This window comes from Desulfospira joergensenii DSM 10085 (assembly GCF_000420085.1).
GTDB classification, from domain to species: Bacteria; Desulfobacterota; Desulfobacteria; order Desulfobacterales; family Desulfobacteraceae; genus Desulfospira; species Desulfospira joergensenii.
Genome location: NZ_ATUG01000002.1, coordinates 1,034,594 through 1,092,264 on the forward strand (window position 1 = coordinate 1,034,594; position 57,671 = coordinate 1,092,264).

At 53.1% G+C, this 57,671-nt stretch carries 46 protein-coding genes (2 of these 46 running past the window's edge); 22 read left to right on the plus strand and 24 right to left on the minus strand.

What is annotated here, in order from left to right:
- From F608_RS0117125 to F608_RS0117135, 3 genes are all read right to left on the minus strand, one after another.
- Positions 1-820, minus strand: the 5' portion of a protein-coding gene (locus F608_RS0117125; RefSeq protein WP_033398514.1) for an alcohol dehydrogenase family protein. It extends 284 nt beyond the left edge of the window; 820 of the gene's 1,104 nt are visible here — the first part of the coding sequence; the start codon lies at positions 818-820; the stop codon falls past the left edge of the window.
- A 77-nt stretch (positions 821-897) separates the two neighbouring features.
- On the minus strand, positions 898-2,103 hold the full coding sequence (locus F608_RS0117130) for an NAD(P)/FAD-dependent oxidoreductase (protein ID WP_022666883.1): 1,206 nt from the start codon (positions 2,101-2,103) through the stop codon (positions 898-900).
- Between the two features lie 131 nt (positions 2,104-2,234).
- Positions 2,235-3,650 carry a trimethylamine methyltransferase family protein gene (locus tag F608_RS0117135; RefSeq protein WP_022666884.1) on the minus strand — a complete coding sequence of 472 codons (1,416 nt, stop codon included), beginning with the start codon at positions 3,648-3,650 and terminating at the stop codon, positions 2,235-2,237.
- A 325-nt stretch (positions 3,651-3,975) separates the two neighbouring features.
- On the opposite strand from F608_RS0117135, the gene F608_RS0117145 reads away from it, so the two are divergent.
- The 14 genes from F608_RS0117145 to F608_RS0117205 all read left to right on the plus strand — a co-directional run bounded on the left by F608_RS0117145 (position 3,976) and on the right by F608_RS0117205 (position 21,395).
- On the plus strand, positions 3,976-5,436 hold the full coding sequence (locus F608_RS0117145) for a sigma-54 interaction domain-containing protein (protein WP_051148638.1): 1,461 nt from the start codon (positions 3,976-3,978) through the stop codon (positions 5,434-5,436).
- Positions 5,437-5,731: 295 nt separating this feature from the next.
- Positions 5,732-6,991, plus strand: coding sequence for an ABC transporter substrate-binding protein (locus F608_RS0117150; protein WP_022666887.1), 1,260 nt, complete (start codon positions 5,732-5,734; stop codon positions 6,989-6,991).
- 176 nt (positions 6,992-7,167) lie between these two features.
- Positions 7,168-7,896, plus strand: coding sequence for an ABC transporter ATP-binding protein (locus F608_RS0117155; protein WP_027362851.1), 729 nt, complete (start codon positions 7,168-7,170; stop codon positions 7,894-7,896).
- A 29-nt stretch (positions 7,897-7,925) separates the two neighbouring features.
- Entirely contained in the window at positions 7,926-8,633 is a 708-nt protein-coding gene (locus F608_RS0117160; protein ID WP_022666889.1) for an ABC transporter ATP-binding protein, read from the plus strand.
- Between the two features lie 23 nt (positions 8,634-8,656).
- Positions 8,657-9,685 (plus strand): branched-chain amino acid ABC transporter permease, encoded by a 1,029-nt coding sequence (locus tag F608_RS0117165; protein WP_022666890.1) that lies wholly within the window; start codon positions 8,657-8,659, stop codon positions 9,683-9,685.
- Positions 9,686-9,697: 12 nt separating this feature from the next.
- On the plus strand, positions 9,698-10,726 hold the full coding sequence (locus F608_RS0117170; RefSeq protein ID WP_022666891.1) for a branched-chain amino acid ABC transporter permease: 1,029 nt from the start codon (positions 9,698-9,700) through the stop codon (positions 10,724-10,726).
- Positions 10,727-10,747: 21 nt separating this feature from the next.
- Positions 10,748-13,168 (plus strand): GcvT family protein, encoded by a 2,421-nt coding sequence (locus tag F608_RS0117175; protein WP_022666892.1) that lies wholly within the window; start codon positions 10,748-10,750, stop codon positions 13,166-13,168.
- Positions 13,169-13,261: 93 nt separating this feature from the next.
- Complete coding sequence (locus tag F608_RS0117180; protein WP_022666893.1) at positions 13,262-14,029, plus strand: electron transfer flavoprotein subunit beta/FixA family protein; 768 nt, start codon at positions 13,262-13,264, stop codon at positions 14,027-14,029.
- A gap of 12 nt (positions 14,030-14,041) precedes the next feature.
- Positions 14,042-14,977, plus strand: a complete 936-nt coding sequence (locus tag F608_RS0117185; protein WP_022666894.1) for an electron transfer flavoprotein subunit alpha/FixB family protein — start codon at positions 14,042-14,044, stop codon at positions 14,975-14,977.
- Positions 14,978-15,010: 33 nt separating this feature from the next.
- The gene (locus F608_RS37170; RefSeq protein ID WP_279615089.1) at positions 15,011-15,139 is read left to right on the plus strand and encodes a hypothetical protein; all 129 of its coding nucleotides are present in this window, start codon (positions 15,011-15,013) and stop codon (positions 15,137-15,139) included.
- Positions 15,117-17,135 (plus strand): heterodisulfide reductase-related iron-sulfur binding cluster, encoded by a 2,019-nt coding sequence (locus F608_RS0117190; protein WP_022666895.1) that lies wholly within the window; start codon positions 15,117-15,119, stop codon positions 17,133-17,135. The genes F608_RS37170 and F608_RS0117190 overlap by 23 nt, the downstream gene beginning before the upstream one ends.
- Before the next feature lie 77 nt (positions 17,136-17,212).
- The gene (locus F608_RS0117195) at positions 17,213-17,602 is read left to right on the plus strand and encodes a universal stress protein (protein WP_022666896.1); all 390 of its coding nucleotides are present in this window, start codon (positions 17,213-17,215) and stop codon (positions 17,600-17,602) included.
- A 25-nt stretch (positions 17,603-17,627) separates the two neighbouring features.
- Positions 17,628-19,739: a methyl-accepting chemotaxis protein gene (locus tag F608_RS35005; protein WP_022666897.1), complete on the plus strand. Its 2,112-nt coding sequence runs from the start codon at positions 17,628-17,630 to the stop codon at positions 19,737-19,739.
- Between the two features lie 81 nt (positions 19,740-19,820).
- Positions 19,821-21,395, plus strand: a complete 1,575-nt coding sequence (locus F608_RS0117205; protein WP_244154301.1) for a BCCT family transporter — start codon at positions 19,821-19,823, stop codon at positions 21,393-21,395.
- A 130-nt stretch (positions 21,396-21,525) separates the two neighbouring features.
- On the opposite strand, the gene F608_RS0117210 is transcribed toward F608_RS0117205, so the two are convergent.
- The 16 genes from F608_RS0117210 to F608_RS0117300 all read right to left on the minus strand — a co-directional run bounded on the left by F608_RS0117210 (position 21,526) and on the right by F608_RS0117300 (position 43,751).
- Complete coding sequence (locus tag F608_RS0117210) at positions 21,526-22,287, minus strand: 3'-5' exonuclease (protein WP_022666899.1); 762 nt, start codon at positions 22,285-22,287, stop codon at positions 21,526-21,528.
- 8 nt (positions 22,288-22,295) lie between these two features.
- Positions 22,296-24,125, minus strand: a complete 1,830-nt coding sequence (locus F608_RS0117215) for a putative nucleotidyltransferase substrate binding domain-containing protein (RefSeq protein WP_244154302.1) — start codon at positions 24,123-24,125, stop codon at positions 22,296-22,298.
- A gap of 313 nt (positions 24,126-24,438) precedes the next feature.
- The gene (locus F608_RS0117225) at positions 24,439-25,239 is read right to left on the minus strand and encodes a methyltetrahydrofolate--corrinoid methyltransferase (protein WP_022666902.1); all 801 of its coding nucleotides are present in this window, start codon (positions 25,237-25,239) and stop codon (positions 24,439-24,441) included.
- Between the two features lie 81 nt (positions 25,240-25,320).
- Positions 25,321-25,953, minus strand: coding sequence for a cobalamin B12-binding domain-containing protein (locus tag F608_RS0117230; protein WP_022666903.1), 633 nt, complete (start codon positions 25,951-25,953; stop codon positions 25,321-25,323).
- 32 nt (positions 25,954-25,985) lie between these two features.
- On the minus strand, positions 25,986-27,407 hold the full coding sequence (locus tag F608_RS0117235) for a trimethylamine methyltransferase family protein (protein WP_022666904.1): 1,422 nt from the start codon (positions 27,405-27,407) through the stop codon (positions 25,986-25,988).
- Positions 27,408-27,495: 88 nt separating this feature from the next.
- Positions 27,496-28,986, minus strand: coding sequence for a BCCT family transporter (locus F608_RS0117240; RefSeq protein WP_022666905.1), 1,491 nt, complete (start codon positions 28,984-28,986; stop codon positions 27,496-27,498).
- Between the two features lie 285 nt (positions 28,987-29,271).
- Positions 29,272-30,771, minus strand: coding sequence for a sigma-54 interaction domain-containing protein (locus F608_RS0117250; RefSeq protein ID WP_022666906.1), 1,500 nt, complete (start codon positions 30,769-30,771; stop codon positions 29,272-29,274).
- Between the two features lie 125 nt (positions 30,772-30,896).
- Positions 30,897-31,694 (minus strand): NAD(+) synthase, encoded by a 798-nt coding sequence (gene nadE / locus F608_RS0117260; RefSeq protein ID WP_022666908.1) that lies wholly within the window; start codon positions 31,692-31,694, stop codon positions 30,897-30,899.
- Between the two features lie 147 nt (positions 31,695-31,841).
- Positions 31,842-34,580 carry a mechanosensitive ion channel family protein gene (locus F608_RS36960; RefSeq protein ID WP_051148594.1) on the minus strand — a complete coding sequence of 913 codons (2,739 nt, stop codon included), beginning with the start codon at positions 34,578-34,580 and terminating at the stop codon, positions 31,842-31,844.
- The gene (gene corA, locus F608_RS0117270) at positions 34,571-35,635 is read right to left on the minus strand and encodes a magnesium/cobalt transporter CorA (protein WP_022666909.1); all 1,065 of its coding nucleotides are present in this window, start codon (positions 35,633-35,635) and stop codon (positions 34,571-34,573) included. Before corA ends, F608_RS36960 begins: the two co-directional genes overlap by 10 nt.
- 177 nt (positions 35,636-35,812) lie before the next feature.
- Positions 35,813-38,458, minus strand: coding sequence for a GltB/FmdC/FwdC-like GXGXG domain-containing protein (locus tag F608_RS0117275; RefSeq protein ID WP_022666910.1), 2,646 nt, complete (start codon positions 38,456-38,458; stop codon positions 35,813-35,815).
- A gap of 37 nt (positions 38,459-38,495) precedes the next feature.
- A complete protein-coding gene (locus F608_RS0117280; RefSeq protein ID WP_033398790.1) occupies positions 38,496-40,043 on the minus strand; it encodes a glutamate synthase-related protein in 1,548 nt (515 codons plus the stop codon).
- A gap of 61 nt (positions 40,044-40,104) precedes the next feature.
- On the minus strand, positions 40,105-41,508 hold the full coding sequence (locus tag F608_RS0117285; protein ID WP_022666912.1) for a glutamate synthase-related protein: 1,404 nt from the start codon (positions 41,506-41,508) through the stop codon (positions 40,105-40,107).
- Positions 41,509-41,603: 95 nt separating this feature from the next.
- Positions 41,604-42,518 (minus strand): methylenetetrahydrofolate reductase, encoded by a 915-nt coding sequence (locus F608_RS0117290; RefSeq protein ID WP_022666913.1) that lies wholly within the window; start codon positions 42,516-42,518, stop codon positions 41,604-41,606.
- Positions 42,515-43,183 carry a methylenetetrahydrofolate reductase C-terminal domain-containing protein gene (locus tag F608_RS0117295; protein ID WP_022666914.1) on the minus strand — a complete coding sequence of 223 codons (669 nt, stop codon included), beginning with the start codon at positions 43,181-43,183 and terminating at the stop codon, positions 42,515-42,517. The genes F608_RS0117290 and F608_RS0117295 overlap by 4 nt, the downstream gene beginning before the upstream one ends.
- Before the next feature lie 160 nt (positions 43,184-43,343).
- Positions 43,344-43,751 carry a hydrogenase iron-sulfur subunit gene (locus F608_RS0117300; protein ID WP_022666915.1) on the minus strand — a complete coding sequence of 136 codons (408 nt, stop codon included), beginning with the start codon at positions 43,749-43,751 and terminating at the stop codon, positions 43,344-43,346.
- 244 nt (positions 43,752-43,995) lie between these two features.
- Here F608_RS0117300 and F608_RS0117305 point away from each other — a divergent pair, with 244 nt between their 5' ends.
- Complete coding sequence (locus F608_RS0117305; protein WP_027362860.1) at positions 43,996-44,721, plus strand: GAF domain-containing protein; 726 nt, start codon at positions 43,996-43,998, stop codon at positions 44,719-44,721.
- Between the two features lie 76 nt (positions 44,722-44,797).
- Positions 44,798-46,180, plus strand: coding sequence for a c-type heme family protein (locus F608_RS36965; RefSeq protein WP_022666917.1), 1,383 nt, complete (start codon positions 44,798-44,800; stop codon positions 46,178-46,180).
- 67 nt (positions 46,181-46,247) lie between these two features.
- Here the strand turns inward: F608_RS36965 and F608_RS0117315 are convergent, their stop codons facing one another.
- A complete protein-coding gene (locus F608_RS0117315) occupies positions 46,248-46,733 on the minus strand; it encodes a hypothetical protein (protein ID WP_022666918.1) in 486 nt (161 codons plus the stop codon).
- Between the two features lie 322 nt (positions 46,734-47,055).
- On the opposite strand from F608_RS0117315, the gene dmeF reads away from it, so the two are divergent.
- Positions 47,056-47,964: a CDF family Co(II)/Ni(II) efflux transporter DmeF gene (dmeF, locus tag F608_RS0117320; RefSeq protein ID WP_022666919.1), complete on the plus strand. Its 909-nt coding sequence runs from the start codon at positions 47,056-47,058 to the stop codon at positions 47,962-47,964.
- 30 nt (positions 47,965-47,994) lie between these two features.
- Entirely contained in the window at positions 47,995-50,493 is a 2,499-nt protein-coding gene (locus F608_RS37175; RefSeq protein WP_022666920.1) for a helix-turn-helix domain-containing protein, read from the plus strand.
- Between the two features lie 292 nt (positions 50,494-50,785).
- On the opposite strand, the gene F608_RS0117335 is transcribed toward F608_RS37175, so the two are convergent.
- Positions 50,786-51,709, minus strand: coding sequence for an NAD(P)-dependent oxidoreductase (locus F608_RS0117335; protein ID WP_153307533.1), 924 nt, complete (start codon positions 51,707-51,709; stop codon positions 50,786-50,788).
- Positions 51,710-51,864: 155 nt separating this feature from the next.
- Between F608_RS0117335 and ltaE the strand changes: the two genes are divergently transcribed.
- Positions 51,865-52,875 carry a low-specificity L-threonine aldolase gene (gene ltaE, locus F608_RS0117345; RefSeq protein WP_022666924.1) on the plus strand — a complete coding sequence of 337 codons (1,011 nt, stop codon included), beginning with the start codon at positions 51,865-51,867 and terminating at the stop codon, positions 52,873-52,875.
- Here the strand turns inward: ltaE and F608_RS0117350 are convergent.
- The 3 genes from F608_RS0117350 to F608_RS0117365 form a co-directional block, all read right to left on the minus strand.
- On the minus strand, positions 52,872-53,681 hold the full coding sequence (locus tag F608_RS0117350) for a glycerophosphodiester phosphodiesterase (RefSeq protein WP_022666925.1): 810 nt from the start codon (positions 53,679-53,681) through the stop codon (positions 52,872-52,874). The two genes, ltaE and F608_RS0117350, sit on opposite strands and share 4 nt — an antisense overlap.
- A 31-nt stretch (positions 53,682-53,712) precedes the next feature.
- Complete coding sequence (locus tag F608_RS0117355) at positions 53,713-55,005, minus strand: citrate synthase (protein ID WP_022666926.1); 1,293 nt, start codon at positions 55,003-55,005, stop codon at positions 53,713-53,715.
- A 181-nt stretch (positions 55,006-55,186) separates the two neighbouring features.
- Complete coding sequence (locus F608_RS0117365; protein ID WP_022666928.1) at positions 55,187-55,441, minus strand: FmdB family zinc ribbon protein; 255 nt, start codon at positions 55,439-55,441, stop codon at positions 55,187-55,189.
- Between the two features lie 618 nt (positions 55,442-56,059).
- Between F608_RS0117365 and F608_RS0117370 the strand changes: the two genes are divergently transcribed.
- The 3 genes in view from F608_RS0117370 to F608_RS0117380 are tightly spaced (at most 2 nt apart) and all read left to right on the plus strand, a layout consistent with a single transcriptional unit that may run on beyond the window.
- The gene (locus F608_RS0117370; RefSeq protein ID WP_022666929.1) at positions 56,060-56,821 is read left to right on the plus strand and encodes a FadR/GntR family transcriptional regulator; all 762 of its coding nucleotides are present in this window, start codon (positions 56,060-56,062) and stop codon (positions 56,819-56,821) included.
- Between the two features lie 2 nt (positions 56,822-56,823).
- Complete coding sequence (locus F608_RS0117375; protein ID WP_022666930.1) at positions 56,824-57,534, plus strand: ABC transporter ATP-binding protein; 711 nt, start codon at positions 56,824-56,826, stop codon at positions 57,532-57,534.
- Positions 57,524-57,671: the 5' portion of an ABC transporter ATP-binding protein gene (locus tag F608_RS0117380; protein WP_244154303.1), read on the plus strand. 560 nt of this gene lie beyond the right edge of the window; 148 of the gene's 708 nt are visible here — the first part of the coding sequence; it begins with the start codon at positions 57,524-57,526; its stop codon lies beyond the right edge, outside the window. The genes F608_RS0117375 and F608_RS0117380 overlap by 11 nt, the downstream gene beginning before the upstream one ends.

Consider the following 57,671-nt stretch of genomic DNA (forward strand, 5'->3'; position numbering starts at 1 on the left):
GCACATCCAGAAGCCTTGGACATCCCGGACCGGCCACCAGGTCGCAGATCACGTCCACGCTGTTTTTTCCCAGGCTTTTGACTGGATCCTCTCCCCGGCAGATAACCTGGTCCGCTCCCTGGGCCAGGACTTTTTCGGCCTTGGCTTTCCCGGCCAGGGCCAAAACCTGTGCCCCCCTCCTCCTGGCCAACTGGACAGCCGCAGAGCCCACGCCTCCGGAAGCACCGGTGATGAGTACGGTCTGGCCGGATAAGACCCCGGCCCGGTGGAGCATATTTTCCGCTGTGGACCAGGCACAGGGGATGGAGGCCAGTTCCATATCACTCCAGGAAGAGGTTATTTTATAGGCAACACTCGATCTTACACAGACATACTGGGCAAATCCCCCGTTGATTTCCGATCCCATGGTGATACACTCCCATGGCTTATCCCCGGGCTGCATGGTGGCCACGATAACCCGTTCTCCGATTCGGCCCGGGTCTGCGCCGGCTCCCACGCCAACGATTTCACCACATACGTCTGCCCCCTGGATAATGGGGAAGGGCAGGGGGATGCCGGACCAGGAACCGTCTTCCTTTTCCTTTACCCCATGGATACCCTGTTCAGCTCCATCATTACTGCCCGTGGTCACGGATTTGGAATACCAGCCGATGCGGGTGTTGATATCCGTATTGTTGACCCCGCAGGCCCGAACCCGGATCAGCACCTCTCCGGTTCCAGGGACAGGCACCGGCACATCCTGCCGGTATTCCAGTTTCTCAAAACCTCCGTGGCCCGTCAGGAGCACTGCGGTCATGGGTGTGTACGTCTGATTATTCATTCTATTTTCATGCCAAGAAAGCGGAAAGGCAAAAGTTCAAAGCCGTCTATCTCCTTGGCTTTCGCCTTTGGGCTTTCTTATTTAAGAAAGGTGTCCCCCTTCTCAGCCAGACCTTCGGCAAACCGGGAAAATCTTAAGGGGTTGTCCTTGTTGTCCATCTTTCCCGTGGCCAGGTCGGCCACCCGTTTGCCGGCTTCAGGAGACATCATGACCCCGCACCAGTATCCGCAGTTGAGATGGAATCCTTTGATTTCCCCGCTGGGGCCGATGACCGGTTTGTCATCCGGGGTGTAAACATACTGGCCTGCGGAAACATGGATGTCCTCGGCCTTGAGATCGTCGGCTACCGGCTCGAAAAAAGGATGGAGCCGGGAGCAGCGGTGGATGGATTCGGCGGCAAAATCCCAGTCCGTGGGCAGTTCGTCCGAGGGCGGGGTTTCCGGCTCGTCCGGATCCACCCAGGCGCAGAGCAGACCACCGGCTTCGGGGCGCCAATAGGCGTGGTTAACCAGGTCCACGGTAAAGGGGGCATCCTTGGGAAGGCCGGCATAATCTGTCCGGATAAAGGCTTTCTGGCGTTTCACGGTTCTGAAGGGCAGGTCCATTCCTGCCATCCGTCCCACCTGCCGGGCATAGGGACCGGCGCAGTTGACCACCAGCCGGGTGGAGATGAATCCCTTATCGGTTTCCACCCCGGCTACCCCCTGACTGTCCACCTGAATTCCCGTGGCCAGGGTTTTGATATAAAAATCCGCGTCTTTGGCCCCCTTGGCAAACCCATAGGTGGTCTCATGGGTGGACAGCCATCCGTCCCTGTTGTTGAAGGTGGCCGCAATCGTCTGGGGGGCCAGAAAGGGGAACCGCTTGTGAAGATCGTCGCCGGTGAGCAGTTCTGATCCGGGGATGCCCAGGGATTCATATTTCTCCAGGGCCTTTTCCAGATCAGGGACCTGGGACTCATGGTCGGTGACAAAGAGATATCCCCGCTGGGTCATGTGGATGTCAATGTCCGGGATCCCGATGATTTCGTTAAAGTTTTCAAACATCTCCACACTGGGAAGGGCGATGTCTGCCATGGAGGCTTCCGTGAACTGGGTCCTGAAGCATTCGGCGCTGACCGTGGTGGTCAGGGTGGACAGGCCGTCCCTCTTTTCAATGAGAATGGTTTTCATCCCGGCCCTGGAGAGCCAGAACGCCGTGGCCGTACCCACGATGCCGCCGCCGATAACCACGGCATCTGCGGTCTTTGTTTCAAAATTTTGTGGAACGATGATCTGACTCATGGTTGTCTTCCTTCATCATTAATTGTATCCGTTTTTTAAGCCAAAAGGCTAAAGTCTAAAGCTGGAAGCCCTCTTTTCTCTTGGCTTTTGACTTTCAGCTTTTGCCTTTTGGCTTTCCAATTTTAAAATTGTTAATTTCTGATCCTTTTCATATAGGCATCCAGGTCCTTTTTGACCCCCCCGTCCATCCCAGGGGCTTCATAGGCGTTAAGGATCTCCTTGTACTTGGCATTGGCCCTCTGCTCCATGGAGAGGGACCCTTTTTTTGTCCATGCATCAAAGTTGTCCTTTTCCTCCAGGAGGGGGGTGTAAAGTTCCTGTTTAAAGTGCTGGAAAGTGTGCATATTGGTCAGGTACTCCCCTCCCGGGCCCACCTGGTTGATGACCTCTTCGGCCAGTTTTTCGGAAGTGATCTGTTCGCCCCGCTTGATTCTTTTACACATGCCGCAGATCTCGGAATCGATGATGAATTTTTCATAGGATGCTGTGATATATCCCTCCAGGATACCGCCTGCATGGAGGACAAAATTGATCCCGCCCAGGATGGACGCCATCATACTCATCATGGACTCATAGGCGGCCTGGGAATCGACTCGCTTGGCATCGGTGAGGGCACCGCCCCCCCGGCAGGGCAGGTTATAGAATCGGGCCATCTGGGCCGTGGCTGCCGTGTTGATGGCCATTTCAGGTGCCCCGATGCTCAGGGTGCCGTAGCGCATGGCCGTGGCCGAAGAAGAACCGGCAAAGACAACGGGAGTGCCCTCCCGGACCAACTGGGTCAGGGTGATCCCGGCCAGGACCTCGGCATTCTGAACCACCAGGGTCCCTTCCATGGTTACGGGAGCCGTGGCTCCGGCAATGGACAGGGAGGAGATGAGCTGGGGCATGCCGGCTTCGGCGTACTCCATGATCGCCCCCAGCATCTTGTCGTCATAGGCCAGGGGGGTCAGGGAGCAGAGGATGCTGACAAAGGGGGGCTTTTTTGCCAGTTCTTCCCTGCCGCCGAACACCCTGGATGCCATTTCAATGGTCTGTCTGGCATCCTCCCGGTTGGTTCCGGCTCCCATGAAGGGTTTGTCCGACAGGGTCATGGCCGAGTATAGCCGTTCGGCATTTCGCAGGGCCACCGGGATATCATTGGGTTCGGTCATCATGCCGCCGGTGATGTCCATGTGGGGGATGGCATAGGCCAGTTTGGCAAAGTTGTTGAAATCTTCTAGGGTGCCCGGTCTCCGGCCCTTGTCCATGCAGTTGACAAAAGGGGCGCCGTAGCAGGGCATAAAGGCAATATGATCTTTGCCGATGGTCACATTTTTTTCAGGATCCCTGGCATGGAGGGTGAAATGGGACGGGGCCTTGGCGACCTGCTCTTCCACCAGCTTCCCGGGGATGAAAACCCTTTGCCCGTCCACCCGGCACCCGGCCTTGGCCATCAGGGCCCGGGCCGGTTCATATTTAAAATCAATCCCGGTTTTTTCCAATACCCTGAGGGTGGCCTCGTGAATCTTCTGGATGTCGTCCCCTGAAAAATATTCAAAATATCCCATAAAATTCCCCTTTCTCCTCTTGTATGATTATGGTCTCCAATAAATTTTTTAGACCGCTGTCTGGCCCTGGGCCGGACGGCTCTTCGATTTAGAATAGCATATTCCATGCCAGATATATTTTGCACCTGAATTTTGAGGGATTTGATGCAAAACATAATCTGAATTCAATGGGATATGGCTGGCCGGTAAAGGGGATTCAATTTATAAAGCCGAATTCTGGTGAAAAAATAAAGTTTTTTTTATATTTCTTGCAATTTCTTCTAAATTGGGGCATTCAAATTCACATGGGGGAAATGGGGATAAAAAAAATTTGATTCCTGGGGATATGGGAAAACAACTCGATTTTAACGATATTGATATTTACAGGGTACTGTCCGCCCTGCACGAAGGCGTGGTGATTTCAGATCACACGGGCAGGGTTATATTCTTTAACGAAGGCCAGTCAAAAATAGACGATTTTACGCGGGAAGAGGCCCTGGGCAAGAAGATTACCGATCTTTACCAGCTGGATGATGATACCAGCCCCACCATGCGCTGCCTCAATACCGGGAAGCCCATCATCAACGAAACCCTGGTCTACCAGACAAGGCTGGGCCGGGTCTCCAATATCATATCCAATGTATATCCTCTGTATAAGAACAGGCGGCTCATCGGGGCCATTAATTTTTCAAAGGATTACCAGCTCCTGGAACGGACCATGGTGTCCGGAACCGGGCCGGAGAGAGGGGATAAAAAACGGGCCGGAAACGGTACCCGGTTTTCATTTCAGGATATCATCGCATCCAGCAGCGAAATGATCAACGCCATCCGCATCGCCAAGATGTCTTCCTCATCTCCCTCTCCCATCATGATTTCCGGGGAAACCGGCACGGGAAAAGAGCTTTTTGCCCAATCCATCCACAACCACAGCCCCCGGGCAAAAAAGTCGTTTATTCCCTTGAACTGCGCGGCTATCCCTGAAAACCTGCTGGAGGGAATCCTGTTCGGCACCTCAAAGGGATCTTTTACCGGTGCCATTGAAAAACGGGGCCTGTTTGAACAGGCCGACGGCGGAAGCATCTTCCTGGACGAGCTGGATTCCATGCCCTTGACCCTTCAGGCCAAGCTGCTCAGGGTGGTCCAGGAGAAAAAGGTCAGGAAACTGGGCTCCCTGGTCGAAAAGGACCTGGATGTGAAGATCCTTTCCTCGGTGGCCCAGCCGCCCATGGATATCATAAAAAAGGGGAGCCTGAGAATGGATCTTTTTTACCGCATGGGTGTGGTTTCTGTTCTTCTTCCTCCCCTGCGGGAAAGAAAGGAGGAGATCCAAAGCCTGGTGAAATATTTTATAGCCAAGTACAACAGGGCCTTGGTCAAGAAAGTCGGGGGAATCTCCATGGGGGTGGAGGATCTACTCGTGAATTACCACTGGCCGGGCAATGTCAGGGAGCTGGAACATATCATTGAGGCATCCATGAACATGGTGGGGACAGACCAGACCATCCGGCGGGACCATCTGCCTCCCCACATCTTTACTTCGTCCCATGGACAGGCTCCGATTTCCCGGTCCCGGGAACCGGGGGATTTAAAAAGCCTCCCCATGTACCAGGTAGATGGTACCAGCCTCTTTGAGGCACAGGCATCCAGTGAGCAGCGGATGATCTGCTCCGCCCTTGAAAAAACCCGTGGCAATGCAGCCATGGCTGCCAGGAACTTAGGGGTTTCCCCCCAGGCCTTTCATTACAAGTTGAAGAAGTATAAGATCAACCGCAAGGCATTCTCTGCCGCAGTCGGTTCCGGGATCTGAATCTGGACTGAAAAAAAGTGTAAAAGTGTAAAATATTTTTACAGTAAAAGATAAAAAATTTGATTTTCGCCCAGGCTTTTTTGTTGAGAAAGTATTGGTTGCGATATTATATTTTTGTTAAATTTTTATTAAACTTTTGCTTAATTCATGCCCTTTTGGCTATTATTTTACTGAATAGTTGAAAATGCAACAAAACATGGAGTCCCCAAATTGGTACACAAAGTGCATAATCATCAGATTGTTTGTGCAGGCTTCATCTATTTTTAATTTAAAATTAACTTTGGAGGGAAGATTCATGGCAAGAAAAAAGATTCAATTCATCATCGCAGCATTGACCGCAGTCGTTTTTCTATCAGGGGGGCAGGTTTTCGCCGCCGGCAAGACTCTGAAAGTCGGTATTCTCGGACCGTTTACAGGGCCTTCCGCCCAGACCGGCAAGGAGTTCAAGGCATCTGTTGACATGGCCCTGAATACCATCGACTACACCGTGGGAGATTATAAAATTGAACCTGTATGGGTGGATTCCCAGTCTGACCCGGCCAAAGCCTCGGGCGCCTACGCAGAGGCAGTCGAAGGCAAGGGGATCCAGGCCGGCGTGCTCAACTGGCACTCCTCTGTAGCCGTAGCCGTCATGGATGTTGCAGCCCAGTACAAGGTTCCCCACATGTTCGGGTTTGGTGCCTCTGAAGAAGTCAATAAAAAATGGCAGGCCGATCCGGAGAAGTACTCCTACTGGGGAGGAAAGGGCTGGCCCGTTCCTGCCAAGCTGGAAAAAAACTACATCGTTGCCCTGAACAAGGCCATTGAAGCCGGAACATTCAAGCCCAAAAAGAAACTGGCCGCCATCTACGGCGAAGACACCGACTGGGGCCGTTCTGCCGGAGGTTCCTATAAAAAAGCCCTTCTCGATTCCGGGTGGGAGATTCATTCCGAAGAGTACTTTCCTGCCACCCAGACGGATTTTTATCCCCTGCTGGCCAAATATAAAAAAGACGGGGTGGCCGTTGTGGCCGGGACCTCAACTTCTCCCTCTGCCATGGCTGCCTTTGTGAAGCAGACCACTGAAGTCGGCCTGAAAGCCGTTATCGTGGCCTCGGGTCTGGGATGGATCGGCGACTGGTACAAGATGACAGGCCCGGCTTCCAACTATGTTCTGGACTCCATTCCCCAGCTGACCACTGCCGAAGCCCAGCAGTGGGCCAAGGATGTCAAAACCAAATACGGTTTTAATCCCAGTCCTTCCGCCGGCGGTCTTTCCTATGATGGTATCCGCATGTTCATCAAGATCCTCCAGAGGACCAATGAACTCCACGGCAAACTGGACAAGGAAACCATCCATCAGACCATGGTGGACGAGGTTAACACCGGAAAACTCACCTATGGCAAAAAAGACGGTGCCATCATTATGAACGAATACAAGTACACCGCTGAAACCATGCCCGACATGGTGGTTGGCCCGGATGCATACTTTTTCCCCATCCTTCAGTACAAACAGGGAAAAGGATACATTATCTTTCCTGAGGTGTGGAAACAAAAGGATTTCGAGCAGAAATAGAGGATTTGAGAGAAGAACAGCGGGTTGAGAGATCAATCCGCTGTTCTTCTTGACCGCGGTTGCCGCTCTATCCTTACATTAAACCGAAATCAACTCCTGCAGGGTTCATGTTCTTTGGTCTTGTTTGAAGAGACCGGAGATCTGGTCCTGGGAGAAAAAGATTGCAGAGATCAGATATGATTGTATTGGAAACCCATGAAGTAACCAAAAAATTTGGTGGGCTCACAGCTGTGAATTCCGTGTCCATGACGGTGAATGAAGGAGATGTCGTGGGGTTGATCGGACCCAACGGTGCCGGTAAGACCACATTTATCAATGCCATATCCGGCCTGAACCCCCCGACTTCGGGGCAGGTCAAATTTTTCGGCGAGGACACCACCGGGCTGACCCCGGAAAAGATGTGCCGCCTGGGACTCTCAAGAACCTTCCAGATCCCCAGCCCCTTTCCCAAAATGACAGCCATTGAAAGCGTCATGACCGCCAGTATTTTCGGAAACGATCCCGGAGTCGTCAAGGACCATACAGCCCATTCCCGAGAGATGCTGGCGTTTGTAGAGTTTCCCATGGACGAGACCGTCGTGGCTGAGCAGCTCAACACGGTTCAGCTCAAGCGTCTGGACCTGGCCCGGGCCCTGGCCTCCCATCCCAAGCTCCTGTTCATGGATGAGATGGCCTCGGGCTTAAGCGAGGGGGAACTCCAGGATATCATGAGAATCATTCATAAGATCAGTAAAAAGGGCATCTCCATTCTCATGATCGAGCATATCATGCAGTTGATCATGGCGGTGTGCAACAAACTGCTGTGTATCCAGTTCGGGACGAAAATTGCGGAAGGTCCGACAGAAGAAGTGGCCAATGATCCCAAGGTTGCCAGTGCCTATCTCGGCAGCGAGGAAGAGGATTAACCTTAACTCGGATTATCAATGGAGAGTTTATGCTGTTAGAAGTGAAAAACCTGAATGCGGGGTATGGATACCTGCAGATACTGAGGGATGTTTCCCTGAACATTGACCAGGGCGAATATGTCTGCATCGTAGGGCCCAATGGTGCCGGCAAGAGCACGACCATGAAAACCGTTGCCGGGCTTATATCCCCCATGGGCGGCAGTATTGTCTTCAACGGAGAGGATATCACGGGCCTGCCCGCCTCCCAGGTGGCGAAAAAAGGAATTTCCTTTGTATCCGAAGAAATGAACCTGTTTGTGAACATGACCGTCCAGGAAAATCTTTACATGGGCGCCTATATTATCAAGGACAAACAGAGGAAAAACCAACGCCTGGATTTTGTATTTGAATTGTTTCCACGGCTGGCGGAAAGAAAGGGGCAGCTTGCCGGCACCATGAGCGGCGGAGAACGGAAGATGCTGGCCATCGGCCGGGGCATGATGTCCGATCCCAAGCTGCTGCTGGTGGACGAGCCTTCATTCGGCCTGGCCCCCCAGCTCACGGCCAATGTGTTTGAATCCCTGGATGTGCTTATTAAAAACGGGGTAACCATCCTCCTGGTGGAACAGAATGTAACCAAAACCCTTGCCGTCACCAAACGGGGATATGTACTGGAAAACGGAAAGATCGGCCTGGCCGGCGAAAGCCGAGACCTGGCCGATGATGCTTACGTAAAAAAGGTTTTCCTTGGGGTTTAACCCGATTTTGGAGAAATAGATTCATGTCAAAAAAAACTGTCTCAGATTTTATAACCTGGATTAAATCCGCCGCCGGTATCTCCATCACACTGAGTATTGCCGTGGCCGTTTTTGCATCCATTTCCAGCGGGCCATATCTATTGGTGAACACCATCGTGACCGGCGGCATGCTGGCCCTGGTGGCCACCGGCCTGACACTCATGTTGGGGGTATTGAACATCGCCATGTTCGCCCATGGGGAATACTTTATGGTGGGTTCACTCACTGCCTATTACGTGTTCACCCCCATCAGCGAATACATTGTAGAGCATCCTGAATCCTGGCTGGTCACCTTCGGCCCCCTGGTGGCCATCCTGGCAGCCATGGCCGCCGGAGCCGTTGCCGGGGTCATATCTGAAAAACTGGTTTTCGGCCCTTTGCGCAAACGGTCTACGGACAACTGGGTCATGAACTCCTTTCTGCTTACCGTAGGGTTGAGCGTTCTGCTGATCAACCTGCATCAGCTCATCTTTGGTGCGGATTTCAAGGGGATTGTGGGGTATTGGAGCGGCATGCCCATCTCCATTGCCGATGTATATATCTCCAGGGACCGGGCCATGGCCTTTGTCATCTCCGCCGTAATCGTGGCCCTCTTTTACCTGTTCATGACCTATACCAAAACCGGCATGGCCATCCGGGCCGTGTCCCAGGATATTGTCGGTGCCGAGATCGTTGGCATTGATATTGAAAAAATCGTTCTTTTGACCATCTCCCTGGCCTGTGCCCTGGCGGCCGTTGCCGGGGGCAGTCTTCTGTTCATGTTTCCCTCCTACCCGACAGTGGGGCTTGAACCCCTGTACATGGCCTGGTTCGTGGTGATCCTCTCGGGCCTGGGAAACATTCTCGGGGCCGTGGCTGGCGCTTTTATGGTGGCCCTGCTCAAGGTCATCACCGTTGAATATGTGGGTGCGGGCTGGGACTTTGTGGTACCCTCCGCCCTGATCATGCTCATTTTGATATTTAAGCCCAGCGGAATTTTCGGCTCCGATGTCCGCGGCGTTCTCGACAAATAAGGGAGAGATAATATGGATAGTGAAAATAAGACTCAGGTATTGAATCCCTTTGATGCCGTTCTCAACAAATTATGTCTGACCCCGGTCGGCCTGGCCGGCCTGGCCCTGCTGCTGGTCCTGCCCTTTATTCCTCCGTTTAACCAGGAGTATATGCTCCGGTGGCTGATCTACTGCGGTTTCATCGCAGCCATGAGCGTGGGATTTGATTTTACGGCCGGCTATATCAGCATCGTCAACTTCGGTTTTGCCGCCGTGTCCGGGTTCGGAGGATACACTTCCGCCCTGCTGGCCGTTAACTTCGGCCTTTCCCCCTGGCTAGGCCTTGTGGCCGGAGGGGTTACCGCCGGTATCCTGGGGCTGATCATCGGCATGATCAGCCTGCGGCTTCGGGGAATATTCGCGGCCTGCCTGTCCTGGTTCTTCGGCCTGGCCGTCATGGGGCTGGCCATCAAGCTGGTCTGGCTGACAAGGGGGCCCCTGGGGCTTAGAACCCCCCGCATGTTTGAAACAGACTCCAATGTGCCCTTTTATTTTACCATCATCGTTCTTCTTTTCCTCATTTATTTGGCCTGTAAATGGGTGGTCCGGTCCAAGATGGGACTGGCCTTCCAGGCCATCGGGCAGAACATGGATGCGGCAAGGACTTCGGGCATAAATCCGGTTTTTTACAGGGTGTTCAACTTCACCATGTCCTGTGCCATCGCCGGGGTCCTGGGAGGATATTACGCCCATTTCTACGGAATTCTCACCCCGGATGTCATGCACACGGCCAAGACCGTGGAAGTGCTGGCCGTGGCCTATATCGGGGGCAGGGGCAGTCTCTGGGGAGGAGCGGTCATTGCCTTCCCCTTTATCTTTATCATGGAAATCATCAGGTCCACCCTGTCCCATTTACCCGGGCTGAACCTGGTTATATACGCCCTGGTGCTCATCCTGGTGATGATCTACTACCCGGGTGGGTTCTCATACTTTTATGATACCCATATCAGAAAGCCTAAGAACAAGGCGCTGAGGTATTTTCTCAATGGCAGAGAGTTGTAATTTTAACGAAGGAGATTACGAATGAAAACCAATGCAAGAGCGGTGATTATCGGCGGAGGAGCCATCGGTGTGAGTGTGGCCTTTCACCTGGCAAAATACGGATGGAAAGACGAAGTTGTCCTCCTGGAAAAACACGAATTGACCTCGGGTTCCACCTGGATGGCCGCGGGCAATGTATCGTTTTTCCATGGCAACTACTACGGTACCCAGGTGAACAAGAAGAGTATTGAAATCTTTAAGGAGCTGGAAAAGGAAACCGGGCAGTCCGTCGGCTGGCATACCACCGGTTCCATCCGGACGGCAGACAATCCGGCCCGTATGGACGAGCTGGGATATGCCTATTCCATGAACCGCTGCCTGGGCCTGGATGTCTCCTATGTTACGCCTGAAGAAATTGCCAAAATGCATCCCTTTATCGATCCCAAAGGCCTTATCGGCGGACTCTATTGGCCGGATGACGGGGATGTGGATCCCAACTCCGTGACCCAGGCCATGGCCAAGGGCGCACGCCAGCACGGTGCGGAACTCAACCTGCACACCATGGTCACCGGCATCGAACAGAAATCCAACGGCGAATGGCTGGTTAAAACGGATAAGGGAGATATCACTGCCGAACATGTGATCAATGCCGCAGGTCTCTGGGCTCCGGAAGTGGCCAAAATGGTAGGTCTTGAGATTCCCTCCATTTCCATAGCCCATACCCATATTCTCTATGAAACCATCCAGGAAATCGCCGACAGAGATACCTACCTGCCCCTGATGCGGGATCCGGATAAGTCCATCTACCTGCGCCAGGAAATGGACTCCCTGATCCTCGGTCTTTACGAGGCCAACGGGCAGCAATGGCACAAGAACGGAGTGCCCTGGGACTACGCCCAGGAAGAAATTAAACCGGATCTTGACAACATCGCCGATTACATCGAGGCGGGTATGGAAAGGTTTCCCGTCCTGGGCGAAACCGGTTTCAAGCATGTCACAGCCGGTCCCATAACTTATACTCCCAACGGGGATCCCCTGGTGGGACCTGCCGCTCCCCTGAAAAATTTCTACCATGCCTGCGGGTATAGCTTCGGTATTACCCAGTCCGGGGGTATCGGCCATTACCTGGCCGGATGGATTATGAACGGCGAGCCGGAAATTGACCTGTGGCCCATGGATTCCAGACGGTATGGATCCTATGCAAACTGGGCATACAATACAGAGAAAATAGCCGACACCTATCCCAGACTTTATGCCACTATCTTTCCCAGTGAGTTCAGGGATGCGGCCCGGCCCAACCGGACCAGCCCGATTTATGAATACCAGAAACAGGCCAATGCCGTATTCGGCGACTATTACGGATGGGAATGCCCCAACTACTTCCCGCCTGAAGGCGAAGACGGGTACGAGAATCCTTCCTGGAGACGTACCAATGCCTTCAAACATGTTGAAGCCGAGTGCAAACATGCCATGGAAAAGGTCGGCGTTATCGATTTGACCCGGTTTGCAAAGACCCGCATTTCAGGTCCGGGTGCCAAAGCCTGGCTCAACAAGATGACCTGCCAGAAGGTCCCGGAAGTGGACGGCCGCATTGCATTGAGCCCCATGCTGGATATCAACGGCAATTTCAAGTCTGACATGACCATTACCCGGGTGAACGAGAACGAATTCTTCTGCGTGACAGCATCTGTGGGTAAAAAGCATGACCAGCACTGGATGAAGGTCAACCTGCCCGGAGACGGGTCTGTTTGCATGGAAGACATTACCTATAAAATGGGATGTCTGGTCCTTGTGGGACCGGATTCCAGGAAAGTCCTGGAAAAAGTCGCGTACAGTGACGTTTCCAATGAGGTTTTCAAATTCGGCACCAGCCGGGAAATCTTTGTCGGCCGGAGCAAATGCCGGGTAAACCGGATGAACTATGTGGGTGAACTCGGGTATGAGATTTTTCACTCCATTGAAAATCAGATTGCACTTTATAATGCCCTCATGGAAGCCGGAAAGGAATTTGATATCCGGCTCATCGGCATGCACGCCATGGAGTCCATGCGCCTGGAAAAAGGATATCTGGCCTGGAAAGCAGAGATGAACGTCCACCACACCCCCCTTGAAACCAACGTGGCCTGGACCGTAAAGATGGACAAGGATTTCATCGGTAAGGCAGGCATTGAAAAGCAGAAAGCCGAAGGTATCCCCCGTAAACTGGTCTGCCTGGTGGTCGATGTCAAGGATACCGATGCCTGGGGATACAATCCCATCCTGTCTGACGGGAAAATCGTGGGAATGACCTCTTCCGGTGGTTACGGACACAGGACCCAGAAGAGCATCGCTTTCGGGTATGTACCCCCTGAGCTGGCCGGTGCCGGTACCCAACTGGAAGTAGAAATTCTGGGAAGGGCCAGGGCTGCTGAAGTCGCCTCCATGCCCATCTATGATCCCAAGAACGAGAGAATGAAAGCCTAAAGTACAAGATAAAGGCTGAAGGCTGAAGGCTGAAGGAAGAAACCCCTTCAGCCTTCAGTCTAAGCTCCTTCAGCCTTGTAATATGGAGGAAAAATGAAAATAATAGTATGCGTAAAGCATGTACCGGATACGGCCGCCTCTATCAAGCTGGCCGGGGATGCCGGGTTTGAAGATGGTGAAATCAAATTCGTGGCTAATCCCTACGATGAGTACGGGGTGGAAGAGGCTGTGAGCCTTACCGAGAAGAACGGGGGGGAGGTGGTTATCCTCACCGTGGGCAAGGCATCTGCCGCCGCCACCATCCGGGGCGCCATGGCCATGGGAGCCCACCGGGCCATTTTGGTGAAGACGGAAGGCCAGTTCCTGGATTCCACCCTGACGGCCAAAGCCCTTAAGGCGGCCATTGAACAGGACGGGACCCCGGATATGATCTTTACGGGGAAAGGCTCCGTGGACACGGAAAGCTTCCAGACCCAGTACCGGCTGGCCAAGGCCTTTGGCATGCCCGTTGTCAACGAGGTCACCTCTTTGACCGTGGACGGGGCAAAAGCCGTGGCAGAACGGGAAACCGGCGGAGGGGAAAAGCAGGTCATTGAAATGGGACTGCCCTGTGTGGTTGGTGCCACCAAGGGGCTGAATGAGCCCAGGTACCCCAAATTTCCAGATATCATGAAGGCCAAGAAAAAAGAAATCAAGGAAATGAATCTGGCCGATCTTGGCATTGATGAAGCCGGCGCTGTGGTGATTGAAAAGCTTGAGCCCGTTCCGGAAAGATCCGGGGCGAAAATGCTGGAAGGTTCAGTGGATGAGCAGGTGACTGAACTTGTCAGGATCCTCAGGGAAGACGAAAAGGTATTGTAAAGGAGAAGATCAATGGCCAGAACAGGAGTTTTAATCGAGACGGAGAACGGCGGGGTAAAGGATACCAGTCTGGGTGTGCTCACGGCTGCCGCCGGTGGAGAAATATATGCGTTGGTGCTGGATACGGATCCGGCAGGGGTAAAGGATAAACTGGCCGAGTACGGGGCTGCTGCGGTTGTGGCGGTGAAACCGGGCTCGGGGGATGCCGGAACAAGCCCGGACCTGGCGGCGGAGCTGCTGGCTGCGGCCATCAAGGAGTATGAACTTGAGGCTCTCCTGGGTACGGCATCTGCCGTGGGCAAGGACCTTTTTGCCAGGCTGGCCGCCCTCCTGGACAAGCCCCTGGTGTCGGACTGCGTGGAAGTGAACCTGGCTGAAAAAAAGGTTAAAAAATCTCATTTCTCAGGAAAAACCTTTGCCACCCTAAAGGTCAATGCCGACCTTCTGCTGTGCACAGTCCGGCCCAATGCCGTTGAGGCGGTACCGGCACCGGCAGCAGGAGAGATCATGGAGTTTACCTCCGATGCAGCGGATCCCGGCCTGGTAAAGGTTGTGGAAGTGAAAAAGGGGGCTGCCGATAAGCTGGATCTCACCGAAGCTCCCATCATCATCACCGGGGGCCGGGCCATCAAGGCGGCGGAAAACTACTCCATGCTGGAGGCCTGTGCCGCCAAACTGGGGGCTGCCGTGGGCGCGTCAAGGGCTGCCGTGGATGCGGGATTTGCCCCCCATTCCATGCAGGTGGGACAGACCGGAAAGACCGTGAGCCCCAAGCTTTACATTGCCTGCGGGGTATCCGGCGCAGTCCAGCATTTTGCCGGGATGAAAACCTCCAAGGTGATCGTGGCCATCAACGAAGACAAGGATGCCCCGATTTTTGCCAAATGCGACTACGGCATTGTGGGGGATATCTTTGATGTGGTTCCGGTACTGACCGAAAAACTTTAAATAAGAACTGCCGTGGGGGAGAAAAGACTTCCATTGCAAAAGAAAACAGCACCTGCCCGCCGGGCAGGTGCTCTTATTGACCATGAAGGGGCTGAAAAGGCACTTCGCGACAAGATAAAGGATTTGGAGAGGGTGTTAGATGGAAAAGTATTTGATTTTTAAGTCCGTACTCATGCTGGCTGCACTCATCGGTGCATTTGGATATTTTTTCGTTAAGGTGATCCGGCTGTACAAGATCATGATGGCCGTGGACGGGGAACCGGTTACGGCTGTTGACAGAATCAACGAGCGGATAAGAGTACTCTTTGTCGATGTTCTCGGACAGACCAATGTGAGGCGGAAAATTATGCCGGGACTGGCCCATACCCTGATCTTTTTCGGGTTCCTGGCCATCCAGCCCCATTCCCTGGAACTCATGCTCAGGGGGGTGATTCCCTCCCTCAATATCGGTCATTTCCTGCCCGGCCCCTACACGGCTTATCTTTTTGCGGCGGATATCCTGGGATTTTTTGTCCTGGTGGGATTTGCCTATGCCCTGTACAGACGCCTGGTGGTTAAACCCGACTACCTGACCATGGGCAGGGATGCCAATCTGATCATCTTGTTCACCTCGGTGATCGTCCTTTCTTTTCACTTTATCAATGCTTTTCAGCTGGCCATGCCCGTGGGTTCGGACGGATTTTCCTATGCCGGCGCCTTTCCCATATCCGGGATTTTTGCCTCTGTGTTCGGCATCAACGGACTTTCACAGGCCCAGCTGAATCTGGGGTATGAAATTTCCTACTACATCCACATCGGCACCATCCTGGGATTTCTGATCTATATTCCGGGATCCAAACACCTCCATCTGCTGGCGGCAGCCCCCAATGTGTTTTTCAAAAGGCTGGAAACACCCAAGACCATCGTTAAGACGGATATCGAGAATGAGGAGGCCGAGACCTTCGGCCTGGGTAAGGCAAGTGAATTCAACTGGCACAACGTACTCAACCTCTATGCCTGCACAGAGTGCGGGCGGTGCGAGGAACTCTGTCCGGCTTCGTCCACGGGCAAGGCCCTCTCCCCCAAGAAGATCATCCATGATTTCAAGGTGGACCTTCTGGACCAGGCCGATCTGATTCTGCCGGATAAGGAAGGCCAGGATAAAAAGGACCAGGTCCAGCCCCTGATGCGGGAGGGCTCTGAAATCACGGATGAGGTCCTCTGGTCCTGTACCACATGCCGTTCCTGTGAGAATATCTGTCCCGTGAGCAACGAGCATCTCGATTTCATCTTTGAAATGAGAAAGCACCAGGTCCTCATGGAGGCCAATTTCCCTCCGGAGATGCAGGAAACCTTCAACAACATGGAAAATCAGGCCAATCCCTGGGGATTTTCAGCCGATACCCGTGGGGACTGGGCCAAAGACATGGACATCCCTCTTATGGCGGAAAAACCCGATACCAAGGTGCTTTATTTTGTGGGCTGTGCCGGCTCCTTTGACGACCGGGGAAAGAAGATCAGCCAGGCCACGGCAAGGGTTCTGAAAAAAGCCGGGGTGGACTTTGCCATTCTGGGGCCGGAAGAGGCCTGCAACGGGGACATGGCCCGCCGGGCCGGCAACGAATACCTGGGGCAGATGATGATCATGCAGAACGTGGAGACCATCAACCAGTACAAGCCCGAACTCATCCTCACGGGATGTCCCCATTGTTATAACACCTTAAAGAATGAATACCCGGAATTCGGGGCCGAATACGAGGTGGTCCACACTGCCGATTATTTCAATACCCTGATCCAGGAGGGCAGGCTCAAGGTCACTGCCAAGGACTTCGGGAAAATGACCTTTCACGATTCCTGTTATTTGGGCCGGTGGAACGATATTTATGAGTCTCCCCGGCAGCTGCTTACAGCCGCCTCCAGCGGGGAACTGGTGGAGATGGAAAGAACCCGGGAAAAAGGTTTCTGCTGCGGGGCCGGGGGCGCCAGAATGTTCATGGAAGAGACCGTGGGCGAGCGGATCAACAATGTCCGGGCACAACAGGCCGTGGATACAGGTGCCCGGGTGGTGGCCGCCTCCTGCCCCTTCTGCGCCACCATGCTCAACGACGGAATCATGGAAACCGATGAAAAGATTCCGGTCAAGGATATTGCTGAGATCCTGGACGAAGCAACAGAGTAATGAAGAATCAATAATTGAGGAAAAAGCGCGGCAGTTGACTGCTTCTGCTTTGACCTATAGGACAAAGAGGTCATGAGATGAAAATACTGGTTGCCTATGATGAACAGACATCGTTTGAGCGTGTAATCGACCATGCCGTAAAACGGGCCAAAAGGTTTAATGCCTCTGTACACCTGATTCGGACCTGCTCTCCGGACAGGAGTGCCCTGGAAATCTCCCAGATGACCTTCAAGCTGAAGGAACTTCGGCGGGACCGGTTTAAAAATCAGGGGGTTGAAGGAGAGGCCCATGTCCTGATCCGGGGCCTGGCCCCGGGGGAGGATATTGTCCAGTATGCCAGGGAAAAAGATGTGGATGAAATCATCATGGGGATAAAGAAAAGATCAAAAGTCGGGAAAGCCCTGTTCGGATCCACTGCACAATTTGTCATTCTTGAAGCTCACTGCCCGGTACTTACGATTAAATAAAGAATCCACAGCAGGAGGATCAATCATGGGTAAAGCCGGCTTAAGGATAAAGATCCTTTTGGGGGCATTGATTCTGGTGGTGATCGTGAGTGGAGCCATCACAGCGGTGGTGTCCACTTTGGTGACCCGTCAGAACAAAGGGGCGGTAAATGCCGCTCTGGATAAATCCCTTACCATTGTCCGGGATTCCCTTGAAGAGGACCGGACCTCCTTTTTGGACACCATTGTACAGATGTCGACGGTGAACAAGGTGGGGGATGATGTAAAATTTCTTACCGGGTTCCAGGACGGCGGACTCACCCTTGTCCGTTCCAATTATGAGAAGATAACAACGCTTATCACCAACGCGGCGCTTCTCAATCATATCTGGGCCGTGCGGATTTATAATACGGAAAAGACATTGTTCAGTTATTTTCAGCGTAATTCCGACACCAGCCTGGTATCGGGATTTCAATTTCAGAAGAAATTTTACTCAAGGGTTTTCAAACCGGATGAGGATTACAACAAGGTAGAGTTCCGGGAATCATCCGATATCAAGGAAATTTCTTCCCTGCTTTTTTCCGGAAATGAAATGACCCGGGCAGGGAAACTGCCGGAAAAAGGCTCGGTTTCCATTGAGGTTGCCCGGGACCTGCTTGGATTTGAGACCCGGATTCCCTTATTTGCCAATGTATATAACAAGGAAACCGAACAGACCGAGCCCAGGCAGGTGGGGTTCATTGTAGCGATTTCGCGGCTGGGCAGGGATTTTGCCGCTAATATGAAGCGGATCACCGGCATGGGAATGAACCTGTTCATCGGGGATCAATACAGTACCGGGGATTATCCGGCCTATGCAAAGGTAGATCTTTCAACGGTCCCTGAGGTTTCCCAGGGGGAGAAACCCAAATTCCATTTCAGTGAAACCCGTTTTGGGGATCAGGATTATTTCCAGGTCCTCATGCCCTTTTATTCCGGGGGAAAGAGGATCGGCGGTGTTCTGCTGCTGGAATCCGACGCCAATGTAAAGGCCAATACCCGGCAGATGGTGGTCATGATCAGTCTGGTGGCCCTGGGCTGTATTATCCTGGTGGTTCCCCTTGCCTGGTTTGTTGCCGGCAAGGTGGTCAATCCCCTGGTCAATCTCCGGGATAAATTAAAGGATATTGCCGAGGGGGAGGGGGACCTGAGAACACGGCTGGAGATCACATCCAAGGATGAAATCGGCCAGTTGGCCGCCTGGTTCAATACTTTTATAGACAAGATCCACGTCCTGATCCGGGAAGTGGCCCAAAATTCAGATGAACTCAATTTAAGTTCCACGGACCTGGCCAAGATATCAAAGGTCATGGCCGACGGAGCCGCCCAGACTTCAGACCAGGCCAATTCAGTGTCTGCGGCCAGTGAAGAGATGAGCACCTCCATGACCTCCGTGGCCACGTCCATGGGCCAGGCTGCTGAAAACATGGCCATGGTCTCCAAGGCCACCGGAGAAATGACCCAGACCATCAATGAGATCTCCCAAAACACCCAGGAGGCCCGGGAAATTACGGGTCTGGTCAAGGAAAAGACCGGTCAGGCTTCGGATCAGATCGAGGAACTTGGCAGTGCCGCCCGGGAAATCGGGGAGGTGGTGGAAACCATCACTGATATCTCAGGCCAGGTCAATCTCCTGGCTTTGAACGCCACCATTGAGGCGGCCCGGGCAGGGGAGGCCGGCAAAGGATTTGCCGTGGTGGCCAATGAGATCAAAGAACTGGCCGACCAGACCGCAGGGGCCAGCAAGGATATCAAGGAAAAAGTCGAAAAGATCAGGACATCCACCGGCCTGACCGTGGACCAGATCAATGAAGTTGCGGAGGTGGTCAACAAGGTCAACGAGATTGTTCTTATTATTGCTTCAGCCGTGGAAGAGCAGTCCGCCACCACCAGCAATATCTCAGATACGATCTCCCAGGTGACCCAGGGAATTGACAGTATCAGCAGCAACGTATCCCAGAGTTCAGGCGTTTCTTCTGAAATCGCAGAGCAGATCACCGGTGTTACGAAAAACGCTGAAGAGATGAGTCAGAGCTCTTCCCAGGTGGACACCCGGTCCGGGGAACTCTCCCGGCTTGCGGAAAAGCTGATGGCCCTGGTCCAAAGGTTTAAAATTTAGTTGGCAAGGCCTTTTGAAAGATTTTTTCAAAAGGCCTTTTTTTTTAACTTTTTAACTATATTTACAGGAAAGGGAATTGAGTTGAAGAAAGACAGATTTGATACCGATTACGAGGTCGGCCAGGACAATATCACAAAATGGGGTATGGATATGCATAACCCCGTTTTCTTTATTTCAGCCGCTGCTGTGATTATATTCATTGTTTTGACATTGATAAATCCTGTGGGCGCTAAAAAGATCTTTGACGCATCAAAAGGCTGGACCATCCAGAACTTTGACTGGTTTTTCATGATTTCAGGGAACCTGTTTGTCTTGTTCTGCCTGGCCATGATCGTGCTGCCGGTGGGTAAAATCCGCCTGGGCGGTTCGGAAAGCAAGCCCGAGTTTACCAGGCTTTCCTGGTTTGCCATGCTGTTTGCTGCCGGCATGGGCATCGGTTTGATGTTCTGGAGTGTGGCCGAGCCTGTTGCCTACTATACAGACTGGTGGGGCACCCCCCTCAATGTTGCTGCGAAGACCCCGGAGGCGGCCCGGGCAGCCATGGGGGCCACCATGTTCCACTGGGGAATCCATCCCTGGGCCATGTATGCCGTAACGGCATTGGCTCTGGGCTTTTTCGCCTTTAATAAAAACCTGCCCTTAACCATTCGTTCGACTTTCTTCCCGGTGCTTGGAGAAATGACCTGGGGCTGGGTCGGGCATATCATTGACGTGATTTCCGTTTTGGCAACCATTTTCGGGCTGGCCACCTCCCTGGGTTTTGGTGCCCAGCAGGCCGCCTCGGGTCTGCATTTCCTATTCGGGTTTGAGAACACCATCGGCTTGCAGCTGATCATCATTGCCTGCGTAACGGCCGTTGCCGTTATCTCCGTTGTCCGCGGACTCCACGGCGGCGTGAAAATTCTCAGCAATATCAACATGATCATAGCGGTTTTCCTGCTGGTGTTTGTGGTCCTGGCCGGCTCTTTTACGAATTTCTTCGCAGGTCTGGGCAAAACCACATCCGCCTATCTGGAATACCTTCTGCCATTGAGCAACTGGATCGACCGGGCCGATGAAAAATTCTACAAGGGCTGGACCGTTTTCTACTGGGCCTGGTGGATCTCATGGGCTCCCTTTGTCGGTATGTTTATTGCCAGAATTTCAAAAGGACGCACCATCCGGGAGTTCATGACGGCTGTTCTGCTGGTTCCCACGGCCCTGACCATTGTATGGATGCAGGCCTTTGGCGGCAATGCCCTGCTTCAGATACAGAACGGGATCGGCACCCTGGCTGAAAAAGGTCTGGGAGAGGTCTCCCTTGCCATGTTCCAGATGCTGGAAAATCTGCCCATGACCGGCCTCACATCTTTTGTGGGGATTATCCTGGTTCTGGTTTTCTTTGTTACCTCGTCTGATTCCGGTTCCCTTGTGGTGGATTCCATCACTGCAGGCGGAAAACTGGATGCCCCGGTTGCCCAGAGAATCTTCTGGGCCACCCTGGAAGGCCTGATCGCCATGGCTCTTCTGGTGGGCGGAGGAGCCGACGCCCTGGGTGCCATCCAGGCGGTTGCCGTCAGCGTCGGTCTGCCCTTTACCATGGTCATGATCGTCATGATGGTGAGCCTGTTTATCGGGCTGCGCCATGAGGTGAATAAGATGAAGGTTCAAGCCTGATCCTTTAGGCATCGGCCCTGTATGAAAAGGGCAATCTTCCCGATGAATCCTTCCTGCCCTTCCGGGCAGGAAGGATTTGTTTTTTAAAGGACTGTCAGGGAGTTGTCCGCCATTATATCTAAATAAGGTTTCATACCCATAAAGATCGGACAGGAGTCTCCGGGGAAAACAGGTTCCCAACCTGGGCCTGGAAAAGTTCGGCAGCGGCAAGGGCATCGGTCAGGGCATGGTGGGGGTGGTATCGGGGCAGGCCGTACCGGGACCTGGACGCATCCAGGCGAAAGGAAACCCGAGGTTTTTTCCGGAACCGGTTCAGAAACAGGGCCGGTTTTCCGGGCAAAAGCCTTTGCTTTTCTATGATCATGGTATCGATCATGGGGAATTCAAAGGCTGTGCTGAAACATTCCCGGGTTGCGGCGGCCAGAAAATTTCTTTCAATAAAATGGTAGTGAACCACGACCAGACGGCCCTCCATGGCCTTGAGCAGAAAGGGCAGAACCTGGTCAAACCCTGGTTTTTCATTAAGATCGCTGTGGGTGATCCCGTGGATGGTCACTGTCTTTTCCGGCAGGGGCTGGCCCGGATTCACCAGAAAATTGCGGGCTCCGGAACAGTATATCCTTTTGATATCAAAGGGGATAAACCCGATGCTGACAATACGGTCCTTTTCCGGGTCAAGCCCCGTGGTCTCCAGGTCCAGAGCCAGAAAGGAGATCCGGTGTAAAGGAGTGGCCCCGGAAACCGGGGGACTGGAATAATATTTTCTGATCAGGGGCTCGTCTGCCTGATCCCCAAGAGCGGTAAAGTGCCGCTCCCAGTGAAAGGCTTCGGGTCTTGGAATCCTTTGTCCGGAAGGAAGGGTGGGGATCTCTTTTTTTCTGAAAAAGGGCATGCCGGGCCTTATACTCCCTGCAGGCCGGAAACCGCATACCTGGGGCGAAGAAAGGCCTGCTGGCTGTTGATGATCTTAAAGGCGTCTTTGAGATGGCGGCTTTCAAAGGAAGAGAGGTCTTCGGGTTTGATACTGTTGTTGGGTTCTTTCCCGGCTTCGATCTGCCTAGCCTGGTTCTGGATTCTGACCATGGATATAAATTCCATGGCATCCTTGAGATCGTCTTTGGTCCCTTCCGCCAGAAGCTGGGTCTGGCCGATATCTTCCAGCCGTTCCAGGGTATTTCGGGCACCTGAACCGCAGGCAAGGGAATGAACCCGGACAAGATCGCTGATGGGGGCGGTCCCCCGGCGTTTGATATTAAAAGTATTGGCATGCTCTCCGCCGGGTTCCAGGGCAAACTGCCGGAAGAATCCCAGGGGGGGCTTGCGCTGGATGGCATTGTGGGCCATACAGGCCAGGAAAGATTTGTGTTTGGGTGCGGTTTCCCGGATCAGGCGGCTTAAGGTATGCACCAGATCCAGGTTGCCGAACACCCCTTCCATATCAAAGAAGATGGAGCAGTTGAGAAGGGTCTGGGGATTGGGGCGGCGGATCCAGTCTGTGAAGCAGTCCTGCCATTCTTTTAAGGGCTGGCGCCATTGGGAATTTGTGGCCATGATGTCCCCCTTGCAAAGGGGGTAGCCGCATAGCTCAAGTCCGGAACTGACAAATTCGGCCAGAGCCTTGAAATAGGCGTCATGGAGACCCGGGTCAAACCCGTTGTTCAGGATCATGGCATTGTCCTGGTCCGTTGCGATCAACTGCTCGTTCCGGGCCATGGACCCCATGACTACATAGGCATATGGAACCGGGGGAGCGCCCAGTTTCTTTTCCCCCAATTCCAGCAGGCGCTGGATGAAGTTCATGCCGATGCCGGAGAGGGTGGAACCAATCATATGGGAGTTTCCCCCTTCGCTGACCAGCTGGACAAATGTGGTCTTGATCTGGAGGGAAAGTTCTTTGAGTCCCTCTGTATCTGTCTGGCGGAAAATATCGGCGGAGAGGTATACGCTGCCGTGGGATTCGTACTGGATAATGTCCGAGGCGCTGAGGACTCCGATGGGTTTGTCTTTGTCCATTACAGGGATGTGGTGAAGGTTTCTCCGGATCATGGTCTGCATGACCTCGGATCCATACCCTTCTTTGGGGCAGGTGATCACCTGGGTGGACATGATTTGGCTGACCGGAGTGGAAAGGGGCAGTCCCTTGGCTACAGCCCTTTTACGGATATCCCTGTCCGTAATCAAACCGGAAATGACAACCTTGTCCGGGTTTAACCCGGGATCTTCCAGGATAATAAGGGAGGAGACCTTTTCCCGGGTCATGATCTGTGCCGCCTCTTGAATGGAAACCTTAGACCCGGCCGCTACCAGGCGCCTGTGGATGAGTTTTTCAATGGGGGTGGTCAGCAACGGGTTGTCTGCCCGGAAGCGGTCCCGGTTGACAGCCGCCTGGAGCCGGCTGCCGGTGTCTTCTTCCATGAAGTCCGCAAAAGAGTCATGGGTTTCGCAAAGGTTCTGGAACTGCTCATCCGGAATCATGTAGATCAGAGCATCCTCTATGGCCCGAACCGGATACCTGACCTTTTTCCCCCTGAGCAGGGAAAATTGTCCAAAGAAACTCCCCTCCCCCAGGCGGTCAAAAATTTCCCCGCTGCTCCGGAACACCTCCACGGCACCGCTCCGGATGAAATAGAGAAATTCATTTTTCTGTCCCCTTTCAAGGATGGGGGTACCGGCCCGGAAATAGGAAACCTGTATATGGGTGACCAGTTCCTCTATTATGGAGCGCGGCATCCTTCTGAACGGAGGGAATTGAAAAATATGGTTTACTATTTCAAAAAGTTCGATTTCCATTTTTTACCCATGGCCTAGTTTGCAGTTTTATCTGTGGACCGGGAAAATCCCGGAGTATAAATCACTTGTTTCTTTTTATTGAATAATACCTTAATCGCGAAAGTAAATCACCTGTTTTCAAGGGAGGCGGAGAATGAAGCGGCGTTTAAAAAGAAAACCCTTTGCCGTTAAAATGAATGGGAAAACGGCAAAGGGCTGGGAAAAAAGGAAGTCCGGACAGAATCCGGGCTTCCCGTGGGCTTTTTAGTAAAAATCAGCTTTCTATGGCTCCGGCACGGACCCCTTTCAGGTAGTTCATGCAGAAATCGTCTTTGCCCAGAAGCATGTCTGCCGTCCGGATGGAAGCCATGATTTTCTTGTCCAGCGGGTCGATAATGGCTGAATCCATGCCCGCATCCATCATCAGGGTGACAAAGGTCCGGTTGATGATGTGGCGCTGGGGCAGGCCGTAGGAGATATTGGACAGCCCTCCCGTAATATGGACATCCGGGAACTCGGCCTTTATATTCCGAACCGCATCCAGGACCATTGTTCCCTTGTTTGTGTCCGTGGAGATGGGCTGGACCAGGGGGTCCACGTAGATGTCGGATGTGGCGATGCCGATCTTGTTGAGTTCTTCAATCAGCTTTCTTCCCCGGCCCAGGATATCGTCGAATGAATTAGGCATGCCCGCATCATCCATGCACAGGGCAATGACCTTGCATTTCTTGCCAGAAAGAAAGGGCATCATGGCTTCAAACCTTTCCTTTTCCAGGGAGATGGAGTTGATCATGGGGGTTTTCTCCACCATGGCAAAAGCCATTTCCAGAACGGCGGGGTCGGGGCTGTCCAGGGTCAGGGGAACAGTGGCAATGGGCTGGATGGTATCCAGAAGCCATTTCATGTCCTCGGTTTCATGGCCGATGCGGGCTCCGGCATTGACGTCGATAAAATTGGCTCCGGCTTCCTGCTGCTTTTTTACATCCTCGACAATATAGTCTGCATCCCGGTCTGCAACGGCAGCCTGGACCAGCTTTCTGGAGGTGTTGATCCTTTCTCCGATTACTTCAAACATCTTGTTTCCTCCTGTATGGTACGAAAGGGGGGAGATCCGGGCAGGGAGATTTTGTCATCCCCGCCCCTCATCCTCATATTTTTAATTTACAAGCGATTTGGCCAGTTTGGAGGCAGAGCCTGCATCCGCGGCAAATCCGTCGGCTCCGATTTCATCGGCAAAGGACTGGGTCACAGGTGCACCGCCCACCAGGATCTTGACCTGGTCGCGGAGGCCGGATTCCACAATGGCATCCACGGTCTGCTTCATCATGGGCATGGTGGTGGTGAGCAGGGCGGACAGGCAGACGACCTTGGCCTTTTTTTCTTTGATCTGGGTCACAAAGTCCTCGGGCGGGATATCCACGCCAAGGTTGTGGACTTCCATTCCAGCACTCTCCAGCATCATGGCTACCAGGTTTTTGCCGATGTCATGGAGATCTCCTTTGACGGTTCCGATGAGCACGGATGCACCGGTGGCGGAATCATCATCACCCAGCATGGGTTTGAGGATGGTGACGCAGCCTGCCATGGCCTGGGCGGCCATGAGTACTTCCGGGATAAACATATCACCCGATTCCATTCTTTCACCTACGATGTCCATTCCGGCAATCAGGCCTTTATTGAGGATCTCCGTGGCCGGAACATCTGCTGCCAGGGCTTCGTTAACAAGAGTGGTCAGTCTGGCTGTGTCACAGGCCACCAGGGCATCGGTCATTGCATTTAAATCGGTCATGGTACTCTCCTTTTTTATTTATTGTGCAAATTTTATGCGTTTTTACGGGTTTCAACGTAATCCGTCAATTGTTTTTCGATGTCCGGATCAATTTCCGGCTTTTCATAGGAGGCCAGGCGCTGGACCACCTTGTCGTGGGCCAGCTGATCCAGGCTTTTCCTGCCCTCTTTGGTCCAGGCATCCGTATTTTTCCGACTCATGAGTCCGGGCATGTAGAACTCTGTCCGGCAGAGCTGAAAGGTCTTGGGGTGGGTCAGGTACTGGCCGCCGATGCCTACTTGCTTGATGGATTCGAGGTCAATCCCTTCATCGGTCAGGGAGACCGGCCTAAGCATGTGATTGAGCATACCGCAGATCTCTTCGTCTATGATGAACTTTTCAAAGCTCATGGCAATATAGGAACCCAGGATACCGCAGGAGTGGAGGATGAAGTTGACGCCGGATCTTACCGCCGTGGACAGGGCCAGGGCAGATTCCACACCGGCCTGGGCATCGGGGCAGAGGGAATCGGTCAGGCCGCCGCCGGACCGGCATGGCAGGTTGTAAAATCTTGCCATCTGGGCCACCAGATGGATGTTTTTGGACAGCTCCGGTGCGCCGATGGACAGGGCTCCGGTTTTCATATCCATGGCCGAGGAAGTGGATCCGTAGACCACGGGAGCTCCGGGCCGGACCAGCTGGGCCAGGGTGATGCCGGCCAGGATTTCAGCGTTCTGCAGGGCCAGGACACCGCCGAAGTTGACCGGGCCTGAACCGCCGGCCATGATCAGGGAGGCCACCACGCAGGCCTGGTTGTGGCGGGCCAGTTCAATCAGGGAACCTGCCATTTCATCGGAAAACTGCAGGGGTGAAAGGGAGTTGATCAGGGAGACGGACACGGTCTTGTCCATGATCTTCTCTTTGCCGCCCCAGAGGATTCCGGCCATTTCAATTCCGTCCAGGGCTCCCTGGCGGGAGACCGGGCTTCCCATGAAGGGTTTGTCGCAGAGCAGGATATTGGAGAGGTTGAGATCAAGATGGACACTCTCATGGGGCATATCTGCCGGCTCCACCATCATCCATCCGTTCATGTTGATGTGGGGGGAGGTCTGGACCAGTTTGCAGAAGTTGTCGTAGTCCTCCATGGTTGCCTGGCGTTCGTTGCCCTGGAAATCCATGACAAAGGGGGCCCCGTAACCGGGCAGGAAGACAAAGTCATCTTCCCCGATCTCTACATTCTTTTCGGGATTTCGGGCATGGACGGTAAAACGCTTGGGCGCGGTTTCCAAGGCTTTCTGGACCTGGGATTCCTCAAAAAAAACGGTGGAGCCGTCCACACGGAAGCCCTTGTCCTTGAATATTGAGAGGGCCTCTTCATCGTTAAAGGCCACACCTGTGGTTTTGAGCAGATCCATGGCAGCATTATGGATCTGTTCCATATCGTTCCGGGTCAGTTCCTGCATTCGATCATACATTTTTTTCTCCCCTGGGGGATCACTCCCCGATTTGAATTATTGGCAAGCCCCTGACCGGATCCTGTCCGGGCAGGGGCAGTGGTTTTGGTTATGGGTTTTCTTTCCTGTGCCGGTTCAGTCCCCTGAATGTCCCGAAGAGGACCAGGATCAACAGGAACATCAGGGGAAAGGCCGTGGCAATGGAAGCGGTCTGAATGGCCTTGAGGCTTCCGCTCCCGGCCAGGACCGCGGCCACAGCACCCAGGGCAATGCCCCAGAACGCCCTCAGGTTCCTTCCCGGATTCTCATGGCCGGACACGAACATGGCCAGGGAAATGGCAGCTGAATTGGCGCTGGTCAGAAAGAAGGTGGCAATGAGAAAAATCAGGGCCACGGCCAGGATGCCCGTCATGGGCAGGTTCTGGGCTATGGCGAATATGGCGCTTTCCACTCCGTGTTCCTTGAGTGTGGCGGTTACGTCAAAATGGATGCCGGCACCGCCCACAACCCCGTACCAGAGAAAATTGCCCAGGGTGGGAAGGATCAGGGTGGCGGCAACGGTTTCCCGGACGGTCCGGCCTTTGGAGATCCGTGCGATGAATACGGCCACAAAGGGAGCCCAGCTCATCCACCATGCCCAGTAGAAAACGGTCCAGGAACCGATCCAGTTTCCCGTATCCCCGGGGCCGGTGAACAGGCTCATGGGAATAAAATGCTGGAAATACTGTCCCAGGGAGTTGGTGGTCAGGTTGATCAGAAAAATGGTGGGGCCGGCCACCAGGATGAAAAACCAGACCAGGACAAAGATCCACATGTTGATATCCCCCATAAGCTTGACCCCTTTTTCCAGGCCCGTGTACACGGACAGGGTGAAAATGGCGGTCAGAACCCCGATGATGAGATAGGTGGAGGATGGGCCCAGGGTCAGACCGTACTGGTACTTAAGTCCGGCGCTGAGCTGAAGGGCCACAAAGCCCGTGGTGGTGGCAAGGCCTCCCAGGGTGGCAAACACGGCAAAGATGTCCAGGATCTTCCCCCAGGTGGTGTGGATCCGCTCACCGATGACATAGTAAAAGGCAGAGGAAAACTTCAGAGGCAGGTTTTTTGTAAAGCAGGCATGGGCCAGGGCAATGGTAAGCATGGCATAGATGGACCAGGCGGAAAGCCCCCAGTGGAAAAAGGAATAGGTCATGGCATTGGCCCCGGCCATCGGGGTAAGGGCCTCCCCGCCAAAGTAGGGGGGCGGAGTCATATAGTGGTAAGCCGGTTCGGCAGGCCCCCAGAATACGATGCCGGCGGCAATGGCAGACCCGAAGAGCATGGCAAACCATGAAAAATTGGAAAATTCAGGTTTGTCCGTCTCAAGTCCCAGTTTTAAAGGTCCGTAGGCCGGTCCCATGAGGACAAAGCATCCGGCAACCAGCATGAAAACGGTGATAAGGTAGAGCCACCCCCAGGTGGTGGTGGTCCAGGCGAAAACGGCATTGATGGAATGACTCATGTTTTCCGGGAAAAGAACAGACCAGAGGACAAAAAGAACGGTAACGGACGAAGAGACCCAGAAAATCATGGGGTCAAAGGGTTTGGTTGAATCTTTCACTCACAGGCTCCTGATAAATTGTGGGTACAACCACCTGCCCGGGTGACAACAACAGGCAGATGAATTTTTTTGCTATTCTGAAATAATATAGCAGAATGTATGCCAGGGCCGGAAAATTCGGATTTCGTTATCGTAAAGGTTTCATTTTAAAGGAAATTATGTGGATTTTAAACGATGAATGAGGGTATTGGAAAAATGACAATATTGAATGAAAAAAGAAAAAAATTTTTCAGCTGAAAAAAAATTGAACAAAGAAAATCACCCGGCTCACTTTTTCCGCAATTGTTAATTCTCCATTTTTAATTGATTAGGTCTGGGAATATAATCGGCCCGGAACAGTCCGTGCTTTTTTATCTTATAGTGGAGCAGCTGGCGGGAAATCCCCAGGCTCTGGGCCGCCTGGGTCACATTGCCCCCGGTCCGGGCAAGGGCCTGTTCCACTGCCGCCTTTTCCCGGTCTGCCTGGGCCCGGACAAGGCCTGGGGCTTGGCCCGGACCGGGCTCCGGCTCCGGGGGGGCATGGCCGGGAGCGGGGGGAGCAGGGATATCCTGGAAAAGAACAGGTTCTGAATCGGGCAGGGGGCTTGTCTGTTCCAGGGAATCCAGGCCCGGTGTGAAATGTTCCAGACCCAGTTTTTTCTCCCGGGTCACCATGTTCATGGTCCCTTCGATGAGATGCTCCAGTTCCCGGATATTTCCGGGCCATCTATAGGTGGTGAGCAAATCCCAGACATCCCTGGAGACCCTTCTGACATTGGTTCCCAGCCTCAGGTTGTACTTCTCTATAAAATGGCCCACCAATTCTTCCAGGCTGTCCAGTCTTTCCCTCAGGGGCGGCAGCTTGACCATGACCACCCCCAGCCGGTAGAACAGGTCGGTTCGAAGCTTTCCCTGCTGAATGGCCACCCGGGGGTCCTGGCTCACCGAAGAGATGATCTTGACCTGGACCCGGGTTTCCTGCACCGATCCCAGGCGCCGGACCCTTTTTTCCTGGATGGCCCGGAGCAGTTTGGCCTGAAGAGCCACGGGCATGGCCAGGAGTTCATCCAGAAACAGGGTGCCGTTGTCTGCCTGCTCAAAGAGCCCGGGCTTGTCCATGGCCCCGGTAAATGCCCCCCGGGTGGTTCCGAAAAGCATTCCTTCCAGCAGGTCATGGGGGATGGCGGCACAGTTGACGGCCACATATTTTTCCCCGCGTCTGGGGCTGTGGTTGTGGATGGACTGGGCAAAGAGTTCTTTCCCGGTTCCGGTTTCCCCCTGGATCATGATGGGGGAAAATGAGGCGGCTGCCTTCCGGGCCAGGTCCTTGACCCGTAAAAACTCCGGACTGGAACCGATCAGATCTTCAAAGGTGAACTGGGTGCCGTTTCCCATGTCCGACCGGCATTCCCTGGCCGGGGGAGACGATTTCCGGAGCAGTTCATAATCCTTGACAAAACAGATGACCCCGGTGATTTTTTTCCTGCTGGTCAGGGGATAAACACTGGTGATGGTATTGGCCACTTTTCCCGAGGCGGTCCGGTAGAGAAAGGCCTCATTTTTGATGGCCCGGCCCCGGTTAATGCACTGCATGATCATGCTGGTGCGGTTGTTGAGCTCGTAGATCTCCGTGACTTTTTTGCCCATGGCCTCTTTTACCGGGATATTGTCGATTTTGGCCTGGGCCTGGTTGTAAAAGCGGATGAAACCGGCAATATCGGCTATGATGACCCCGTCGTCCATCTGGTCCAGGACCGGGAAAAAATCAATATCCTCCATGTCCAGCATTTCGAGGAAAGGTTTCATGGGTCGGGTCATTGTTTCCAAGCCTAAAGTCAAAAGTCCAAAGGCAAAAGCGGGATCGGTCTTCGGCCGGGAAAAAGAGAGCAAAACATGAATTCAAGCAGCGATTGGCCGGCCCCTTTCCCAGGTTAACGTTTCAAGCCCTCCGGAATCATGCAGACCGGTATGGGATCCATCTTGTGGCGGTTGGCCGCGTGAAATCCGTTAAAGATCTCCAGCACCTCTTTCTGGCGCGGGGTCAGGCTTTCGTCTGCCCCTTCCTTGTCCCGGCCTTTCAGATCCAGATGGGCCATGGCCCATTCCAGCTCGGCATAGGTGGCCCCGATCTGGTTTTCATCGGTCCGGTCATCATCCCAAAGACCGTCCGTGGGCCGGGCATTGAGGATGTCCCGGCTGACACCCAGTTCCTTTCCAAGGGCGTAAACTTCGGATTTCATCAGGTCCGCGATGGGGGAGAGATCCACACCTCCGTCCCCGTATTTGGTGTAAAAGCCCACGCCAAAGTCTTCCACGCGGTTCCCGGTGCCGGCCACGAGCCTCTTATGGTGGGAGGCAAATGCGTACAGGGTCAGCATTCGCAGTCGTGACCTTGTATTGGCCATGGTGAGACCGTCCTGGATCGGGTCCGGGAAACTCGCCTTGATCTGATCAAATGCCGGGGTCAGATCCATATCCTGGCCAGTGACATTGTCGTAGGTGTTCTCAAGCCATTTTATATGGGCCGAGGACCGGGATACCTGGTCAGAAGCCTGGTGGATGGGCATGTTCAGAACCAGTACTTTCAGCCCGGTCCGGGCACATAAGGTAGAAGTTACGGCAGAGTCGATACCGCCGGATACGCCCACGACAAATCCTGCCATTCCCGAGGCCTTGGCATAGTTTTTCAGCCAGAGGGTGATGTGATCAATTATCTGAAGGGTTTTCATCTTTCATTCCATGTTGGTTTTTTATCGGTTCCATATGAAAGTCCAACGTAAAGAATTTTTGATTTTTAAAATCGAAAGCCTTTACCTTTTCAACATTGGTTGTGGCTCTGGGGCCATGTGGGTTATAGGTAAATTCGGCCGCTTTTGTCAATGGTTGTCACTGCTTTCGTTTTTGGATTCCGGTTCCGGATTCGGGGCGTTCGGGACCCTTTTGTCCGTGATGGAGCGGATATGAATATCCCGCTGGGGAAAGCTGATTTCAATGTCCCTTTCCCGGAAGAGCCGGTCAATTTCAAAACGGACTTCAGTCTCTACTTTCAGCATATTGTCTATATCCGTCCAGATCCGCAGGATGAATATCAGGGCGCTGTCTCCAAAGTCCCTGAAAAGTACGTCGGGTTTGGGGTATTTGAGGATTTTGGGGGTGGTCCGGGCGATTTCAAGGAGGGTGTCCCTGACCAGGGTTACATCAGACCCGTAGGCCACTCCCACGGTGATTTTTCTTCGAAGCCTCTTGTCCTTGAAGCTCCAGTTTGTGACTTCGCTGCTGATAAACTGGGAATTGGGGATGATCAAAGAGGCGTTGTCATAGGTCTGAACCACTGTGGAGCGGAAGTTGATCTTTTTGACCGTGGCCCAGGTGCCGTTGATTTCCACATCGTCACCCAGCTGGATGGGCCGCTCAAAAAGGAGGATGATGCCGGATATGAAATTATTGAAAATATTCTGAAGGCCGAAACCCAGCCCGATGCCCAGGGCGCCAAAGGCAACGGCCAGGGAAGCCGTATTGAGACCAAAAACATGAAGAGCCACAAGGACGCCGAACATCCATATCACGTAAAGGGTAATGGTGGTGATAGAGTCCTGGAGACCGGCTTCCATTCCGCTGCGGTTTAAGAATTTAACCTGGAAAATCCATCGCCACAGCCGGGTAAGGGCATAGGTGAACAAAAGAGCCAGGACGGCGTAAACAATTCCAAGGACACTGAAACTCATGCTTCCCACGTGTAAGGGAACCGCAAGTGCCTGGTAGATCCTTGCCAGAAGTGTCTGCTGGCTGCCCCAGGCCAATAAGATGAGAATGACGAGGGAGATGAGCCAGATGAGCTGGCCGAATCGGATGGCAAGCCATTGGACCGGGTAATCATCATAGAGAAATTCATCTCTTTGGGCCTTGCTCTTCTCTTTATGATAGTGGTCCCATTCTTTGAGCAGCAAATGGAAAATCAACCACCACAGCAGGAGAGCAATGGTCCGCCCCCAGGACAGGAGCCAGTGGACAGAGAGTGTGCCGTATCCGATCATGTCGAGTAAAAGGGTCATCCCTCCCAGGGTATAAAAGAAATATTTACACCCGAAAATAAGGAGCGCTTTTTTCCGGTCCTCTGTTTTGGCTCTTTCCTTAAAATCGGACAGCCGGATATCTTTCCAGATCAGAGAGGTCCACAGGATGATATAGGAGGCAAAGGCCAGGCGAAGAAAAATCAGGATTCCGGAATCCTGGCCCAGGGCAAATTGAACCAGCAGATAAGACCAGGCAAAAACCCGGATTCCCTTTATGATTCCTTTCACCGGCCCTGTTTTTGCCTGCAATAAACCCATGTCCCCGGGCCAGAATGACAGGGCCAGAATCAACCAGCGGGATATCAGCCAGACGTAGAGGAAATTCTTAAGCAGTTGCAGAACAGGCATCAGCGGGTAGAGGGAATCCATATGGCTGTAAAGGTAGACGAGGACGGTAATTCCCCCAAGCCGGAATGACCGGTTTATTATTTTCAGAACCATGAGGTGCCATTTGCCCAATTTTTCCAGGAGGGGCTGGTCCAAAGCTCTGGCGGCGGCTTTTTGAAGCCGGGTCAATGCAAGTAAGGCGGCTCCAAAGACAATGACCAGGGAAACCAGAATAAGCCCGGCGCTTTCCCATAGTTTTTGAAGCATGTCACTCCAGAACCCGGGCTTGCCCATTTCAAGGAACCTGTCCAAAAAACGGCTGAATTCGTCCTTTAAAAGGGCGGTTCCTCCGGGCCGGAAAAAATTTTTCCGCCTTTCAAACAGGTCCTGTTTTTTCCGTTTTTCAATGAAGTCGTCAAACTGATCGGATAGACCTGAAAAGGATTCCTGCAACTGCTTTATACTCTCCAGGCGGGTTTCATGGATCTGTTTGATCTGCACAAGGATCTTCTCTTTTGCCCTGAGAATGTCCAGAAGTTTTTTTGCATTGGCTTTAAGCGTGGGGATGGCTTTGTCTGCCGGCTTCATCATGGCGAGTTCCCCAAGCTGCTTTTCAATTAATTGGATCTGCTGGTCTATATTCTTTTTTTCGGAAATCAGGGTATTCAGGCGGGGGCTGATCTCGTCGACCATTTTCTGTATTTCAATGATTGCCTCCTTGAGATCAGACCTGGCATTTTGAAGTGTGTGGACTTCAGCCCCCGATGAGAGCAGCAGGTTCCCCAAGGAGGATACCTGCAGCTGGTATCCGTTTGTGGCCGCCGACAGATAGAGCCTTTCCCGTTCTACCCGTAAAAGTTTGGCCTTGTACTCTTCCAGGTTGGCGGCTTCCGTGGTCAATGAATATTTAATGGTCTGCCCCAGATCGCGGATCAGTTCATGGTCCAGGTCGGCAGAGGGTTCTGCCCCGGCAAAGCAGGGACAGAAAAAGGCCTGGAGGATCAAAATGACCAGGACATGGATTCCCCGCCGGACCCATATCCGGGATGGGATGGGCATGGAAACTTCAGAAGATGTCGGCAGCCGCTTATTTGTCATCATTGTAATGCCGGTTGAATCCGGTCCTTGTATCGGTTTGCCCCGGAGGGTCATTTCTTTTGTCGATTGAGGGATTGGCACGGGAAGGGTCCGGGACCCGGACTGGGCTAAAGCCATTTTTTCCTTTTAAAATATCCGACCATAATCCCTCCGATTCCTGCCATGATGACCAATAGAATATAGTAGCCCCATTTCCATTTAAGTTCGGGCATGAATTCAAAGTTCATCCCGTAAATTCCGGCCAGGAATGTCAAAGGGATGAAAATGGTGGCAATGATGGTGAGGACCTTCATGACTTCGTTCATGCGGTTGCTGACCGTGGATAAATAAAGATCCAGCATGCTGGAAAGCAGTTCCCTGAAAGATTCTATGATATCGATGACATGAATGATATGGTCATAAACATCGGCCAGAAAAATATCCGTGGATTCATGGAGCAGGGCGGAGTCGGACTTCATCAGCTTGCTGAGCACCTCCCTGACCGGCCAGACCTGTTTGCGGAAAAAAATCATCTCCCTTTTTGACTTATGAATCTGATCCAGGCAGGAAGGCTCGGGATTGTCCAGAAGGTCCTGTTCCAGGTCTTCTATTTTATCTCCAACCGTGGAAAGAATATTATAATAATCATCCACCGAGGCATCCATCAGGGCATATGCCAGATATCCGGACCCATGCTTCCTGATCCGCCCCTTCCCATCACGGATTCTCTCCCGTACCGGTTTAAAATAGTCCCTGCCGGTTTCCTGGAAGGAGATTAAAAAATTCTGGCCCACAATCAAACTTATCTGCTCAGCCCCCACCCGTTCTTTGGACCCATCATAGGTCAGTTGCTTGAAAACCACGTAGAGGTAGTCGTCAAAATCCTCTGCTTTGGGCCTCTGCCCCGGATTGACAATATCTTCCAGGGTCAGGTTGTGAATGCCGAAATGGCGGCCCAGTTTTTCCAGCAAAGGGATATCATGCAGACCCTGGATGTGGATCCAGCTTACGCTTTTTTTTTCTTTAAAGGGGAAGGCCTCTTCCACATTTTTGATCTCTTTATCCGTTATCCCGTCTTGATCATAGTCCAATAAAGAGATCTTGATCGTTTCAACCCTGGCTTCTCCCTCCAGTATGAGTGTTCCCGGAGCTGAGCCGGACTTTTTATTGGATTTTTTTATGAATCGGGGCATGGCTGATCTTCCAAATTAAAAGGGAACAGGTGTTTATCCGCTCTGTTTTTATACAATTATCCAGGGGAATTTGAAAGGCGAAAATGTCAGACAGACAGGGGGACTTAAATATTGAGGTCCGGCTGTCGGGGCTTCCGCTCCGAAGAGGGAAGGATCTTTACGGCCTCTGGATCTGATCTAGGCGCATCTCTCTTCAATGGTCTCCTCGTTGGGATCCATCTTTGACAGGGCTGCGGTTTTCACGGGTTTCACTTTTCTATAGACCCGGGTGTAATCCAGGGATTTCCCGTTCACAGCCAGCAGATCCTCTTGAACGCGGATCCCGAACAGCCTTTCATTTTCCTCCAGAAAGGGCAGGATCAAATCCCAGTCCTCCGGGGAAAGATCTGTGAACTCTCCTGCGTTGAGCTGTTCGTCAACCAGTTTTTTCTCCGGGTCCCGGATATAGATGGCCCCGCCCGAGGCCAGGGAAAAGAGGTTGGCCCCGGGGTAGGGGGTGGCCATGGGAATGAGGTTTCCGTCTTTGTCGAACTCCATTCCGTTGACAATGACGAACCCGCCGCCGGCCAGGGGATCACCGGCCATGAAGGATTCCGCCAGATAGTCGAGGCAGGTGCCGTTGATGACCACCCTGGGATGGCCTGTGCCGTTGATCAGGGGCCGTCCCGCTGCATTGCCCCGGACAAAGACCCGGCCGCCCTTGGCCCCGTACATGAAGGTCTGGCCCACATCCCCGTGGATCACCAGCTTGCCTTGTTTGAGAATCTGTCCCACCTGGTCCTGGGCATTGCCGTGGACCTGGATCTCCATGCCGTCGATTCCCGAGGCCAGGTAATCCCCGGAACTGTCATAGACGTCGATCCTGACATTTTCCGTGCCGGGGCCGAACCCGCATCCTGTAAACCGCTGGCCCTTGTAACCAAAGCAGATGAATTTTCTCCAGCCCAGCTCAAAGGCCTTGTTCAGGACCCTGGCGTCGCAGTCCGGGCCTTCGGGTTCAAACTCCCGGGCATTCAATACAAGGACGGATTCCCCGGCTCCAGGCGGCCGCAGGTCTTCCCGGGTTTCCCGGTCAATATAGGCATAGACGCTCCCGGCAGGATTCTTGATTTTGGGACAGGACTTGAAGATCCGGGTGAGGGCCCTTCGGATCATAAAAAGAAGGGAGCTTCTCTTCTTGTCCCCCGTGGGAAACTGTCTGTTGTTCAGAAAGGTCAGGGTTTCAACGGCAACAGACCGGGCATCGTCGTCTTTGTCTGCCCCGGCAATCAGGGTATCCAGAAAACAGAGAACCGCGTCAAAGTCCCAGCAAGGAAAGGAGTCCAAAGCGTATTCAATCAGGGCCCGGGCATGGGAAAGATTATCCCTGACTTTGGTTTTGATCTCTTCCCCATCGGCCGGTTTCCCCGGATCTATGGAGGGATCAAAGTGGCGCTGACCCCTGGGCACCCCTACCTCCTCTCCGAACTTATTGATGGTCACCAGTTTTTTGGTTCCGTCGTTTTTTCCCGCATCCATGACGGCAAAGGTAAATGACCCCCCGTCCGTGGCACTGCCGCCCCTGGCGTTCCAGTACTTGTCGGCCACGGGACAGACCCTTGAATCTTCTTTTGAGATGCTTTCCAGGGTGGCGTCCAAGGCCTGTTTTTCCGAACAGATCAGGCCGATCTGGACCTCTTTCCTCTCCATGAGGGCAAAGACCTGGGGCCGGAGCATGGCTGTGTCCGTGATGCCGATGAGCTGGAACGATTTTTTGTAGGGGTTGTTCCGGGCAATGATGAAGAACCAGGGCCCGTCGGGCGATCCTGCCATGTGGTGGGACTGGATGGCCCTGTAGATCTTCTGCTTTTCTTTGGGAAGCTGATCAAAATCGTATTCGCTGGTGGGGGCCAGGGCCTCGATAATATACTCCATGGGATAGCCGTATACCCTGGAGTAGAGGTCCAGAAGCAGGATGGAGACCTCCGTGTCCGTTAAAAACTGGGGATGGATATTGTTCTGGTGCAAATATTCGCAGCAGGCATGGTAGTTGGCAAAGTCTCCGTTGTGGACCAGGGCCTCGTGCATGCCGGAAAAGGGATGGGCCCCGCCCGGATGCCAGAGCCGTCCCCGGGTGGGATACCGCTGGTGGGCAATCCATCCGTGGGCCCTGAAATCTTCCAGGCGATAGTACTGGACCACTTTTTCGGCATACCCCACGATCTTGAGGATCATGACGTTCCGGCCGTGGGACATGACAAAGGCCTGCTTTTCTCCCAGGGAGGCATAAAAGGTCTGGTTGAGTTTCATGGTGTTCTGGAATACAAATTCATCCTCGGCCTTTCTGGGGTCCAGGCCTTCAAATCCGTTTTCCCGGATAAAGGCATCCAGGGCCTCCTGCTTTACCCGGACAAAATAGCGAAATACATCCGGGGGCTTGACCTCAAGACCGATGGCCTTAAAATCGTCTAAAGTGGGGATTTTCTCTGATTTGTGAATGTCAAATACCGGCAGAACATAAGCCTTTTCCACGGCCGGCCTGGATCCGGGATCCAGATAGGCGATCTGGATCAGATAGTGGCTGTCCAGAACATCCTGGCTTATCCCCAGGTCTTCGGCGCAGAGTCCCACGGCGGCAATTCCGCCCCCCTTGCCGTTGCCCCTATTGTGCATCTGGACCGAGGGCTCCCAGATATGGTGTCCCCTCACGGGAATGGAGGCAATAAATCCGGTGACCCCGCATCCGCCCTCTTCATCACATTTTTGAATGGGGGTTTTCATATGGGGCAGCCTGCCCCGGGAGGCCAGAATTTTTTCCACGCTGGTTAGCTCATCAGATCTCATTCGCTTATATCCTTTTGGGGTCAAGTGTTAAGGGGGCTTACCTCACCATTTTATAGTTCGGCGCCGGCGGGTATTTCCCCCTTTCCTCCTCTTCCAGATAGTCCAGGTGGACCAGGAGGTCGGTTCTGCCTGTAAGCTCTTTGATGCTCTTCATGCCGAAACTGCGCAGGATCTCGCACCACTGTTTTCTCCAGGCCAGGTACATGTTGATGATGCGCTGCTCCGCATACTCCTGGGTGCACATTTCCCCAAGCTCCGAGTCTGTGGTGGCAATGCCCCGGGCACAGCCCCGGCCGCTTTCGCAGTTGGTGCACCGGACACATTCGCAGGCCACAAGATCCGCGGTCCCGATGACGCATCCGTCGGCTCCCAGGGCAATGGCCTTGGCCACGTCCATGCCGTTTCTTATGCCGCCCGAGGCAATGAGGCAGATCTTGTCCCGGGCCCCTTCGTCCTTAAGAAACTGATGAACTTTTGGGATGGCGTACTCAATGGGCATGGCAATGTTTTTCTTGGCAATGTCCGGGGCAGCCCCGGTGCCGCCGTAGCTGCCGTCGATGTGGACGATATGGGCCCCGGCATAGTAAGCCCCCACAGCCACCATGTCCACATCCGTGGGGGTGGAAACCTTGACCGAACAGAGCACATCGGTGTTGATCTCCTTCATCCAGTCCAGGTGTTTTTTATGGTCCTCCACCGAGTAGACACTGTGAAAGGGAAAGGGGGAAAAAAGAGAGCTTCCCACCACGGTCTCCCGCATCTTGGCCACGGCTTCGGTGACCTTTTCTCCGAGAAGATGGCCGCCCAGGCCGGGTTTGGCGCCCTGGGCATATTTGAACTCCATGACCGGGCAGTACTTGACGGTCTCCTCCCTGACCCCGAAAAGGCCGGTGGCCACCTGGGTGATCACATGTTCCTTATAGGGCAGGAAATCCGGGGGATACCCGCCTTCCCCGGTGCAGGTCATGGTGTTGAGGCGCCGGGCCGCCCTTGCCCTTCCCACGATGATGGAAAGCGCCGTGGATCCGTAGGACATGCCCCCGCCGTATACCGGAAGGGAGAGGGTCTTTTCAGGCCGCCCGTCCCCGGTTTTGTTCAGGTCCATGCGGGTGTCGACCTCTTCATCGGAAATATCCAGATATTCCTCTGGATCGGGATGGACAAACCTTATCTTGTCAAACCCTCCCCCGGAATTGCCCAGGTTGTACTCCAGATCCACACGGGGCAGATCCCCGGTTTCCGCCATTTCAAAATGGCCCAGGAGCATCTCGGCGGTCCAGCGGTAATCGCCCAGGGTCTCCAGCAGGGGGTTTGCCTTCAGGGTCAGGGCGTTTTCCGGGCAGTTGTCAACGCAGTAATAATCGTTTTTCCTGCATTTGAACCCGATGCACTTGTGTTCAACGGGCCTGAACGGCTTTGAATAGATGTCAAAGCGTCTGTGAACCCCGTGGGGGCAGAGTTCGGCGCATCTGCCGCAGGAGGTGCACCGGGAGCTTCTCTTGATGATGTACTTGCCGATGGTGTTCCGGAACCTTGAAGGGGTTTCCTTGGCCTCGGGCAGTTTAAATCTGGTTTTTTCGGTCATGGTGAGTTTCCCATCCGGCCGGGCCGGACTCGATGAAAAAGCAGTATGGATCTGCTTTGGATTAATATGCCACTTTCCTTTCTCCGAAAATCGGTCCGAAATGGTTCTTTTCCAGATCCTCAAACCACATGGACCGGCCCACCTCTCCCCTGAGCCTCCTGGCTTCCCGAAGGCCCATGGCGCCCATGACCTCCAGGAGCTGGTTCCGCCAGGCAGAAATCAGATTGGTGATCCTTTTGGACCCGAAATCCGGCTCAACCTCTTCCAGGGCGGCCGGGCAGGAGAGCCCCTGGGTGCAGCGGCCGCACATCCGGCACTCCAGAGAGATCAAAAGAGTATTGTCCACGGCCACACCGTCGGCCCCGCAGATCACAGCCTTGGCCACATGCTCGGCCATGGCGATTCCCCCGGAAAAGACCAGGTTGACCTTGAGGCGGAGGGCGTTTTCGATGAGGATCAGATGAATGTCCCGGATGGCGCCCCTTAGGAACCGGGCCTTTTCCGGCTCTTGTTCCCGGCCGTGGGAGTCGGCATAAAAATGGAGGGTGTCCACATCCAGGCGGGCAATCTCAAGGGCGGTCCGGGCCGCATCTTTTTTCAGGTCCAGTCCCACCGCGATAAAGAGCCCGGGGTTGATGGCCTTTGCCGCCCGGATATCGGCTTCAAGGCCCGGGCTGTGGCGGATTTCCACCATCCTGCAGGCCCGGATCAGATCCTCATTTTCCGGAACGGACCCGGAGGCCAACCTTGGAATCAGGGCCTCTGCATATGGGGCCATTTCTCTCGTGATTTCCCCGGTTTCCATGAAGATCAGGGTGCCCAGGTCGTGGGCCGCCCTGACCATGGAGAGAAGCACACCAGGGGCGATCAGGCCGAAATCCGGCTGGTTGAACAGGATGGGAATGGGGATTTCCAGGATTTCAGGAACCTGGGTGGCCAGGGCTCCGTCCCCGGTAAAGGCAAGGCGAAGCGACCGCTTTGAAAGTTCGATACTGGTGTTGATGTACTCCCTGCCGTGGATGCCGTCCCGGGTGGGGCGGACGATTTCGCTCATGTCCGTCCACATGGAATCAAAGCCTTTGCCGGTGAAGGGGCCTCCGTAGCCGGCCCCGGATACCGGGATGGATCCGGTCTGGGCCTGGTACCAGGTCCGGTTGATGATGTGGGGAGTCCAGTAATCATCCCCGATGATCCGGTATTCGGGGTTGATGGCCCTGGAAAAGATCCCCTTGGTGCATTCCTGTACACATCTGAAGCAGGAGTTGCATGTATAGAGGTATTCCGGATCCTCCATGGCGCTCATGTGCAGGTAATTGTCCTTGAAAATTCCGTACACGCATTCTTTTTTAACGCATTTTCTGCATGACCCGGCACAGTTTTCCCGGAATTCAATGGTGGTGTACTTTCCCACGGGATATTGCCTGGGCGGTGCCGGATGAACCGGAATACTGTATTTCTTAGGCATATGGACCTCTGTCTGGCTTGGGACGTCTCCAATTGCAATTCATCTATAAACTGGCGCGAAGCATCCTCAATTATCAATTGTTAATTCTCAATTATTCATTGCTTGAGTCCTGCCTGTTCCACAATCTCAGTCACCTTCTCCTCCCATTCAATGGCCATGATATGGACCCCGTGAACCCCCTCCATCTCCTTGAGCCGGGCAATGGTTTCCAGGCAGATATGGATGCCCTCTTGGGCCGCCTCATTTTGGGGCACCCCTTCCATGCGGCGGATGATCTTATCGGGGATGTCCATGCCGGCCACCTTTGTCTGCATGTACCTGGCCATGCCCACGGATTTGAGGGGGGTCACTCCGCCCAGGATATAGACCTTTTCGGTGAGTCCCTCTTCCCGGGCCATTTTCATCCATTGGGTGAATTTATCCATGTTGTAGATGCACTGGGTCTGGATGAAGTCCACGCCGGCATCGATTTTTTTGGCCAGCCGGATCACCCGGTATTCAAAGGGATCGGCAAATGGGTTGGCTGCCGCGCCGATGAACATCTTCGGGGCCAGGTCAAGCTCAAACCCGCTCATGTCTTTGCCGCTCTCCCCCATGTCCCTGACCATGCGGATCAGGTTCATGGAGTCAATGTCAAAGACATTCATGGCATCGGGCTGGCTTCCGAAAACCTGGTGATCCCCGGACAGGCAGAGGATGTTTCTCAGGCCCAGGGAATAGGCTCCCAGAAGGTCTGACTGGAGAGCAATCCGGTTCCGGTCCCTGACCACCATCTGCATGACAGGCTCAAGCCCTTCCCTGAGAAGGTGCAAGGATGCGGCAATACTGGACATTCTTACGATGGCGGTCTGGTTGTCCGTTACATTGACGGCGTCCACCACCCCTTTGAGAAGTTTCGCCTTTTTCCGCACAACATCCGGATTGGCCCCCCTTGGGGGGCCGCATTCGCCCGTGACTGCAAACTTTCCCTTTGCCAGGGTCTCGTGTAATTTACTGACGGGTGCGCTCATATGATATGATCCTCCCTTTTCAGTTTTCGCGGGCCGCCCGAGAGACTGGGCTGCCAGTTTTTGGGCGGGATATACAATTTCAGATTGTCCAGCTGGTTTAAGGTGGTCAGGCGCTCAATGATCAATTGCCAGGCACATTCCGTGTCCGGATCCACCTCGCAGACCCCGTTCCTGGAACCGCCGCAGGGGCCGTTGAGCAGTTTTTTCGAACAGCGGGTGACAGGACAGATACCGCCGAACAGGGCCAGTCCGCAGTTTCCGCATCCCTGACACTCTTCGGTAAACAATCCCTGGTTTTCCTGGATACCGATAAAGGTGGTGTTGACTCCGGGCAGGACGGGAACCTTTGCAAAGCGTTTCACCATGCCCTGGACACCCGCACCGCAGGCCAGAGAGAGAACGGCCTGACACTCTTTTACATGGGGCGCGGCTTCCTGGATAAACTCATCTTCGCACTGCCGCTCAACGGTAAACTCCTGGATCTCTTTTTTCCGGCCGTCTTTTCCCAGGGCCAGGCGCAGGACTGAAGCAAGGGCCGCCACTTCATCTTCTCCCCCGGCGAAACAGGTTTTGACGCAGGTGCCGCAGCCCAGGATCAGCAGCTTTTCATAGGGTTCCAGGATGGATAGAATTTCTGCAATGGGTTTTTGTTCGCCAACGATCATAGTTCACTCCATATTTGATATATGAAAAAGTGTGAGCAATCAGCGGTGGGAAAAGAATTTCACTTTTTCTATTGTTGTGCCCCCGGGGGCGTGGTTTATTCCTCCACTAAAGATATGGTTTTGAATGGGAAGGGAGCAATGCCCTCCCGATTTTCCATTCTCAATTCACAACAGCCGGATTCGGACCCAGCTCTTTCAGGTTTTCCAGGGTCTTCTCAAGAATGGCCTGAATCGCAGCCTCATCTCCAAAAGCGACATTATGAAGGGAGAGGCGTTTTTCTCCAAGGCCGATTTCATCCAGAATTCCCTTGACCCAGTCCACCCTTTTTCTGGCCCGGATACTCCCCTCGGTGTACCGGCAGGCCTTTTCAGGACAGACCAGGACCAGAACGGCATCGGCCCCGGCTTCAAAGGCCTTGAGAAGAAAAATATCCTTGGTCATGCTTGAACAGGCCATTTTTATGATTTTGAATTCAGGGTCGCCCCGGCCTTGGGTAATCTTGATTGTCTCGTTGAATGCATTGATGCAATGGAACAGGGTGATTGCGAAGTTTGATTTTTTCTCCATCCGTTTAACCAGCCCCCTAAAACAGAAAAATGCCTGCACTTTACCGGTCACGGAAGTGCAGACATCGTTGTCTTTGGTCTAATGGTTGTCGTACCCCGTTGTACGATGGTGATTCTTCCAGATATGCGCACCATAAGAATTTATCTGAGAAAATCAGGAGATTCGATGGTAGACAAACCATATGACCCTGTCAAGAAATTTTTTTGTTGACCGGGGGGCTCTTTATTTGGTTTATATGGAGACTATGAAAAATCCTCCATCCGATGTCTATGAAGGCTATATCCAGGCGTTGACCGATATCAGCCGGGCCATTACCTCGGACCTCTATATCGAAGATCTGCTCAAACTCATCGTCATGGTAACGGCAAAGGTGATCAGCGTGGAGATCTGTTCCCTCTGGCTGATCAATGAAGAGGAAAAACCACCCAGGATCCGGCTCAAGGCGACCCAGTCCATATCTCCCGAATATGTCAAGGACAGGGCCTTGAACCTGGACGAAGGGGTGGTGGGCTACGTGGCCGGCCGGAAAAAGCCCCTGGTATTGAAGAATGTCCTGAAAAGCCGCCGGTTCAAGGAACGGGAAATGGCCAGGACCCTCGGCCTGGTTTCCATGGTGGGGGTTCCGCTTCAGACCAAGGATGAAAAGGTCATCGGGGTGTTAAACTGTTTTACCCTGGAAGCCAGGGAGTTCTCAGACACCGACGTCAACCTGCTCACTGCGGTGGCCAACCAGGCGGCCGTTGCCATCCTGAATACCGAGCTCATGGTGAAAACCCGGGTGATCCAGGAAGAACTGGCCGCCCGCAAAAAGATCGAAATGGCCAAGGAGATCCTGATGCATCAGCGCAGGATTACCGGGGAAAAGGCCTATGCCTGGATGCGCAGGCAGAGCATGGATTCCAGGAAATCCCTGCTGGAGGTCGCCGAGGCCATCATGCTCTCCCATGAGATTTTAAATATCCAGCCCTGACCGGGTTTGGATATGATCGTTCGACGAACAAATCGGGAATGACAAAGGAGACAAAATCCTGGGAAATGACCGGAAATTGAAAAGGTACGGCCTGGGGCTGGTCTTTGTCTGGACCGCCGTTATCCTGATCTCCCTGGCCTGGAATATCCAGCAGGTCCGGAAAACCATACGGCGCCTGGCCGTTAAGGAGGCCCGGACCCATTTTAGAAAGGATCTGGCCATCCGGTTCTGGGCAACCGCCCACGGCGGTGTTTATGTGCCTTCGAATGAACGAACCCCTCCCAATCCCCATCTGGCCGGCCTTCCCGAGCGCGATATCAAAACCCCCCTGGGCCGGAGCCTGACCCTGATGAACCCGGCTTACATGCTTAGACAGATGATGGATGAATACTCTGAACTGTATGGGGTCAAGGGCCGGATAACTAGCCTGAAGCCCTTTCGGGCAGAGAACGGGCCCGACCCATGGGAAAAATCAGCCCTGGAGGCATTTGACAGGGGGACCAGGGAAGTTTTTGAATTTGTCAATATCGGCGACAAGCCTTATCTGAGACTGATTCAGCCCATGGTTACCGAAGAGGGCTGTTTAAAATGCCATGGAGAGCAGGGGTACCGCGTCGGCGACATCCGGGGAGGGGTGGGGGTCTCCGTGCCCATGTCCTCCTATTTGATTCATGAACGCAAGGAGATCAATCAACTGGCCGTCTCCCATGCACTCATATTCCTGACCGGGATGGGGGGCATTTTTCTGGGTTTTCGAAAGCTGAACTTTTACTTTGCCCAGAGGATCCTGGCAGAGGAGAAGAGCGAACATGCTGCCCGGCGCATGGAACACCTCTTGTTCTCCCTGCCGGTCTGCATTGCGGTCATTGATTACGAAACCCGGAGGATTCTGGATGTAAATCCCCAGGCCCTGGCCCTGTTCGGCTGCTCCCAGGATCAGCTCATCGGCAAGATCTGCACGGACCATATCTGTCCGGCCACGGAAAACAACTGCCCCATCATTGATTACAAGTTAACCCTTGACCAGTCGGAAAGGGAAATCATCACCCATGACGGCAGCAGGGTTCCGGTATTAAAAACAGGGATTATCACGGAGATTGACGGAAAAAAGGTGATCCTGGAGTGTTTTATCGACATCACCGATAAAAATCTGGCCGAAAAAGAGTTGATTGAAAAGGAAAAGCTCCAGGTGGTTCTGGAGGTGGCAGGGGGGGTATGCCATGAATTCAACCAGCCCCTGCAGGTGATTTCCGGATATTGTGAATTGCTGCTCAACGATAAGTCCCTGGACAGGAACGCTGAGAGCTTCATCCGGATCATCGGGGATGAGGCCTCTAGGATGGCGGCACTTACCAAAAACCTGACGAATCTCACCCAGTATGAGACAAAACCCTACCTGGGATCAAAGATTGCCGATATTACAGGGAACTCCGGAGAAGAGGATCCCAAAGAGGGCTGATCTAAAACAGGGACTGCCTTTCGCTCTTTCCAGCCCCGGCCAAAATCCAAGAAAAGATCCATGGCCCTCATTGTGCAGGAGCAAGCATGGTGTCGGAAATCCTGTAAAATCCATCGAGATTCTCCATCCAATAGACCTGGAAGACCAGATTGTCACTGTTGAATGAAAATACCTGGCTCCTTTTTCTTGAAGCATAGATGAGATGAAGCCTTCCCGAGGCCTCCACCCGGTAGACCATGGCGGCCAGATCATTTTCCAGCACCATGAGGTCACCGTTCTGAACCTTTTCCGGGTCCACTTTTCTGCAGTTCTCCAGGAGCCTGCGCATGGGCAGGTACCCGTGATAGGCCAGGCCGGCTTTCTGGGCCGCCAATGTGTATATGGAAAAGAAAAGGTAGGAGTTGTCAGTGGACCCTGAAACCTGGGGATTTCCTCCAAATTGGTAGGGGATGCCGATGAACTGCCCGGCTACGGCGGGGATGTTCTGCCGGAAGATCTTTTTCGGATTTTTCTGATATTCCCCGTCCCTGCCCATGGGCTTTTGATAGTTCATCCCCCATAGATCGGAAGCGAGCATCAGACTGACTATCGATAGGATCAGCACTTTTTTCATGATTTTATTTTGAAATCCAAAAGACAAAGCCTAAACCAGAAACCCCGCTTTTTTATCCTCAATGTTTTTGGCCGGGGATGGAGGTATTTCCCGAATAATAAAAAGACCATAGACCTTCTGCCGGGAAAAGGCAAGTCAGGAGGCTTTTGGTTTGACAATCAAGGTAAATCTCTATATAGTTTGATTATCAAACTATATTAAAATGAAATTCCTGGTGAAGATCAGCCTTCCCTGTAAAGCACCCATACCAGAGGAAACCAAAATGAATGACAATTGCACCCTCCTAAATAAAACCCCCCATTCCCAGCATAACGAGAAACTGACCCTATTTGTGGTGATCATCACATTGGTGACCATGGTCGCGGAAATCGCCGCCGGCCTGATCAGCGGGTCCATGGCCCTGCTCTCCGACGGCATTCACATGGGAACCCATGCCATGGCATTGTTCATCACCCTGGCCGCATATATTTTTGCCCGGAAACATCAGGATAACCCCAGCTTCAGTTTCGGTACCGGCAAGGTCGGAGTTCTGGGCGGCTATACCAATGCCCTGCTGCTCATGATCGCAGGCGGGGCCATGGCCGTGGAGTCGGTTGAGCGGATCCTTCATCCCGTGGACATCCTCTTTGACCAGGCCATCCTGGTGGCGGTGGTCGGTCTGGTGGTGAACATCATTTCCGCAGTCATCCTGGGTCATGGGGATTCCGGCCACGACCATGGGGATCAAGGCCACGAGAGAACCGGCCACCATGACCATAACCTCAAGGCCGCCTACCTCCACGTCATCACCGATGCCATGACCTCTGTACTGGCCATTGCCGCTCTTCTGGGGGCCAAATTCCTCGGCATTGTCTGGGCCGATCCCCTGGTGGGAATCCTGGGAGCCCTGGTGGTGATGAAATGGGCCCTGGGCCTCTTAAAACAGACCAGCTGCGTCCTGCTGGACAGGTGCGCCTTTCCCGGGGAAATCGAATCCATCCGGTCCGTGATTGAGTCTGAATCCACCATTGTAAAAGATATCCATCTATGGCAGATCTCCGAGAATGAACGCTCTCTGATCCTGAGTCTTTCAAGTTCCGAGGACAGGCCCCCGGGCCATTATCATAAACTGGTTGAAAAAATCGGCAAATACGAGCATATTACCGTTGAGATCAACCCCGGTGTTGTATGATGTAAAAATCTCATTTGCGGACTCGAAAAGATGGATCCAACCCTATCCGACAATCAGGAACTTAATCTGGCATGGGAGTTTGCCGAGCATACGGACCGCCATGTTTTCCTGACCGGGAAGGCCGGTACGGGCAAGACCACCTTCCTCCACCGGTTAAAGAAAGAGTCTGCCAAACAGATGGTTGTCACGGCCCCCACCGGGGTTGCCGCCATTAATGCCGGCGGGGTCACCCTTCATTCTTTTTTTCAGCTGCCCTTTGGCCCCTTTGTCCCGGGAAGCGATGCCTTTGAAAACAAGCGTCAGAGGATGTTCCGGTTTTCCCGGGAAAAAATAAGGATCATCCGGAGCATGGATCTTCTGGTCATTGACGAGATCAGCATGGTAAGGGCGGATCTGCTCGATTCAATAGATGCGGTTCTGCGCCGCCTTCGGGCAAAGGATTCCCCCTTTGGCGGGGTTCAGCTTCTCATGATCGGGGATCTCCACCAGCTCTCCCCCGTGGCCAAACCACAGGAGTGGCAGCTTCTCCGGCAGTACTATGAAACGGTCTATTTTTTTTCTTCCCAGGCCCTGGACCGAACCCGGCTGGTCACGGTTGAACTCAAACACATCTACAGACAGTCTGAACCAAGATTCATAGAGCTTTTGAACAAGATCAGGGACAATCGCCTGGATTCAGAGGCGGCCCAGGAGCTGAATCAGCGGGTCAAAGAAGATTTCATCCCGGAACAGGGCCAGGGCTGGATCACCCTGACCACCCATAATAAAAAGGCCGATGCCATTAACTCGGACAAACTCCGGGCCATATCCGGGCCGGAACATCCCTTTGAAGCCGAGGTGTCCGGTGACTTCCCTGCCCAGTCCTTTCCCGCACCGGAAAGCCTGGCCTTGAAATCCGGGGCCCAGGTCATGTTTCTCCGCAATGATGCCTCCCCGGACAAACGGTTTTACAATGGTAAGATCGGCCGGATCACCTCCCTAACAGACCAGAGCATCTCCATCCTCTGTCCGGGGGATACCGAGGATATCCGGGTCGAACCGGTTGAATGGGAAAACATCAAATATACGGTGAACGAGGAAAACAAGGAGATTGAGGAGGAGATCATCGGAAAGTTCAGGCAGTTTCCTTTGAAACTGGCCTGGGCCATCACCATCCATAAGAGTCAGGGCCTGACCTTTGACAGGGCCGTGATAGATGCCCGGTCCGCCTTTGCGCCTGGCCAGGTTTACGTAGCCCTGAGCCGATGCAAAACCCTTGAAGGCATGGTCTTAAGCTCCCCTCTGCCGGACAGGGGGATGGGAGCGGATGATGCAATCCGCGGCTTTGTCGAATCCATGGGGGAAAATCCGGTTCCCGGGGGACAGCTTTTTTATTCAAAAAATATCTTTCAGCAGGACCTGCTCATGAGATGTTTTGACTTTGAGGCACTTAAAAACCGCCTCAACTATTTTATCGGACTTTTGCTCATGGGAAAAGACCGGGTTCGGTTCACCGGCATCTCCGACCCGGCAGAGCTGAAGAAAAGAGCGGATGAACATCTTTTCAGCGTGGGGGAAAAATTTTTGATCCAGATGCGCTCCCGGTTCTCAGAGCAGACCCTGCCGGAGTCAGATTCATATATCCGGGAAAGGAGTGCCAAGGCATCGGCCTGGTTCCAGGAGCAGTTTTCCCGGATCTTCCAGGATTCCATGGAAGGGGTTCGGCTGGATACGGACAACAAGGATCTGGACAAAAGGATCAGCAGGGCCCTGGACAACCTGAAACAGGAGATCCGGATCCGATTGGCCGGGATCGCATCCTGTGAAAAAGGATTTTCTCCTTCCAGATACCTCCGGGCCGTGTCCGAGGCTGAACTGGAAGCCGGATCCCAACCGGCCAAGACAAAAAAGGCCCGGGCTCCTGTCTATAAAGAGTCAGATATCGATCATCCGGAACTGTTTGAAACCTTCAGGGAATGGCGGACCCAAAAAGCGGAAGATCAGGGGGTGGCCCGGTTTCAGATCCTCCACCAAAAAGCCCTGATCCAGATCGTCGTGAACCTGCCCGACACCGAAGAAGACTTGAAAAATATCAAGGGAGTCGGGCTAAAGACTCTTGAAAAATACGGTGCCGAACTCCTGGAAATGGTCAGAACCTATAGAAAAGAGCGCGGGATCGAAAAGGTGATTCTACCCGAAGCTTCCCCGGAACCGGAACCGGAAAATCCTCCCAAAAAGCAGTTGAAAAAAGGGGAGACCCAGAAGATCAGCCTTGAGCTTTTCAACCAGGGGCTTTCCCCGGCTCAGATCGCTGAAAAAAGGGATCTGACGGAAACCACCGTCGTGGGCCACCTGTGCTCCTTTGTTGAAACGGGCAGCCTGGATATCGGAAAACTGGTCTCCCCGGAAAAACAGAAAATCATCAGAACCGTTCTGGAGCAGGAAGAAAGCAATTCCCTCAAGGCCGCTAAAACCGTCCTGGGAGATGATTGTTCCTATGATGAGATCCGCCTGGTAATGGGGCATCTAAAGTATTCCGGGAGTCTTTAATCATTGCCGCCTGCCTCTGCCGGTTTGCGGAAATGATTTCGAGTGGTGGGGATTGAGGGATGTGCAAGAGTCTTTGACTGCCGAAAGTTCACTTCATCGGGTATGGTTTTGGAAATTTCAGCATAAGTTTTATAGAGATAAAACAAGGGAAATAAAAGGGATGTGGCCATGAAAGACTTATGCATAGAACAGAATAACAGCCCGGAAAATCCAGCCAGAATAGGTGAGGTCCTGGGGGCTGCCGGCATTAATATTGAAGGTCTCTGCCTTACCTCATGTGAAGAACAAAGTGTCATTCCTTGCTTTCATAGAGCTTGTAGAGCCCCTGGGTCCCGTCCTCTCCCAGCCCCTTTTCCGCCATTTTCCTATACATGGAAAGGGCCAGGTCCAGGCCGGGCATGTCAAGATCAAATGTCTTTCCGGATTCCAGGGCAATGCCCATGTCCTTGATAAAATGTTTGATGGAAAATCCCGGGGCAAAATCTCCCTTGATGATCCTGGGCCCTAGATTGTCCATGCTCCAGGACCCGGCAGCCCCCTTGCTGATACAGGTCAAAACCGTTTCAGGATCGAGTCCTGCCCTGGAGACATAGGCCATGGCTTCGCACAGGGCCACCATGGCTGCGGCAATGGAAATCTGGTTGGCCATCTTGGTGTGCTGGCCTGCTCCGGCCTTTCCCTGGTAAACGATATTTTTCCCCATGATCTCCAGGACGGGCAGGGCCTCTTCAAAGGTCTTTTTCTCTCCGCCCACCATGATGGAAAGGGTGGCGTTCCTGGCCCCCAGGTCCCCGCCGGATACCGGGGCATCCAGGACCTGTATCCCTTTTTCCAGGCCCTTGTCAAAAAGGGTCTGGGCAAGGTTGGGGTCGGATGTGGTCATTTCAACGGCCATGCTCCCCTGACCGGCGTTTTCCAGTATCCCGGAAGGTCCCAGGTAGATTTTTTCCACATCTTTCGGGTCTCCGACAATGGTGATGATAATATCTGATCTGGCTGCCAGATCGGATATCCGGTCTTCCCAGACCGCGCCCCTTTCAACCAGGTCGTCTGCCTTTGATTTTGTCCGGTTATACAGATGAAGGCTGAATCCCGCATCCAGGAGGTGACCGGCCATGCTGTGCCCCATGATGCCCAGCCCGATGAATCCGATCCTTGTCTTTTCCGTTGAAATTTCCATTGTCGATCCTTTGTCCTGAATATTTGTTCTTTTCATCCTTCCGTCTTTTCAACCATTATTGGCAGGTTTAAAAATCTTTTTCAAGGCCGGAGGAAAATTTGCATTTCCCCTGCCTTTGGTGTACAGGGTTTCAGATGACGACAGCCAAATGGAATTGATAAAATCTGAAAATATTGGAAAGGATAGACCCGATGAAATGGATTGACCTGAGAAGCGATACCGTGACCCGCCCCACCCGGGAGATGATGGATGCCATGATGAGTGCAGAGGTCGGGGACGACGTATACGGGGAGGATCCCAGCATCAACCGCCTGGAAGAAGTCGCTGCCCAAACCCTGGGGACGGAATCGGCCCTGTTCTGCAGTTCAGGAACCCAGTCCAATCTGCTGGCCCTGTTGTCCCACTGCGCCAGGGGGGATGAGTATATCGCCGGCCAGGCCGCCCATACCTATCGGTACGAAGCCGGGGGAGGCGCCGTTATCGGCAGCATCCAGCCCCAGCCCATTGAGTTTGAGCCCGACGGAAGCCTGGACCTTGAAAAGGTGGCCCGATTCATTAAGCCCGATGACTTCCATTTTGCCAAAACCCGGCTGCTCTGTCTGGAAAACACCCAGGGGGGTAAGGTGCTGCCCATGGCCTATTTAAAACAGGCCCGGGAATTTGCCCATCGCCATAATCTCAGCTTCCACCTGGACGGGGCCAGGGTGTTCAACGCTGCAGTCAAACTGAACCTGGATGTCAGGGAGATTACCCGATACTTTGATACCATTTCCTGCTGTTTATCCAAGGGACTGGGGGCGCCGGTGGGTTCTGTGCTCTGCGGTCCGGATCCTCTCATAAAAAGGGCCAGGCGGTGGCGGAAAATGGTGGGGGGCGGCATGCGCCAGGCCGGGATTCTGGCTGCGGCAGGGGAGTATGCCCTGACCCGCCATGTGGACCGGCTGGCAGACGATCATGAAAACGCTCTCCGGCTGGCCCGGGGGCTTTCAGACATCCCCGGAGTCGAGGTTGACCTTGGGTGGGTCCATACCAATATCCTCTTTGCGGACATGGATGCGGATATGGATGTCTTGAGCGCCCACATGAAGGAGAGGGGGATCCTCATAGACAATTCAAAACACCTGCGCCTGGTCACCCACCTGGACGTTGATCCGGAGGATGTGGAAAAGGCCCTGGAGGCCTTTAAGGAGTTCTTTGCCTAATTTGAAAAGTTCTGGGGAAAGTCCGTGATGATCCCGTCCACTCCGGCATCCATAAAACGTGCGGCCTCATCCATATCGTTCACGGTCCACAGGTTGATCCGCTTCCCCTTATCTTTGAGCATGGTGATGATCTCCGGGGTGATCATGAATGCATTCACGTTATAGGCGGAAAAGGAAAAATCTTCGAAATCCAGTTCCTCCTCCCCGGAGTCTCCCACCAGGGCCTGGAGCTCAATATCCCGGGTTTGGGTCCGGAGCCATTTGAGCCAGTCCAGGTTAAAAGAAGATATGACTAGACTGTCCTTTGATATCCCGCTTTTTTCTATGGCGGCCAGGGTCTGTCTGGCCGTATAAAAAGGCTCGGGTTCCCTGCCGTGGTCCTTGAGTTCCAGGTTGATCTTCCAGTCCAGTTTTTTTGTCAGGGCCAGGCCCTGGTCCAGGGTCGGGATCTTTTCTCCCCTGAATTTTTCCGGATCAATGTTTCCCATTTTCCCTTGTCCAATGGTTGAAAAGGGATCGGTATCCGGAAAAAAGGCCCCAGCATCCAGCTCCAGAACCTGTTCCAGGGGAGTGTCGGCCAGAAGATATTCCCCGGATCTGCCGGATCCTTTGGGACCGAACCTTTTTTTTGCATCGGTGCAGCGCAGAAGATCCTTGTCGTGGAAAAGAACCAGGCTGCGGTCCAGGGTCAGGCTCACATCGGTTTCCCAGCGATGGGCTCCGACCCTGTGCCCGATTCTGGCCGCGGCCAGGGTATTTTCCGGGGCAAGGCTCCTGGCCCCCCGGTGGGCGATGATTTCGACCATGATTTTGTATCCTCAGTTGATGTCTATCGGCCTAGGACTCTTCCGTTCTTTCATCCAGGGGAACATAGTGGTTGATCTCATGTCCCGTATAGATCTGCCGGGGACGGCACAGCTTCATCTCCGGATCTCCCAGATCCTCCTTCCACTGGGCGATCCATCCCGGCAGCCGGCCGATGGCAAACATGACCGTGAACATGTTTGTGGGAATGCCCATGGCCCGAAGCACGATGCCTGAATAGAAATCCACGTTGGGATAGAGGTTCTTCTCTTTGAAATAGTTGTCTTCCAGGGCCCTTTCTTCCAGGCGCCGGGCAATATCCAGCAGGGGATCTTTCCGGGTGGCCTTGCCCAGGATAATATCACACATCTTTTTCATGATCTTGGCCCTGGGATCATAGGTTTTATACACCCGGTGGCCGAATCCCATGAGCTTGAACCCGTCATTCTTGTCCCTGGCCCTTGAGATGCACTCATCAAAGCTCATCCCGTCCTTGTGGATTTTTTCCAGCATATGAATCACGGCCTGGTTTGCCCCACCGTGGAGAGGTCCCCACAGGGCGGAAATCCCGGCGGATACGGCAGCGTAAATATTCACCTTGCTGGAGCCCACGGCCCGGACCGCCGTGGTGGAGCAGTTCTGCTCGTGATCGGCATGGAGGATCCAGAAGACATTCAATGCCCTGACCATATCGTCGTCTATGTGGTAGGGTACCACCGGGCTGTCAAACATCATGTTCAGGAAGTTGGCGCAATAGCAGAGATCCGGCCGGGGGTAGATCACCCGGTGGCCCCTGGAAATCTTGTAGGCCATGGCCGACATGGTCCGGATCTTGGAGATCAGCCGTAAAAAGGTCTGGTTCATCTCCTCGTCCAGGTCCACCAGTTCCGGGTAAAAGCTTCTCAGGGCATTGATCATGGCCGAAAGAATCCCCATGGGATGGGACTTGGGCGGATAACTCCCGTAAAAGGCCTTCATGTTTTCATGGATGGGGGAAAAATCGTTGAGATAAACCGATGTCCGGGTCAGTTCCTCCCGGGTGGGAAGCCTCCCTGAAATGAGAAGATAGGCAGTTTCGACAAAGGTGGAACGCTCGGCCAGTTCCTCAATGGGAATGCCCCGGTAGCGTAAAATGCCCTTTTCTCCGTTCATATAGGTGATGGCGCTTTTGCAGGCCCCGGTATTGCCGTATCCGGGATCAAAGGTTATATAGCCGGTCTCTTGTCTCAGCCGTCGGATATCCAGGGCTTTTTCTCCCTCAGACCCTTCAATAATTGGGAGAGTCAGTTCTTTTCCGTCAATGACCAGCTTTGCAAATTTTTCCATATAACCTCCTTTTTAACTTTTCCCGGCACCAGGACAACGGGCAGATAAATTCTGAAATTACACTTTTCCCCCGGATTGGGGGGGTGAACTTTTCCCGGAAAATACAAGGCTTGCAGCGGGAGATCCGGGAACCCGGATTGGCCGCAGGCCTGGGAAAAGGGGCTTCAGCAGGAGTCAGGTTCTAATCCCGGGTTTCTCCTGCCACTGTATAGGTTTTGCATGATCCTCCTGAACACTGCCTTTCCTGGGTCGAAACCCCGGCGGCCGGTCCGCTTCCCGAAGAGCCGCCCATGCTGAAATTGGTCTTGGAAACCACCCGTTCAAATTCATCGGAGCTGCACTTGGGGCAGTTTACGGATTTGTCATCGTCGGTCCCCATGACAATGACCTCAAAAAATTCTTCACATTTGGAACATTTAAATTCGTATATGGGCATGATACTTTTACTCCTTAAGGATTATGCAGCCGGCCAGGCTGCACACACAACAAACACAATAAATTAGACCTATTTTAGAGAATGTCAAGTCATCCCTTTTATTTCAGATCCAGGTTCGTCCGGAACCTCCCGGGCCTTACCGTCCGGAAGCGGTTTAGAGAAAGGCTTGTTGATGAATTGCCATTCCGGAGCCAAAACAGAATGACGGGCAATGCGGTTTTGGGTTTTCGGTTAAAAAAGTTTATAGGGGTAACCGCCGGATTAAAAAGCCGCGTGTTTGAAGTCGGTTTGGGGCTGAGAATAAGCTGTCCCGCTGTTTTAAGGCTCTTTCAAGGCCTATGATCGGAATATAAACGATCATACCATTACAAATGAATTAAAGAGGTGTAAGAACCTGAAGATAAAGGAGTTTTAATTATCTGCATTTATAACTGTTTGAAATATTTGTATAAAAAATATTTATTGTCAAACCGGGTTTTATTCTTGACATGGGCGTAAAATTTTAATAATGATCAGTTAAATGGTCCGATTATTAGTATTTGATAAGTATCTTTCTCTGTTTTTTTGTAAAACAGAGAAATAGATCCATATTACTCATAAACCCGGAACGGCTTATTTATGCAGACAGACAACCTGTTCAAACCCGTTGAGGGCGGCAATATCAGCGAAAAAATCGCAGTTCAGATTGAAACCGCCATTTTAAGCGGGAAAATCAAGCCGGGAAACCGGCTCTCCAGTGAACGGGAACTGCAGAATGTTTTCCAGGTAGGCAGGGGCGCCATTCGAGAGGCCTTGCAAGCTCTCAAGCAAAAGGGGATCATTGAAATCAAAAAAGGGGTCAAGGGGGGAGCCTATGCCAAGAAGATCGGAATCGGAAGTGCCAGTGAATCCTTATCCCTGCTGCTGAAACAGAACATGGTGCCCCTGGAGAACCTGGTTGAATTCCGGGATACCATTGATCAATCCGAAGTCATACTGGCTTCCATCCGGGGAGATAAGGAAGAAAAGGAAAAACTGGTCGAAATGTCCCTGCATCTTCTGGACTTGAATTCCCGGTCGGATGACCCGGATGTGGAAAAGATCAAGGCCATTGACCGGAAAATGAACCTGCTCCTGGCAAGGATGACCAAAAATCCTATTTTTGAGTGGATCAAAAGCACCATACAATTGAGTATCGGATCCTACGATTCCCTGCTCTATGAAGACCCCAATTACCGCAGTAAAACCATTACCAACTGGATCAATACGGCTAAGGAAATCGCGGCGGGAGAACCCTTAAAGGCCATTTCTTTCTGCGCCTACCACTATGTGCTGCTGCAGCGCTGTCTCAAGGACAAATCATTGGGCGAGACCGATTCAGATGGAGTCAAGGAGAACTAGGCATGCTTAAACTGTCCAACGTCACCAAGCGGTTCGGGGCTCTGGTCGCTGTAAACGACCTCGGTTTCACCGTTGAAAAAGGCCAGATCTTCGGCATTGCCGGGCCCAACGGCGCCGGCAAGTCAACGGTCTACAACCTGATCACCGGCTTTTATGATTTTGAGGGCTCCATCCGGTTTGACGGGAAGGAGATATCCGGACTCAAACCCCACCAGATTGCCCAGCTCGGCATATCCCGCACCTTTCAGATCCCCCAGACATTTCCCAGCCTTACGGTGGAACAGAGTATCGATGTGGGGAACCGGTTCGGCAACCGCCGCAGGTACGATCCCAAAAGAATTGAAAAGATCATCGATTTTGTGGAACTGAAGGATCAGCGCAGGGAGCTGACCGGCACCCTGAATCTGCTTGGCAAGAAAAAACTGATGATCGGCGCCGCCCTGGCCACAGATCCTAAGATCCTGATGCTGGATGAGCCCATGGCCGGTTCCAATGCCCACGAGATCAAGGCCTTGATGGAATTGATTCAGAGGATGAATGAGGAGCTGGGGATTACAATTATCATTATCGAACATTTCATGAAAGTGCTCACCGAACTGACCCAAGCCCTTTTAATCATAGAAACAGGCACTGAGATCTGCTGCGGCGATCCTGTGGAGGTTACCAATGATCCAAGGGTAATCGAGTGTTACCTGGGAGGTGATGATGATTAAAGTCTCGAATTTAAATTCTTTTTACGGCCAGTTCCACGTCTTAAAAGAGGTCAGCATCACAGTGGAAGAGAAAGGGGTGATCGTGATCCTGGGCCCCAATGGTCACGGCAAGAGCACTCTGCTGAAATCGATCTGCG

Coding starts and splice junctions, on each gene's coding strand:
- F608_RS0117130 (WP_022666883.1), bottom strand. CDS start 2,103: ATGAGTCAGATCATCGTTCCACAAAATTTTGAAACAAAGACCGCAGAT.
- F608_RS0117135 (WP_022666884.1), bottom strand. CDS start 3,650: ATGGGATATTTTGAATATTTTTCAGGGGACGACATCCAGAAGATTCAC.
- F608_RS0117145 (WP_051148638.1), top strand. CDS start 3,976: ATGGGAAAACAACTCGATTTTAACGATATTGATATTTACAGGGTACTG.
- F608_RS0117150 (WP_022666887.1), top strand. CDS start 5,732: ATGGCAAGAAAAAAGATTCAATTCATCATCGCAGCATTGACCGCAGTC.
- F608_RS0117155 (WP_027362851.1), top strand. CDS start 7,168: ATGATTGTATTGGAAACCCATGAAGTAACCAAAAAATTTGGTGGGCTC.
- F608_RS0117160 (WP_022666889.1), top strand. CDS start 7,926: ATGCTGTTAGAAGTGAAAAACCTGAATGCGGGGTATGGATACCTGCAG.
- F608_RS0117165 (WP_022666890.1), top strand. CDS start 8,657: ATGTCAAAAAAAACTGTCTCAGATTTTATAACCTGGATTAAATCCGCC.
- F608_RS0117170 (WP_022666891.1), top strand. CDS start 9,698: ATGGATAGTGAAAATAAGACTCAGGTATTGAATCCCTTTGATGCCGTT.
- F608_RS0117175 (WP_022666892.1), top strand. CDS start 10,748: ATGAAAACCAATGCAAGAGCGGTGATTATCGGCGGAGGAGCCATCGGT.
- F608_RS0117180 (WP_022666893.1), top strand. CDS start 13,262: ATGAAAATAATAGTATGCGTAAAGCATGTACCGGATACGGCCGCCTCT.
- F608_RS0117185 (WP_022666894.1), top strand. CDS start 14,042: ATGGCCAGAACAGGAGTTTTAATCGAGACGGAGAACGGCGGGGTAAAG.
- F608_RS0117190 (WP_022666895.1), top strand. CDS start 15,117: ATGGAAAAGTATTTGATTTTTAAGTCCGTACTCATGCTGGCTGCACTC.
- F608_RS0117195 (WP_022666896.1), top strand. CDS start 17,213: ATGAAAATACTGGTTGCCTATGATGAACAGACATCGTTTGAGCGTGTA.
- F608_RS35005 (WP_022666897.1), top strand. CDS start 17,628: ATGGGTAAAGCCGGCTTAAGGATAAAGATCCTTTTGGGGGCATTGATT.
- F608_RS0117210 (WP_022666899.1), bottom strand. CDS start 22,287: ATGCCCTTTTTCAGAAAAAAAGAGATCCCCACCCTTCCTTCCGGACAA.
- F608_RS0117215 (WP_244154302.1), bottom strand. CDS start 24,125: ATGCCGCGCTCCATAATAGAGGAACTGGTCACCCATATACAGGTTTCC.
- F608_RS0117225 (WP_022666902.1), bottom strand. CDS start 25,239: ATGTTTGAAGTAATCGGAGAAAGGATCAACACCTCCAGAAAGCTGGTC.
- F608_RS0117230 (WP_022666903.1), bottom strand. CDS start 25,953: ATGACCGATTTAAATGCAATGACCGATGCCCTGGTGGCCTGTGACACA.
- F608_RS0117235 (WP_022666904.1), bottom strand. CDS start 27,407: ATGTATGATCGAATGCAGGAACTGACCCGGAACGATATGGAACAGATC.
- F608_RS0117250 (WP_022666906.1), bottom strand. CDS start 30,771: ATGAAACCTTTCCTCGAAATGCTGGACATGGAGGATATTGATTTTTTC.
- nadE (WP_022666908.1), bottom strand. CDS start 31,694: ATGAAAACCCTTCAGATAATTGATCACATCACCCTCTGGCTGAAAAAC.
- F608_RS36960 (WP_051148594.1), bottom strand. CDS start 34,580: ATGGCTTTAGCCCAGTCCGGGTCCCGGACCCTTCCCGTGCCAATCCCT.
- corA (WP_022666909.1), bottom strand. CDS start 35,635: ATGCCCCGATTCATAAAAAAATCCAATAAAAAGTCCGGCTCAGCTCCG.
- F608_RS0117275 (WP_022666910.1), bottom strand. CDS start 38,458: ATGAGATCTGATGAGCTAACCAGCGTGGAAAAAATTCTGGCCTCCCGG.
- F608_RS0117280 (WP_033398790.1), bottom strand. CDS start 40,043: ATGACCGAAAAAACCAGATTTAAACTGCCCGAGGCCAAGGAAACCCCT.
- F608_RS0117285 (WP_022666912.1), bottom strand. CDS start 41,508: ATGCCTAAGAAATACAGTATTCCGGTTCATCCGGCACCGCCCAGGCAA.
- F608_RS0117290 (WP_022666913.1), bottom strand. CDS start 42,518: ATGAGCGCACCCGTCAGTAAATTACACGAGACCCTGGCAAAGGGAAAG.
- F608_RS0117295 (WP_022666914.1), bottom strand. CDS start 43,183: ATGATCGTTGGCGAACAAAAACCCATTGCAGAAATTCTATCCATCCTG.
- F608_RS0117300 (WP_022666915.1), bottom strand. CDS start 43,751: ATGGAGAAAAAATCAAACTTCGCAATCACCCTGTTCCATTGCATCAAT.
- F608_RS0117305 (WP_027362860.1), top strand. CDS start 43,996: ATGAAAAATCCTCCATCCGATGTCTATGAAGGCTATATCCAGGCGTTG.
- F608_RS0117315 (WP_022666918.1), bottom strand. CDS start 46,733: ATGAACTATCAAAAGCCCATGGGCAGGGACGGGGAATATCAGAAAAAT.
- dmeF (WP_022666919.1), top strand. CDS start 47,056: ATGAATGACAATTGCACCCTCCTAAATAAAACCCCCCATTCCCAGCAT.
- F608_RS37175 (WP_022666920.1), top strand. CDS start 47,995: ATGGATCCAACCCTATCCGACAATCAGGAACTTAATCTGGCATGGGAG.
- F608_RS0117335 (WP_153307533.1), bottom strand. CDS start 51,709: ATGAAAAGAACAAATATTCAGGACAAAGGATCGACAATGGAAATTTCA.
- ltaE (WP_022666924.1), top strand. CDS start 51,865: ATGAAATGGATTGACCTGAGAAGCGATACCGTGACCCGCCCCACCCGG.
- F608_RS0117350 (WP_022666925.1), bottom strand. CDS start 53,681: ATGGTCGAAATCATCGCCCACCGGGGGGCCAGGAGCCTTGCCCCGGAA.
- F608_RS0117355 (WP_022666926.1), bottom strand. CDS start 55,005: ATGGAAAAATTTGCAAAGCTGGTCATTGACGGAAAAGAACTGACTCTC.
- F608_RS0117365 (WP_022666928.1), bottom strand. CDS start 55,441: ATGCCCATATACGAATTTAAATGTTCCAAATGTGAAGAATTTTTTGAG.
- F608_RS0117370 (WP_022666929.1), top strand. CDS start 56,060: ATGCAGACAGACAACCTGTTCAAACCCGTTGAGGGCGGCAATATCAGC.
- F608_RS0117375 (WP_022666930.1), top strand. CDS start 56,824: ATGCTTAAACTGTCCAACGTCACCAAGCGGTTCGGGGCTCTGGTCGCT.